The organism is Vibrio sp. S9_S30 (assembly GCF_014694455.1).
Classification (GTDB): Bacteria; Pseudomonadota; Gammaproteobacteria; order Enterobacterales; family Vibrionaceae; genus Vibrio.
In genome coordinates this window covers 115,343-173,013 of sequence record NZ_JAAUWT010000009.1, presented here as the reverse complement: position 1 = coordinate 173,013, position 57,671 = coordinate 115,343, and the positions used below count along the sequence as shown (strand labels likewise).

Below are 57,671 nucleotides of genomic sequence, written 5' to 3'. Positions count from 1 at the left end.
ATAACCACGTCGTCCCCGCCCAGCAAACGGAAAACGTAGGAGAAAGCCGTGGCACAAATGATGATGGCAAACAGCATGGCATTAGTCAGCGCCGTCGTTTTTACTGCCAGTGAAAGCGCGGACATGAATTCTTCATTGCGACTTTTGGTAGAAGCACCTTTTTCCAACTCAGGTCGCCGCTTGTTAATAACGACCGCGTAATAACCGAGCAATAAGGCACCAAACGCCCCAACGGCAGAGGCTTCCGTCGGCGTCACCCAGCCAGCCAGAATTGACCCCAACACTAAAGCCACCAGCATCACCGTCGGAACCAACTTTCCTAACGCCGACATTAATGACTCGTTGGTCGGGTTTTCGTCGGGTTTCGGCGCAAGTTCTGGTTTAATTTTGGCAACCGCCATAACATACATCATGTAAAGCATCGCGAGCAAAAGCCCCGGTAACATGGCCGACATAAACAATACACCAGCCGAAATAGACAACATTTCAGCCAATACAAGCAACATGATGCTTGGTGGAATAAGAATGCCTAAGGTTCCGGATGCCGCTACCGTGCCAGTAGCAAAAGAAGGGTCGTAGCGATTTTTGAGCATAACCGGTAAACAAAGTACACTCATCATGACGACCGAGGCACCAACAATTCCTGTTGTTGCCGCCAACACGGTGCCCATCATGACCACGGCAAGCGACAAGCCTCCCGGCACTTTGCGTAGCAAATATTGGCAAGCGGTAAGCAAGTCCCTTGCGATACCACTTTTCTCCATCATGCACCCCATAAAAATGAACAACGGTACAGCAGAGAGAACCATAGTTTCAGCAGCCGAGCCAAAGATTCTTGGCACGATTGCAAATAAGTTGATCCAGCTTAGATGATCCATTAAGACGGCGATTGTGCCAAAGATCCAAGCGATTCCGGCCATCACGAAGGCAACGGGAAGACCCGAGAAAATACACAGTGCCAAGGCAGTAAACATTAATACGGCAAGCGTTTCAGCTTCAAACATGACATAAATTCCCTGTTAATTGTTGTTATCGGCATGCGATTGGGATTGCGCAGGACTGATGATAAAAACCAATGATCGCATCGCGCCTGATATTGCCACCAATCCAAGGAGTGTCATGCAATATGGAATGATCAACTTGCTGATCCAGCGATAAGGTAGCCCTCCTGGGCTTGCAGACACTTCTCCCGCTTCAAATGCCCTACTAACGTATTCCATTCCGTAGTAGGTTAAGATGGCGCAATATGGCAAAAGAAAAACCAAGCACCCAATCAACTCAATCACGTGCTTAAGCCGATATGAAATAAATCGTTCGAGTAACTCAATACGGACGTGGGCATGTTCTATGTACCCCCACGCGAGACACGACGCCCAAAGTAACGCGTGCAAATGCCAAACCGTCTCTTGTATCGCAGCCGAGCCATACACCAAAAAGCGTCGGGTGATAACATCGGCTATGGACACGACAATCATGAGGATTACCAGCCAAGCACTTATCCGACCAACGTTGGAAACGAGCGCATCGATTCTGTTGGAGAATGCGAGTAATTTTTTCAGCATGATTACCTTCCCCCACTCACATCAATCAAGGTTCCAGCGACAAACGTCGCATTAGGAGAGAGTAAATAGAGGACAGCGTCAGCAATTTCTTCTGGCTTACCTGGGCGACCGATGGCGGTCCCTTGCATAATGGCGTTGAGTCGCTCTTCCCCACCGCGTTTTTCATGAGTCGCGGTAATCGTTGGACCGGGACGCACACCAACCACTCGAATTCCCTGAGGGCCCACTTCTTTTGCAAGCCCTATGGTAAAGCTGTCAATCGCCCCTTTTGCTGCGGCATAAAGAGTTCGCCCCGGCAACCCCCCTAATGCGGCTGCCCGTGAAGAGATGTTCACAATCACTCCACCGCTCCCCTCACTCATCTGCTTAACGCCTTCTCGGCAACATAGCGCGGTAGAAACAAAATTCAGATCGAGCAGTTCATGTATGTTTTCGCTCGAAAATTCGCGAATATAAATGTCCTTGCTTTGACCGGCGTTACACACCAAATGAGAAATGGAACCAAGCCCTTCGCGAACATTGTCGAACAACTTCACAACTTGGCTTTCTACCCGTAAATCCGCTTGAAAAATAGCGCCCCGACCTCCGTCACGCCTGATCTCTTCAAGAACCTGACTGGCCTTAGACACGGACTGATGATAGTGGATGGCCACGGTATAGCCTTGCTGGGCAGCCCGTTTCGCTATCGCGGCACCGATTCCCTGAGAAGCACCAGTGACTAAAAGCACGTTGGGATGTTCATGGCTGCTCATAACGATATTTCCCTAATAGTGAGATCCTTTCGCGACAAAAATTTATCGCTCAATCGAGTACCTAACCCAGCCCCAGACGTCGGCTGGATGTACCCATCCTCAATTATAGGTAACTCCGTTACGATCTCCTGATAGAAGCCATCAATATGAGAACGGACACATTCGCTGATTAAGGTGTTACTCTGAGACAAAGCAAGATGGTTGTTTGCGGCAAGTACAATTGGTCCCGTACAGTCATGAGGAGCAATAGTGCGACCAAAACTGTCTGCCAAAGCAGCAATTTTGCGACTTTCCGTCAACCCACCAACCCAAGCTATATCAAAGTTGGCGATATCAATTGCCCCTCGTGCAAACGCATCCCGATACCACTCTTTGGTTCCCATGCATTCACTGCCACAAACGGGCGTTGACACCTCATTGGCATACCGTTCCAAATCGTCAAGACGGTGCATTGCCATCGGTTCTTCGACCCAATACAAACCATACTCTTCGATGGCTTTGCCGATTTGACGTGCGGGTTGAGGCAACCATAGCCCATGAAGTTCTAGAAGGATGTCCATTTTGTCGCCGACCGCTTTTCGGATGCGCTCAATGGGTTCGCACGCTTGTTTAATGTCAGACAGCCGGATTTCGCGGCCTTGAGAGTTGTAGGCAAATCGGTCAAACGGCCAGATCTTCATTGCCGTGATGCCTTGTTCAAGCAAGCTCTCGGCCAACTCATCGGGGGCATTAAACTGAGCCCACAGGTCATCGCCAGTTTTAGGGGCATCCAAAAGTGACGATGGGTTAACGGTTTCGCGCCCAGCCCGGCTGATCGCGTTATATTGAGGGCTGGCGCAAGTGTTATAGACGCGAACCTTTTCATTAACCAACCCACCAAACAAAGTGTAAAGCGGGGCGTTAAGTGCCTGACCAACAATATCCCAGAGCGCGATATCAATGGCCGAAGTGCCTCTGGTCTCGACGCTTCGAGTCGGGTAACCACGGTAATAACTTCCAATACTGTGACGGAGTTGCCCAATCAGGTAATCCACTCTCATTGGGTCCTTGCCTAAAAGATAAGTCGCACAAGTTTCATGAATATGTGTCGCCACGGCTTCAGGATTGCGAAACGTCTCCCCAGTGCCCACAATACCTTCATCGGTATGAATTCGAATCCAGAGTATATTACTGAATTCCTTGCATTGAATTGTTTCAATTTTGATTATTTTCATCGAGATCCCTGTCGATTACTGCTAACTTGTCTAAAACAAGTTGGCTATCCTTGTTATAGTATCGAGTAAATATACCCTATAGTTGTCATACATTTCATGTCAACAATATTATTAAGCAAAATATGAATAAGGAGATCTGTATGGGACTTTCTGACCAAATTTATGATGAGTTACAAAAACGCATTGTAGAGGGAGTGTACTGCATTGGAGATAAAATACCTTCAGAATCCGAGCTTTGTGAGAATTTCTCCTCTTCAAGAGCCATTATAAGAGAAGCGCTTGCTCGGCTAAAAAGTGATGGTGTTCTAGAATCCAGAAGGGGCTCAGGTACTTTTATTGCTGTCACGCCTGACAAAGTTGTTAGACAATCCGCCAAAATATCCAGCCTAGCCGATCTTCAACACTGCCTTGAATTTCGGCGCTGCATTGAACCTGAAGCCGCTTATTTCGCTGCATTACGTGCCACCCGAGCAGAAATTCAAAGTATGGAGAAAGCACTGGCAAACTTAACAGCGGCTCTGGAATCAGGAAAAGTGGAAGAAAAAAGCGATTTTGCATTCCATAAATCGGTAGTAATAGCAAGCAAGAATGACTTTATAATTCAATCATATGAATCATTTTCAGAGCAAATTATAACGGGTATGAAACTGACGAGAGGGATGTCTTTAATGACAGGTCAACTGCGCCAAAAAAACGTGCTTGAAGGGCATAGAATGATTTACCAAATGATCATTGACCGCGACCCAAAAGGCGCGCGAGACGCCATGAGAGATCACATACTATCGGGCCAGTCTAGGTTGTTCTACGATATCAATCCCGAACAAAAATAGGTTAAAATTTAACCAAAAATATGTAGTATAAATGTTGACACACAACATGATTACTTTTACTCTCAGTGTTGTTACCGGAATGTTAATGCTCAATATCCTGAGCCCCTAACGTTGCAGTGAACGAACAATAAACATTTATTTGCTTTAAATGGAGAATAAAAGTGAAGACATATACAAGGACGATAATGTCACTTGCTGTTGCAGCAACACTCGTAACGGCTCCTCAGGCCCTAGCAAAAAAACAAGTCTGGAAAGTGCACAGCTCTTTTAGCACTTCCACCCCCATTGATGGACCCGCCTTGCAGCGCTTGGTTGATAACACCGCGCTGCTGTCTAACGGAGACTTTAAGGTTAAGGTTTTTGAACCTAACGCCTTGGTTCCTGCCACCCAATATTGGGAAGCCGTGTCAACCGGAGCCATAGACGCAGCGTTCGGTACGCCTGGGTATAGCCAAGGTGTGGAACCCGCTCTCGTGATGTTCTCGGCCGTTCCGTTCGGTCCGCAAGTGCCAGAGTATTTATCTTGGCTAATGTATGGCGGTGGTAAGGAGTTCTATGACAAAATTTTGGCTAAACACAACATGGTGGGTTTTTTCTGCTCAGTGAAATCCGCTGAAAGTGGCGGTTGGTATCCGAAACCAGTGGGTTCATTTGATGAGCTTAAAGGTAAAAAGTTCAGAATGTTTGGCTTAGGCGGAAAGGTACTGAACGAATTTGGCATCTCAGCCCAGCTTATCCCTGGTGGGGAACTCTACGCAGCGTTCGAACGTGGAACCGTTGATGCGGGCGAATACTCTATGCCCGCTGTCGATGAGCAACAAGGCTTCCAACGTATCATGAAACACCTCTACTTCCCTGCTTGGCAGCAACAAGCTAGCCTGAACGATCTGCTGATCAACAAAGATGCATGGGACAAACTCACTCCTGCACAGCAAGCGTCTATCAAGATGACCTGTGATCAAAACCTGACACGCACGCTGGCGGAAGGTGAATCACTGCAAGGACCGGCTATGGTTCGTCTTCGTAATAATGATGGTGTCACATTCCACCGCTGGCCGGATGAAGAAATCGCCAAGCTGAAAAAAGTTTGGGAAGACAAAGTTATTCAGGAAGAAGTCAAGTCTAGTGCCGCATTCAAAGAAATCTGGGAACACTACTCTGCTTACCGTGAATCGTATAAAGATTGGGGACAAAACGCCTTTATGTATTGATGCATAAACAGCTGTATCACTTCAAAGCTCACCGTGTTGAGTTTTGAAGTGACTTAATTTTTACAAATCAAGGTAAACACATGAACAACAGTAAACTCCAGATTGGGATCATTGGTGCTGGCGCGATCTCTGAATTCCATTTGCAAGCGTGGCGTCAATGCTCGGAAGCAAACGTGGTAGCGATCACCGATGTGAATCAGGAGAACGCCAAGGCAAAAGCCGACGCTTTTGGTATTCCCGCCATTTATGAGCGCGTAGAGGACATGCTGAAAAATGAACATTTGGACGCTGTAGACATTATCACTCCAGTAGAAACCCATGCGTTTTTGACGAAATTGTGTGTAAACGAAGGCATTGATGTTATTTGCCAAAAACCCTTAACACCCACGGCTAAGTTAGCCGAAGAGCTTTGCAACTACTGCGATGGAAAGGCTCGTGTGATGGTACACGAAAACACACGGTTTAAACCGCATTTCCAGAAGGCCAAACAAATACTTGAAAGTGGTGAGTTAGGCAGAATAAAAAGAGTCAATTTAACCGTCCGTAGTAGCGGATATTTTAGAAAGGATAGCGACGCTCTTCCTTTTTATTTAATGCGTCAGCCCTATTTATCTGAATTTGTATTGCTTCTTATATTTGAATCGCTTATCCATCACATAGATGTGTTGGCAAGCTTATTTGGAAAACTAAGCGTTATCTATTCCTCTGCTACGAATTTAAATACCACAGATTTATCTGGAGAAGACACCGCATTAATTTTATTTTCTAGCGAGGATAATACGCTTATTAGTTTAGACGGAAGTTTTGCGGCAGCGGGCTCTCCTTCTTTACCTGAAGACAAGCTAGAAATAATGGGAGAGGAAGGGAGGGCTGTCATTACTAATCATCATGTCACTTTATCAAAAAGAGACACTGACAGGACTGAAAAAATAGAAAATGAATATTCAATTCCTTTCCACTTAGCCACTCAGCATTTTGTTGACTGCTTAATAAGTGGAAAAGAATTTGAGACTTCGGCTCATTCAAATTTAGAAACGTTAAGGCTTGTCGAAAGTGTGTATGAAAAATTAGTGCACTTTAAATGATTAATTAATAGCAAAAGGATTCGCAATGAAATTAAAATATTTTCACATTGTACTTGCCTCTCTTTTCTTTCATCAAGCTCAAGCTTTTGCCGATATATCCTTAGAGGGTGAATGTATTTTCCCGGAAGGGATCTCAGCCAAATCTGATGGCACGATGTACGTGGGCTCAATGCAGCAAGGCAGCATATTGAGGATTGAAGCCGGAGCGAAAACAGGTAAAGAATTTATCAAACCCAATACCAATGGACTCGTGTCAACGCTTGGTGTCTACGTTGATGAAAGCAATAACCGCCTGCTTGCCTGCTCAGCTGACCCTGGCATTATTCACAAAAACGTTGGTGATGGTCGTTTTGACGGAAGCAAGCCTACCGCCATTCACCTCTTTGACCTTGAAAAAGGCACCCCTATTCAAAAAGTCGATTTTCCAGGTGGTGGCTTTTGTAATGACTTAGTATCTGACGATAAAGGAAATATCTATGCTACTGACTCATATCATGGTCGGATATTAAAGTATGATGGTAATACAATATCCGTTTGGGCTATCGGCGGAAAGCTATCCGATCGCCTTTGGACACTGAATGGCATTGAGCTAAATAATACCCAAGACGTACTGTTTGTCACCAACCAAAAAACAGGTGAAATTTTCTCTATCGGCATCAATGAAGACGGGAATAAAGGGGACGTGAATTTATTACCTCTGAGCCGAAAATTCAATGCGGATGGAATCCGATTCTTACCTGATGGTCGACTGGGTGCCATTGAAAAGGGTAATCAAGGAAAATTTAACGCTATCGATATTAAAACGGGTGAAGTCGAAGTTATTGCGGATAATATTCCTTCCCCTGCCACTTTTGTTCCTATCTCGAATAACGTATACGTCACGTCGACTCAAGGGGAAAATTATTGGAAAAAAGAGGGAAGTTGTTCCAAAGCAACTCACCCATTTAATATTATTGAGCTTAAATTGGATTAATTTTTCTCAATTAAATATTGAAAATAATTTAATGAGGAACAAAAAATGAAAACCATTATATACACTGGAATATTCTTTCTTTTGGCTCATATGAATGTGCGGGCTGAAAACGGACCAGGTTTAGGAAATCTAACCTATTCAACAAATGAGCATTACAAGCAAGTCTCACTTTTAGAATCGGATCTAGGGCATGGTCGTATTGCCATGGTGAACGGCTACTTAATGGTACTCTACTCATCGGATGGTGGAGGCAATTATCAGGATGGGGGCATCGAGTTTTGGGATGTCAGTGATCCAAGAGCCCCTGTTCTAAAATATTCATACGATAATGATGATACACATTGGTTAAAAGAGCCCCACGGATTTGCGCTATCCAGATCCTATACGATCGACGGAAGCCCAAGAGATCTGTTGATTATGACGGCGATGAAAGGGGCGCAGATTTGGGACGTCACCGATCCAGCCAACGTTACCATGGCCAAAAACATTCAGATTCCCGAAATCACTAAGTCTGGGTATTTAGGTTCATGGTCTTTGGCTTGGCAACCCCCCTATCTGTACCTCGGTGCAACCGACTTAGGGATCATTGTTGTCAAGATAGACGACAACTTAGATTACGAGCATGTAAAAACCCTGTCTCCCTCGGAAATGGGGAATACGAATATGGGCATGCCACATGCCATCGGGAACCTCCTTATAGGGACCGTACCAGCCTCCAATCAGGGTGCTTCCTTAAATATTTCCAATCCTGAAAACCCATTATTAATTGAATCCTTCAACACGGCAGCCGGCTACAGCTCTACGTTTTCATCTGGGTATTTATTCACTTCTAACCTAAGCGGCGGAAGCGTCACCGCCCATCGAATCACTCATGACGGTGTTTTGGCCGACACCTTTTCAACATCACGCTTGATCAACAACCGTGGTGGTTACGGCACCTATCAAGATGGTTATTTTTTCAGTGGCGTTTCCACTGGGGCTGTAAAATACGACCTAGCACGCGGCGCCGCCGTTGGTGAAGCCATGACAACCAGAATGTATAAGAGAGACGAAGACTTCGCTGAGGTGTTAGGTAATCTTGTCTTTGCTGGAAATGATCATAATGGTGGGAGTGGTCTGTTTGTTCACGATACTCAACCGGACACGCTTCCGCCTAAAGTTGACTGGATGCATCCAGCGTCTGGTTCTAATTCGTTACCGCTGACTTCCAGAATTGGGTTATCCATGAGTGACAGTGTCGATTTCTCATCGGTGAACCAAAACACCTTTGCGGTCATTGCCGACGATTCCAACCAGCCAATTGCGGGAAAATACTCAGTGAAAGCTGGGATTGTAAACTTTACCCCAAACGAAGCGTTACAGCCGAATACTCGATATACCGTGATTGTTGAAGGAATCAAAGATTACGTAGGCAATCCGTCCCCAAGATTCGAAGCTACGCTAACAACAGGTAACGGGGGTTCGTTAAGCCACACGGGGTCAATTCTTGATATCCTAAGCCCCTCTTCCGCAGACGACTCTCAGCGAGTGGCGGTTTCTGAGGAGGTCTATGTCGATAGGAATTATGTGTTCAAGTCCGTGCCCCAGTATCTTAATGGCGCCACTTTAGTGAAAACCAGAAATGGCGATAAAGCGAACTCGAATACCGAATATCTTTCGCTATCAATGAATCGTGCTACCGATTTCTACGTAATGTTTGATGCGCGCGCGACCTCGTTACCGACTTGGCTTGATGAGAGCTACACCAAGCTTTCTGATCATGTTTCCTTTGGAATAACAGACGGAAGCACGTGGAATTTTAATATCTATCACAAAGCGCTGAACTCGGGCAACGTATCACTTGGTGGTGCGCTTAACGGCGGTTCGAATGGCTCAAGCACCAATTATATCGTGGCAGCAAAAGCGCGCGAAGTGCCAATCGACCTTCCACTTTGCACTATCAATGAAGTTGCGCCCATACAAGTAAACAGCACCGCCTCATTTGCCAGCCACGTTACCTCGACACAAAGCGTCGAGTATGCTTGGTCATTCGGTGATGGAACGGCACAAACGCCCATGGATGCTAACTCAGCCTCTATGACTCATGCCTACTCCGAAGCTGGTCGTTACCCCATCAAGTTAAGTGTAAGAAACGATGCTGGTTTAACGAACTGCAGTGCCATACAAGTGGTTTATGGTGAACCTACGGCTTATGCTCCCACTCAGTCTGCCACGATCATTGAAGCAAAAGTATCTGGCGCAATGAGCTCAGCGATTGTGAAGGTCAACCCCGATAACAATTCGGTGACCTCTCTCTCTAAAATTACAGGGCAATCCCTTTGGGAGACCAAAGTTGGAGAAAAGCCAGTCTCTATCATTCAAACATCTAGTGGTCAGCTTTGGGTGCTGAATCGACTCAGTGCAACGATTTCTAGAATCAATCCAACCACTGGGCTCAAAGACGACGACATTATGTTGCCCGATCAAACGTTACCTGCTGCGTTAGTGCGCATTCCTCAAAGTGAAGAAGTTCTGGTCTCTTTGCAAGGCACTGGTGAGCTACTGAGACTGAACGCGTCCGGTGTCATCGTAGATCGCCAGCCAGTGATAAAAAGCGCTAGAGCACTCGCCGTAGATGGCAATGGGGAATATGCCTACGTAACACAGTTTATCAGTGATGACGATGCAGGACGTGTCGCCAAAGTCCAGGTGAATGATTTGGAAAAGGTTGAAGTGATTACGTTAGCCTTTGATCCAACACCCGATACCGAAGCAAGCGGACGTGGTCTGCCGAATTATTTGTCGTCTATATCCATTAACCCTCAGGGAACAGAGCTGTTTGTCAGCTCGCTAAAGGCCAACATCGCTCGTGGTGAATTCCGAGATGGACAGCCACTTGATTTTCAGAACACGGTACGTTCAATCGTTTCTGTCATTGATCTGGCAACGGGAGAAGAAAACCTTTCAAGACGCATCGATTTCGATAACAGAGAGCTGCCGAGTTATGTCACACACTCTCAATATGGGGATGTCTATTTTGTCTCTTTCCAAGGAAATAATATTGTTGAAGCAAGAGACAGTAAAACCCATGCCCTAATTTCGACTGCCGATACTCAAGAAGCCCCTCAAGGACTGGTTCTTACAGGTAACACTCGCCTGTTTACCCATAACTTCCTTGGTCGCAGCAGTACGGCTGTGGATATAGCCGGTCTCCTATCTGGTCAATCAAATGCAATGTACGAGCTCTATCATGCTTCAACCGTTACATCTGAAACGCTCTCGGATCCGGTTCTAGAAGGAAAGAAAAGCTTCTACTCCTCTGATCTCAGATTTGCTCTTGACGGGTATGTGTCTTGCGCCTCATGTCACTTTGAAGGGCGAAATGATGGCCGTACTTGGGACATGACTCAAATTGGCGAAGGGTTGCGTAATACCCCGTCTCTTTTGGGAAGAGCCGGAATGAAGCACGGTCTCCTTCACTGGACAGCCAACTTTGATGAAGTTCAAGACTTTGAAAATCAGATCCGTGAAGTGTTTTCTGGCACAGGGCTGATGAGCGACGCCGACTACCAAAGAAGCAAAGAGCCACTTGGATCTGTCGTAAAAGCAGGGCTAAGTCAGGACTTGGACAATTTGGCCGCGTATGTTGCCTCTCTGACCAACGCCCCCATGAGCCCATATCGGGTAAACAGAAACCTAACAGAAGTGGCCATGGCAGGGAAAGCCTTGTTCGATTCCCGCGGATGTGTCAACTGCCATAGTGGCACTGACTTCCGAGACGGGAAAAAGCATGATGTAGGAACGATTAACGAAGGTTCAGGTTTAGGTATAGGCGCTTCGCTTGAAGGTGTAGGGTTTGACACGCCAACACTGCTCGGCGTTTGGAATACCGCACCCTATTTCCATGATGGTTCGGCTGCTACCTTAGAAGACACCTTAACCGAATCCCACACAGGGCAAGCCTTCTCAGAAGCCGAAAAAGGTCAGATTGCTGAGTATTTGAAACAAATTGAGCAAGAGCGGGGGTTGAGTGTTAACTCAAACCTTAACTACAAATGGGTAACGAGCACCGCAACGAATACAAGGCTGTATACCGACCGCAAATACGTTTGGAGGCAGCTACCAGAATTTCTGACAGGTGTTCCTTATCTCCAAACCGCCAATGCAGACAAAAGTAATACCAGTAATAACCTGCTCAACTTTAGTGTGGAAGAAGATAGCTGGGTTTGGGTCGCTTTTGATGCACGTACAACCAATGTCCCTTCTTGGCTGCTCGATAGTGCGTGGGAAAAATATCCTTCTACTCAGATTGATATAGACAACACGTTCTTTTTCGACTTGTATAGAATGAAAGCCAATGCTCGAGATCGCGTCACTTTAGGTGGCGCGGCCTCAAACACAAACTATGGCGTATTTCTCACACGAAGAGAACTGTCGGTCGCAAATCTCAACGAGTACTTAACCGTTGACTCAACACTGAACTACCAGTGGGTTTCCAGTACAGCAACGAATACCAAACTGTATACCGACCGCAACTATGTTTGGAGACAACTTCCTGCATTTTTAACGGGTGTCCCTTATCTACAAACCGCGAATGGAGACAAAGCCAGAACCAATAATAACTTGGTTAACTTCAGTGTTGATGTCGATGGTTGGGTTTGGGTCGCCTTTGATGCACGTACAACCAATGTCCCTTCTTGGCTGCTTGATAGCGCGTGGGAAAAGTATTCATCCACTCAGATTGACATAAACAACACGTTTTTTTTCGACTTGTATAGAATGCATGTCAATGCAGGAGAACACGTCACCCTCGGCGGCGCAGCTTCGACTGCAAACTACGGTGTCTTTATTACATAACCATAAGACAGTGCAGAAAAAGAAACCAATGGTCTTTTGTGACAGTATCCGAGAAAAAGCATCAATGGATGAACGACATCGAAAGATAATATTTCATTCATTTAAGCACGGAGATTATTTTCCGGAAAAGAAAGGGATCTAGATATCAAGCAGCCAGAAGTCGTTTAAAAATGGCAATGGCTGCCTGATATTTACAAACGTCACCATCTTCGTTTGAATTCGAAGAATGGAAAAAGAGCGTCTTGATTCAAAGAAGCCGTCAGGGGGTTGTTACTCTATTGCATTATTTTAGCTTGTTAGGTCAGGCTGGCAGATTATACAACTTACATTATGGAACGTGAAAAAGATGAAACCAATATTAATATCCAGTGCACTTTTATCATTAAGTGTCATATCGATAAATGTTAACGCATTAGATTACAAACATTTATATCAAGCAAAATGGGACCCGATTGAAAAAACAATATCCGTTGGCTCACACATTCAAGAAGGTGATTATAATCTAACCAGTAAATATAACTTCAAACCCTTTACACCCGTAACACTAAGCAACTCAGGGACAGATACGACTTCAACGTATGTACAACCACATAATCAAGGGGTCATCCTATTTAAAGATTCAGACGAACAGTATTTTCTCTCCACAAAAGAGCTCCCATCGGAGGGGTTATATCAATCATTAGAAAAGAGTTTTACACACGTAACATTAGGAAGCTGGGACCCTAACTCATTAACTTTCAAGGCAACGTATGCCTCATCGCCTACCCAATCAAACATAACAGATTCCGTTTTTCTACCGAACTCTTCCGCATCAATTGCGTCCTCAGATATAGGGGATATAAGAGTCACCATTTTAGAAATTGACGATCATGCAATCGTTTATCGCTATCAGGGGAAAGCATACGCGTTAACAAATCACGAGCTTTCACAGAGAGAGTCACTGGCACTCGTAAAAGGCGGAAATGTTATTTATAACAAAGTAACCCGAGGAGTCTGGAATAGCTCAGAGAATGCGTTTACTTCTGACTCTCCATCGCACACGACTTCTGAAATAACGATAACCATTGAGGAAAACAATAAAGACGCAATAGCAAAATGGAAGCAAGGAAGTCGAACTGAACGTATAAAACTGCTCGCGATTTCCCCTGACGCTATTATTTATCAATATCGTCATTTATTTTATATGTTAAGTAGAAACACGGAAATCACGACCGATAGTACACTTAATTTTAGAAGCTATGAAAATACTGAAGAACATAGGGAATATTCACAAGTATACGAAGGTGATTGGAATAGTCAGTCTTCCTCATTCACTATTTCGTCACTAGACACCTCACTCGGAAAATCAGTCATTGGCAATGTTATTGAATTGGGAAAACCAATATACATTGTTGATAGTGATGGAAACACGCAACCTGGAACAGTGCGATATGTGAATGATACCGACATTATATTGTCTGATGATAACAATATTGATTACATGCTTAGCAAAAGAATAGATGAATATTCCGATGGCAGTTTAATATCGTTTGAAGAAAAAAATGAGTCTTATCAATATGTCGTAAGTCTAAAAAAAATAAGCAAGAATATATATTCCGTTTCGGCGGACCATTCCTCTAGCCCTATCCAGCTTTCTGGTCAGGAAATTTCTGTTGGCAAGACGGTCCAGTGGCAACGAGAAAAGAAAGTGGTCAATGTCGAGATTTTAGCGAAAAAACATGACTGGGTAGTCTATTCCTACCAAGACCGTGTTTATCTACTATCCAATTTCGGCGCCCCTTCATTGGGAACAAAAATAGACCTAGCCGACAGCAATATCTTTTATGCGGCTGTATATGGTGAAGACACCAACCCAGGAACAATAGAGGCTCCAGTTACGTTTAAACGAGCAGTGGAACTAGCGAGTGACTATGGTGTGGTCGTACTCTTAGATGATACAGACAATAAGCCAGCCATATTCAATACCCCCGGTATGGTATTGCGTAAAGGGCAAAGCCTTACTGCTGAAGGACAAGTCATTCTTCATAAAGACAGTTCAGACGAGACTATCGAAATACGGATTCCCGTAACGGATGGGGATACGGCTCATATTACATTGAATGGAGAATCGACTTGCCAAGCTGTTTTGGGCCTCCAGAAGCAAGATCAAATTGTGTCTGGTATTACGGTCTCAGGAGGCGTTGACAATCTCGGCTTGGCCGCGGAGGTCGAATATTTGTCATTATTGGCAGGGCAATCCAATATGTCTGGATGGTCACATGTCTCTGCTTTTGACTACAGGTTTCGCAAAGAACATGAGGATATCCAGATTTGGGACGCTAAAAGTAACACATTTGTTAACCTTATTCCCGGACTGAACTCCAATCCAATTGAATTACGATATGGAACCACCAACTCAAACCTCGCTGGGTATTCAGAAAAAGGTCGATTTTCAGCGTTGACCCCGTACCCCTACGCTGGACCAGAAGCACCATTTTCACGCTACATGATTGATCGCGGTCTGATGAACTCCTCTAAAATTGCAAAAGTAGCCGCAGGCGGTTCGAGCGTAACGCAATGGATCAAGACATCAGGGTATCTTGATCCATTACTGACTGCTGCTCTCAATAGCTGTAAAACGATAGCATCAACAGGAAAAGCACCTTTCTTACTTGGATTGGGTTGGATGCAGGGAGAAGGTGACCGACACTCTGCTTCATTGGCCAATAATTATTCAGCAAACCTTCAAATAATGGTCAATAAAATAAACGAAGCATTTTCGGTGGCACTTCCTGTCTCGGTCGGTAGGATTAAAGACGCTGGTATATATTCTTCGGTTGTTCGGCAGCAACAGGAGATTTTTGCTGACTCTAATGTGAATTACCAGTGGTTCAGCACAGACGATTATACGACACCTGGATTGAGTGCATGGAATTTCCACAAGATTCATTACAGTGGCGACGGTTACCAGCATATCGGTGAATCAATGGCGAAATGGCTATCTAAGTATGTTGTAAGATAGCGCCATTTTTTGTTAGAGGACACCATATTGAACAAGCCTTTTATTGATCAAGCCTTTTGTTGAAGGCAGCGAACTGTCAAGCCGAGTCACTTTAGTGCTCGGCTTTGCTCCCATATGATGGAAAGAAAGCCTATCTTTGTTCGACCTCCACTTACTACGCAAACTGACGACCAAATTGGAACAGCAAAACCAGTCATTATCGTCATGGCGCAGAAAGCACACCGAAAGGGCGAATAAGTATTCGTCCCTTTATGATCGCCTTTAGATTAGGGCATTTCAACGCATTACTCGTCAGAGACACCTCACTCGATAGCACAAGGAGCCATAGGAAGACAATCACCAGCGGATGCGATCAGCTTTATTTGTCCGGTTTCATGGTGAGGTAACGTTCGATGTTGCCCCGATGCCAAGTTGTGAAATACCGTGCTTAAAATTTGAAGAGTGTCCCCATGAGACACCAGTAAAATAACGGCATTCTTGTGGGCTTTTTCCAAATCTAACAGAACACTCCACGCCCTTTCACAAACACTTTGGGCGCTTTCAACCCCGTTGTCGGTCTGCGTTGAAGACACACTGTCTTTCGCCCATACCTTTTCATACGTGTCTGAGCTTTTCCCTTCCCATGTTCCGAAAAAGCGCTCTCGTAACCGAGCGTCTACTTTCGAATCCAGAATACTGAGCGTACTTTTTACCGTTTCGGCGGTTTCAACCGTCCGTTTGAAATCGGAATGCACCACCAGCGTAATGGGTTTGCCCGAATACGCTTTGGCGGAGGCAATGACCTGCTGCTTACCGATGTCCGTTAGGCCATACTTGTCACAGCCGATCGTCGGATCGCTGACCACAATTCCTGCAACATTCGCTTTACTTTCTCCATGACGCATTAAAAGGTATGTATTTCTAAATTCGAGCATTCCTTTTCCTTGTATTAATGATTAAAGCCGAGTAGAGAACGCATTGTTATACAGACAGGCTACTTCGTCTCACTCAAAAATAAAACTGAAATTATGGATAAATAACAGATGGTTAAGTCAACGCAACCATTGTGTCCTCTTTACCATATGATCCCATTATTCATGACGTTGTTGTGAACGAGAGATGTCATTTCCTTTAACTTACTCATTATTGAGCGTTTGATCAATAAATGAGAAACAAAATGCTCGAATGCTCAAAAAATGTTAGCCAACTGTTAAATCCATCATTATATTCGGCATGAAAGTGGAGATATGAACAGATATGAATCACGATCCAAAAACCACAAAGAAAACCGATATCCGACGCGAGCTCATTATTGAAATGACTCAACAAGAAGGGAATGTCTCTGTCGAAACCTTGGTCGAGGCATTCGGCGTTTCAGCCCAAACCATTCGACGAGATATCAACCATCTATGTAACGACAACCGTCTTCGCCGGCGGCATGGTGGGGTTGAACGTTTTGAACAACCACTGAATACACCTTACGACCAAAGAGCCATCACTAACCCTAGTGAAAAAAGAGCAATTGCCGCGGCCGCGGCCGACATGATCCCAAATGGTTCTACACTCTTTATATCTATCGGCTCCACACCCACCATGGTGGCAGAAGCCCTCCACAATAAAACTGGCTTAACGATCATGACGAACAACTTAAACGCAGCCATGGCGCTCAGTGGTGAATTAACCAATCGCGTGATTCTTCCTGGGGGGGAATTGCGCCTCCCTGATAGAGACATTTTGGGTGATGACGTCCTGACCTTCTTCCATTCCTATCGAGCTGAGTTTGGCATTTTTGGTGTCGCAGGCGTGTCGGAAGATGGGGGAATGTTGGATTTTCATGCCTCGGAGGTGCGCGTAAGGGAAGCCATTAGAACACATTGCAAAACGTCCATTTTAGTGATGGACAGCTCCAAACTTCGCCGTATAGCCCCTGCTGTGGGTGGCAGTATTTTTGATGTAGACCAAATCATAATGAATCAACATCCAGATGAAGACGTTTCCGCACTCAGTGAGCGTGTTGGCGATCGTCTTAAGCTAGTGGGAGACAAAACATCATGAGTAAACACCCCTTTGTCGAATTCGACAATATTGGCAAACGCTGGAACGGCCAACTCGGTGTTGAAGACATCTCGTTCAAAATCCCAGAAGGCGCATTTGTCGCCCTTCTTGGTCCATCAGGTTGCGGTAAGTCAACGACATTGCGTCTACTTGCTGGGTTAGAAACCCCCGATGTTGGACGCATCGTTATCGATGCAAGAGATGTAACAGAGCTTGCGCCCGCTTCTCGAAATTTATCGATGGTATTCCAATCTTATGCGCTCTTTCCTCACCTCTCTGTCGCTGAAAATGTCATGTTTGGTATGAAAGTAAGAAAAGTGCCCAAACTGGAACGGGAAGAGAAACTGAAAAACGCCTTAGACATCACAGGGCTGCTCGGGTACGAGCAAAGAAAACCTGGGGAATTGTCTGGTGGGCAACGTCAGCGAGTCGCGTTAGCCCGAGCCATTGTGGCTGGTCAGCCGCTCTGCTTGATGGATGAGCCACTTTCAAATTTGGATGCAAAACTCAGAAATTCGGTTCGTCGAGATATTAAAAAACTGCAACGTAAGCTGGGGATGACCGTGGTGTATGTTACTCACGATCAAACCGAAGCCATGAGCATGGCAGACATCATTATATTGATGAAAGACGGGCGGATCATGCAATCCGGCACGCCACAAGAACTGTATAACGAACCTCAAAATACGTTTGCCGCTGAGTTTGTGGGTGCGCCGCCGATGGCGCTGATTTCAGCCTCCGCATTAAAGGGGTTTGAACACGCACACACCATCGGTATACGAACGGAGAACATCCGTATTGCCAACAGCGAACAACACTCGGTTGACGACAAACATAACCGCTTAACTTGCACCGTCTCGGAGTGTGAATACCTCGGTGTTGAAACGCACATAAGTTTGAATCATCCAGACGCAAAAGGGCTGGTGATTAAATTGGACGGGCATTCCTCGCTTGAAGAAGGCAGTACCGTGGATATCTCGTTCGAAGATAGTGCTCTACACCTATTTGATCGTAATGGAGACCGAATGTCATTCGAGGCATCGGCTCAGTCAATATCAGCATCAGCAATAAACTGCTGACGCTGTTTTAACGCTTGCTGTAAGCAGCTAATAAACCAAGGGTGAAACTATGAAGTTCTCTACAATCCTAGGATGGGTTTTAACTGGCATAGTCGCTGGTACGAGTCCGTCAGTCTTAGCCAAAACCGAGTTAAACATGTACTACCCGATAGCGGTCGGGGGACCGTTAACCAAAGTGGTGGATAAAATGGTATCGGATTTCGAAACTGAGAATCCGGATATTAAGGTCAATGCGATTTATTCTGGTAACTACGATGACACACGAGTACGAGCACTCTCTGCTTTGAGCTCTGGCGAACCCGCTCAGCTTGCCGTGATGTTTTCAATCGATGTTTACGATCTTATCGAGCAAGACCTGATCACACCGTTCGATGAACTGATGAATGGTCAAAAAGACCAAGCGTGGTTAGACGACTTTTACCCAGCACTGATGGAAAACAGTCAGGTTGAAGGGAAAACATGGGGAATTCCTTTCCAACGTTCCACCATTGTCGCGTACTACAACAAAGACATGTTCCGTAAAGCAGGGCTGGATCCTGAAAAGCCGCCTACATCATGGGAAGAGCTGGTTAAAATGGGGAAAGCTCTAACCAACGATGACACCTTTGGATTAATGATTCCATCAACGGGATACCCGTATTGGATGTTCCAAGCTCTTGCGATTCAGAACGGTAAAAAGCTGATGTCCGACGACGGGCTTCAAACGTACTTCAACGATAAATCCGTTATCGAAACACTTAAGTTTTGGAAATCGCTGTCGGAAGAACACAAAATCATGCCGGAAGGCACCGTGGAATGGGGCACGTTACGCCAAGCATTCCTAGAAGGGAAAACCGCCATGATGTGGCATTCCACAGGTAACCTGTCGGCAGTGAAGAAAGCGGCTTCCTTTGACTTTGGTGTCGCCATGCTGCCGGGCAATGAACGTTTAGGTTCACCAACAGGAGGAGGCAATTTCTACATCTTCAAAGACACCACCGATAAAGAAAAAGCCGCCTCTCTCAAGCTGATCAAATTCATGACGGCGCCAGAACAAGCGGCGAATTGGTCTATCTCAACAGGCTATATGGGCGTATCCAAAAGTGCCTATGAAACAGAATCACTGAAGCAATACGCTGCCTCTTTCCCACCCGCACTGGTTGCACGGAACCAATTAGAGCATGCAGTAGCGGAATTTTCGACGTATGAAACAGCTCGCGTTCGTGAAGGGTTAAACAAAGCCATTCAATCCGCACTCACCGGAACCAAAATACCGGAAGCGGCTTTGGAAGAAGCGCAAAAATCAGCCGAGAGGCTGCTGAGAAACTATCGATAAGTTTCAACTTAGAAGCGTTCGTTAACGGAGTGGCACCCGAGATGTCTAAACGGGTGCTGACTCCACATTAATACAAATGAATGTCGCTCTGTTGAGTGTGTAAGAAACACAGGCTCACAAAGCGCATTCAGAATGGACTATGCAGATCACTTTATGAATCAATACGCCGCAATGGAAAAACGTAGGCAGCACCTCTATGGGTGGTTCCTTCTCACGCCTGCCGCCATTTTGTTATCACTGTTTGCTTTCTATCCATCAGTCGCGACATTTTGGTCCAGCTTATTTTCGAGAGAAACCCGTCGAAAACCGTCAGAGTTTTCAGGCTTAGAGAATTACGTTGATCTGTTTAATGACCCCACATTTTGGATGATTGTAAAAAACAACCTGTTCTACGCAGGTGTCACCATTCCTGCGTCCATCATCATTGCCTTGATTATGGCGCTCTGGGCGAATTCAAAAATGTCGGCAACGGGCTTTATTCGGACGGCGTATTTTACGCCCACGGTTTTGCCGATGATTGCTGCGGCCAACTTATGGTTATTCTTTTACACACCACATTTGGGGATTTTGGATCAAATTGGCGCATGGTTTGGCTTTGATTCTGTAAACTGGTTAGGTCATCCAGACACAGCGCTTTGGGCTGTTATTATCGTCACCATTTGGAAAGAAGCGGGCTTTTTCATGATTTTCTATCTGGCGGCGCTTCAAACCATTCCAACGGACTATAAAGAAGCCGCAGACATTGAAGGCACCAGCCGCTGGACGTATACAAGGCGTATTGTTTTACCTCTTCTTATGCCAACGACACTGTTTATTGTGGTGAATGCCATGATCAACTCCGTGAAGCTCATTGATCACCTGTTTATCCTGACCAAAGGCGGCCCTTCCGATGCCTCCAAGTTGATTCTGTACTACATCTGGGAAATGGCGTTTGCCTTCTTTGATGCCCCACATGCTGCGGCATTAACGGTTATGGTGCTCATCGTTCTGGGTATCGCCGCCGCGGTGCAATTTCTGTATCTCGATAGAAGGACACACTATCAATGAGCACTCACGCTACAGCGTTCGCCCCAAAGCGCCTTTTTACAGACAAAATGGCGGATTATCTTGACTCTTTTGGCGCGATCCTTCTTGCCATTGTTTGGATATCGCCTTTGTTATTCGCCTTTTTTGCGGCGTTCCATACCACATCAGACGCGGTGAATTTCAACCTATTTTCCAGTTGGACATTGGATAATTTCCGGTTTGCTTGGGACGGTGCACCGTGGATAACATACTTCATTAATACCTTTTTTCTTGTCACTATCGTCTTGATTGGGCAGTTTATTATTACCACCTTAGCAGGGTTTGCATTCGCGAAAATCTCTTTCCCGGGCAAGGATTTTGTTTTTATTCTGGTCTTGCTTCAGTTGTTTATTCTTCCTGAAGTATTGATTGTTGAAAACTATGCCATTACATCGAAACTGGGGTTATTTGACACGATTCTGGGTGTCGGCATGCCTTATATGGCCAGTGCCTTTGGTATTTTCTTGATGCGCCAGTCGTTCAAATCTGTGCCTGTAGAATTGCATGAAGCCGCGAGTGTGGAGGGGTGCTCCACCTTTGGCATTTTAATGAAAGTTTACGTACCTTTAGCCAAACCAACCTACTTGGCTTACGCGCTCGTGTCTGTTTCAACGCATTGGAACAATTTTTTGTGGCCACTGATCGTCACCAATTCAGACGAGACTCGCCCTTTAACCGTCGGGTTATCGATTTTCGGTGCGCCAGAAAATGGCGTGGATATTTCCGTTATCTCTGCGGCAACCATGATGTCTATCGCGCCGCTACTTGTCGCATTTTTGATCTTCCAACGTCAGTTTGTTCAAGCATTCTTACGTGCTGGGATTAAGTAAAGGAGCCGATTCGATGTCACGTATTCTCCAAATTACAGACTTACACCTTGCGGCTCGGCCAAACAAGGTGTCAAACGTCCTTAATACGCATGAAATCTTTGAGAACGCCATCAAGAAGATTCAACGCGATTTGCCCATGTTGGGGGAAATTGACGCAGTACTCGTTACAGGAGACATTTCCGACAAAGGCGATCTCGCCAGCTACGAAGTGTTCAAAGCGATCATCGACCAACTGCAACTCCCCTACTTTGTGATTCCGGGCAATCACGACAAAAGAGAACCACTAAGACAGTGTTTTCGGCAGCACCAATACTTGCCCCATTCAGGTGAACTCAACTGGGTTCACTCGTTGCGCGATTTTACGTTAATAGGATTAGACAGCACGATCCCCGATCGGGGCGAGGGGGAGTTATCCAAAGACACACTCGCGTTTCTAAGTGATGCATTACACCGTCAACCCGATAAGCCCGCTCTGGTCGCCTTACATCACCCGCCGTTTATGTCTGGTATTCCGTTTATGGACAACATTCGGCTCGGCAATTCAGACTGCCTTGCGCGGATCATTGAACAATCGAATCAAGACATTCGCATTGTTTGTGGTCATCTACACAACAGTATTGTCTGCAATGTCGGAGGGGCGACCGTTATTTCCAGCCCTGCCATTGCAAGCGCATTTTTAACCGACTATCGAGAGAATGCTGAGGTGGGGTTCGTAAAATCCAACGGCGGGTATATGTTGCATGATTGGAATAATGGGTTTCGAAGTTCCTTCATTTCATTAGATCTTGCTAATGAAGTGCATCCGTTCTAAACAGGTCGATTGAACTTACGGAAAGCGTAAACAAGGGATTGCCTCAGTCGGATTGGGTAAAACAGATTGGGTAAAAACAAAGCTAAGCTAAGCTAAGCTAAGCACCGTGTCACTATGCTCCGTATCACTATAGACACGGAGCTCCACCGTTATTTCACTTCATCGGTGTCTTCACTTTTCTTTATTACTTTAAAGCCATGCTTCTGCAACACGGCTTTGGCAGCATCGCTTTTAAAATACCTCGTCAGTAACGTCGCGGAATTGGTTTCACTCACATTCACTAATGGATAAGTAATTTTTGAGTGTGAGGATTCATCAAATTCATAAGAGATCTTTACTTTTCCAGACGCAATAGCATCGGTTTTATAGACAATACCTAAAGGTGACTCGCCCACGTCTACAAATGCCAAAATCGCTCTCACATTTTTCATATGGGCTGTTCTTTTCTTTACACTATCCCACACGCCGAGACTGGTTAGTGCCTCTTTGGCATAAATACCTGCAGGAACGGCATCGGGTTGCGCTATTGCCATCCTTTCGTTTTTCAAAATACGTTCCCACTCCCCCGCTTTGGTAACATCAAATTGAATGTTTTTATTGGGGGAAGAGATTAAAACGAGAGTGTTGCTGGCGAGAATAGCGACGTTTTCTTTCTTGATGTTGTCTTGTGCTTGCAGGTAATCCGCCCACTTACTGTTCGCGGAAATATACACATCCGCTGGGGCTCCTCCATTGATTTGTCTGGCTAGGGAAGATGAACTGCCAAAAACAGGAATCACATTATAATCGTAGCTTGCTTCAAAGCTCTCTATGATTTCTTCTACTGCATTGGTCATAGAAGAAGCCGCATAAATTCGAATGTTTTCTTGCGCATAAACACGACTAAAAATGAGGACCGCCATTAATCCAAAAGCGCGTAATCCAAAAGCGCGTAACCTAAAAGCTCGCTTCTTCACTTCTCATCCCTACTTAACTGGCTTTTAAACCCTGATGTTGTAAATTCATAGACCAATACTACGTCAAATAGTACGTTACCTGTATATGATACTAACAAACCATTCACACACTAAAGGTCAGGACTCGTCAGTTTTGCATAACGCTTCTAAGGTCTGCTGATATTTAGAGCCTACTTGGGTATAAAAAAGCCCATACCGAAGATCGGTATGGGCATATTCTTTCAATTCAGAATCAATTAGCGGTACAGTCTATTAAATGCGCATGTGCGGTGCCCATCCTTCTCGAAGTAGAAGTTTCGGCAATTTGAATCATAATTCCTGTTCCCAACATTAACACGGTATCCGCTGATATACATATCTTGCAACGAGATATATCGCCCATTTCTTAGCAAAGACCAATGTAGGTGAGGTGCTGAAGAATGCCCACCCTCACACAATGCCGTGGATATATTGTTCGCATAGCGCCCCAACCAAGCACCCGCTGCAATATTGTCGCCCGTATTGTATTGCAAGTTATCCATGTGATAGTAGTTGGTGGCGTAACCACTGGAATGTGTCACTGTGATATTACAACGGGAATGGCGTGTGACGGTTCCCCCATGTGACGCTTGAACCCAAGGTGTATCACTGCCCCACCCACCTTTGCTATTACTAAAATCGAGCGATGAATAAGGGTACTCAAAACCCGAAAAGGAGTGCGCACCACTACTGCGCCATACTGAGCCACTTGGCCAGGGGAAATGCAAAGTAAAAGTATCGTCTGCACTATTGTCTGCGCTATTGTTTGCACTATTCTCTGCGCTATTGTCTACACTGCTTTTAGCCGAAAGTGTTAGCTCGTCGCTTTTTGGTTGTAGAGAACGAACTAAAGATTCCCCTGCAAACACTTGTTCGTATGCGTCTAACAGTTCATTTAGCTGAGCATTTGAGTTGGATGTATGTTCGCGTTCTTGCTCAGAAGATCGTATTTCGCTTAATGTACTTTGGAGTGCCAAGATGGCCGGAGTGCTGTATTGAGGCAACGCTGACTTTTCACGGTTAAGCGCTTCTTCAAACGCATAAAATCGCTGGCTCAATCGCAAAGTAACGGCTTTTACTTGGGCATCAAATCCAATTTTATTAGTCAAGCCCGGTAGTGGGTTCTCAAGCTTTTCTTCATCCGGTTCGCTCACTAGCCCAGACTGCATTTCGATTAAACTAAGAATTAATTTGGGACTAATACTGGCATAGCCTGCCCAATGCATGATGACTTCTTTTTTCTCGGCTAAAAGCGGGGCATTTTGTGCGAAGAAATCATCCCAATCCATTTCATACAGTTCAGGTCCATATAAAAATACCCGATCATTAATGAGTTGTGGGCTTGAGATATCTAATTTTTTCACTTGGAAAGGCGTCACCGCAAATGCCTCTTCAGGGTGAATTTGCGCTTGCGTTTCAAACACAAATGCCACGAACAATATCGCAGCTTGGCTAGTCTTCTTAACGATTTTTTTCATCTGTTACCTACTATTTTTATGGGTGATTAAAAAATGAGCAAGCTAACAAGCGCATATTATTCGTTCAACATTGCAATGTTCATTCAATGTAAAGAAACATATAACGCGACAAATTACATATACGACCCAACAATAGGAATCAGACACTTATTTCTCTATTTTTTTAATTAGGTATCAGTTAGGATTATCATGGTGTGAAAATTTTCATAAATACGTCCCCCTTTCCTTTATTAATAAAAAACTCATTAATTCAAATGGATATTTATCATTTGGAATAGCAAGATAAAGAATATTCATCCCTTCGGTTCTTTTTCGCTAAATCATTTTTCTATCTTTAATGTCAGATTTTTGCAAAGGTAGATGTAAGGTCTTGTGGTAGGTATGCAATCTTATTTTTGACTCAATCATGGTTTATTTCCTTGTTTTTTGAATTGCAAATAATAGAATAATTTACATATAAATCAGCAAGATAAAGAGAGGGGATGAAAGGGAAAATGATGTTTCCATAGCTTTTAGCTAAAACAACATAAAATTGAAACTCGCGTTGAAGCCGTCGTTTGAAAAATCATTAGGAATTTCAGTGAGCATTGTGATCTCACTTCGTTTATAATAAGTGCTCAACAATATAAATTTTCTTCATCTAATTATCGAAATCAAAAGAAAACCTCTATTAATATATATATTTATAAGGAGATTAAACTTATCAGACTCTCAACTCATCGCTTGATAATATTCATGTAAGTAATATAGGTACGCTATTTACCATTCACCGATTTTATTGTTCCTCTCTTTTATTATGGCGTCGATATGTTCTTTATTTCCGATTGCTAAACTTGAATATCCGCTCGCGCTTAACCTAGGTGATGTTTTGGTCGGATTAGCCCTAAGCAACATCGCAGACACTGCTGGTGGGCATTTTGTTTGGGTTGCGGCTAAACACGGTGAAGCCGCACTTCGCCGAAGCCTCTGCTCCGACCTTTTTATGCCTTCTTCATCGCATTACTGTACATCATTAACCCCCCATTTTTAGGCAGAATTCGATTCAAGAAAACGTAGAATTTGTTGTCCAGAAATGGAATCTCTCTAAAACGCCCTTTGAACAAGGCATCCAATCCTTTCTGTGCAACTTTCGCTGGACTGACTCGGTATTTTGCGGCAAATGTTCCCGTGCCAGAGCTCGACTCATCCTTGCCATCGAACGTAAAGAAGCCCGTATCCGTTCGCCCCGGTGACAAGCAGGTGATGTTCACACCTTTGTCTTTCATTTCAGCGGCTAAGGCTTCAGTAAAGCTGGCGACATACGCTTTGCTTGCTACTGCTCGTGCTCCAATTGGAGCAAATATCAGTGTGTGTCGAACGTCACTACCCTGCTTATCAGTCCTTGTTGGCCAAGCTGCCCTTGGCTATTCGGCGCGACCACCCTTTTCTCAAACTATGTCGGGATGTGCTGGAACCGGCAGAGAGTGGCACCCAGGGTCTGGAAAGACTGCGTTCCCTAAAGCAGGTATTGTTACGAGGGGGCACACGGCGCTTTAACACCGCACGATTGAGCCTATCACCCATGGCTCGTGCGGCGCTGAATCGCATAAACACTTTCATCGCGACAAGATCGTTCGATATGCGCCATGTTATCTGGCATCCGTCTTGTTCTATGGCATGATGTTTAACATTGTGGCGTCAGGGGCATTAATGATGGGAGACTTTATCATGCCGACTTGGTCGGATCTCATCTTGTTCATAGGGTGTGGTTTGTTTGCAGAACTGGCCCAGCTGGCCATATTTAGGTACCTCAGCCGAAAAATGGCGACTAGCTAAAAAGTGTGTCAAAGGGAGCATCGCCCCCTCTCAATGGTCAGGGGTGGACCCGAGGCCCGCCAAATCGCTGAGCCAAATAATCGATGATCGCTTCAGGTTCCGTGATGGTCTGTTTATCCTCCAGAATGAACACGGGCAGCCATTGATGCTCTTGCCCTAATGCCGCCACTAATTCGTCACGAGGTTTCGCAAAAGGGATACGGCGCACCTCAATGTGTTCGTTCCAACTCGGATTAACCGCCAATGCCCCTTCCAACATAGCACAATGCGCACAGACCCACGGGGCTCCCTCATCCATAAAAGGCATTTGCAACAAAAATAATCTTGGTTTCATACTTCTCCACCACAGGGTATTCTGGACAGAGGCATGCATTACACCTCTGTCCAGGGTGACTAAATAGGTTGATCGACATCCTCTGATGTCAGCGCTTGCCAATTCTCAGCGCACCCCAAAAGCTTGAGTCTAAACCATGACACCAAGTAATTACGATACGCAATGTAAGTAGGTAACGAGTCATCAAAACGGTGACCAGAGTCAGGAAACCGGACTAAGTAGGTCTCTTTCTTCTGCGACTTCAGGGCAGTGAACAACTGCTCTGATTCTGAAATCGGGACAATATCATCCAACGCTCCATGCATCAATAAATGTGGCGCTGTGATCGCATTTGATTGGAACACCGGAGAACAGGCCATCATATTGGCTAACGCCTCTTGACCCGTTCCCGATTGAGCACTGAGACCAAATTGATACCCCGCGACACTGCTGCCCCAGTATCCGACGATATTACTAAAACCAGCGACGGAGGCTGCAGCGCAAAACCGATCGCTAAGGGTTAAAATTTGGTTGACGAGAAATCCACCGTAACTCTCACCAAACAGCCCCACACGATCTTCGTCCAAGCAAGGGTAAGTCGCCAGAACTGCCGATAGGGTATCTACCACTTCCCTCGCTGCCGTCTTACCCCAGTCGTTAACAAACGCATCAGCTCGCTCAGCACCATACCCAGATGATCCAGATGGATTCACAACCAGAAGCGCCAGCCCCGACCCCACCAACACTTGAAGCTTATCATCAAACTCTTGGCCAAGTGGCGTCGGTCCACCATACACATACACCACCATAGGTTGCCGTGTTTGCACAACCGTTGGCCAATAAATCCAACTTTCAGAGGCTGGACCTTGACCCAATACCTTCGGAACCGCCGTACGAAAGCTTTGTGGCAACACCATCGTCGGGTGAAGCGACTGAGCTTGCGCATTAAAACGATACAAGCGGTGAGGTTGACCTTGGTCAGATCCCATCATCAACACATCTCCATTTTCACCAAAATAGTGGTGACGTGAACGTCCCTCCAATAGTGGAACAGGCTGGGGGTGGTGAGCCTCCCTATCATAATCTACGAGGCGCGTCGTGGATCCGTGCGTCGTCACATAGCGCAACCGTTCTTCGCTGAGCCAAGTAAGACCTTGAGTCTGACCCACCGGGATCCCTGCCGTCTCATCGACGTCAATCTCGATCAGTTCAAGCGTCTCGAGCGTCAGGACAAACACACGGGAATCATACAGGTTAATGCCTTTACTCTGTCGGACACTTTGCGACGTACTTTCTCGCGATAATGACAGTGATGCTGGATTCTTTGAAAGACGACTGCCAATCCAGGCGATGTGTTTGTTGGAGGGCGAAATGGCCAGATGAGTGATAAAATCGTTCGGCAATGGAATCACATCATGCGTACTCTCATCGGTTTGCAGTACCAAGTTCAGCCCCATCCCCGCGTCACGGTACCCGACATGTTCCAGATAAGCACACATTGACCCATCACTCGACACAGTGATAAGGCTCGCGTCCATCATGGTCCGATCTGACAATGGGCGCAAAGTCGCCTGGGACAGCGAAATCGTCGCGATTTGCTTTCGACATCGCCACCACGCGTATCGCTCCATGGTACACGCCATGACTTGTACACTTTGCCACTCACCTTCTGGGATGGCATCACAAAACAAATAGAGGGTATGGTGGTTCCAGCACAAAGATTCCGCCGATCGGACAGGAATGGAGAGAATCGCTTTCTCAATCGCTTCGAACGGACGTATGGCGATCTGTTCCTGCTCCTCCACCTCTTGAAGATACGCGAGATAGTTCCCGTCTTGACTCAACGTTATTTCACTGTCACGCGTCACTGGCAACGACTGGCACAACTGATACTCGATCCCATTATACTGCCGAGTCTGCAATTCAAACACAAACGCCGTTTCTTCCTCATTCCAGCGACGGAGCAGTAGGACCGCACGCTGTAAGTCTTTGGATGCGGAAAAGCGAATCACATCTTCGACCTGCTCGAGGTCGTTCAGGGACAACGGACCGAAGCGGCTATCGTTCACGGTCTTGCCCCTCCATTATAGGGAGACTGAATTTCGCACTGAACGAGTAGCGGTAAGCCACCAGCAGGATCGCAGACACACCTGATACCAAGAGGCTCGCGTTGGCGTACAGCGAAAATTCAATCCCCAAACTGTCTAAAATCAAAAACATTACCGCATTGAAAATGACCCCAACAAACGTCGCTGCAGTGAAGTATCCAGTCACTTTTCCAGCCACGTCCTTGCTGTTTTCCAGCAACAAGTGGGAGTGGCAAGCAATCGCAAACACCTGACCGAACATCAACATCAGGCTGCTGTACAGGACCGATAAGTGGAAATCATCCAGTCGTCCCATTCCAAATATACTGAGAGCGATCACCACCGATCCTATCAAAGCAACATCGGTTTTCTTGTACCGATTCATCAAGAAATACACTAGTAAAGACCCTAAGAAAGCACCAATGCCATTGAACATGTAGAACACCGAAATGCCCTGCTCTGCGAGCGCATAGACATTCCTAGAGGCTACATTGACGTACACATTGATGATGCCAGCTCCGAAGTTCAAAAAGAACACAGCAATGATAAGCGTGTGCCCAAAAAATGCCTGTCCACTGGCAGGAGAGGCGGGTTCCGTCTCGTCAGATTGTTCTGAACCACGTGAACGCCAGAACACGAAAAAGGTAGTGAAATAAATCACACACGCCAGTTGCAGCACAAAACCGATGCTGGTTGCTTTCAGCAACAACGCGCCCGCAGTAGCCCCTAATATCATGCACAACCAATCAATATTGCTCACAAAAGCAATGCAAGACGGCACGTCCTCGCTTCGCTTGTTTTTCCGAAAGTAGCGCGCTAGCGCCGATGAATAGACAGGAACAGTCAACCCCATCAAGAACACCACAGCAATGGCGACGGGGGTGACAAACTCATGTACCATGCCGACGAGGATCAGCAACAAGATCACCCCACCTCGAAGTAAACTGATCGCCGATAAACAGCGCAATGACTGCACCGAGTCGACGTATTTGGAGAGAAAAATTCCGCCTAATGCAATAGGTAAGTAAGAGAAAATGATCGATAAGCCGAGGACGGAGCCGGAGCCGCCATTGGTATCGTAGATATAGTAAATGATCGCCGCTCTAAAGGCCCAACTGGCCATCTGGGATAAAAAGTGCGACGCGAAAATTGGAAACACAGAATAGAAAGTTGTCTTGTTCATAAAAAGGCGCTCAAGGCAGAAAGAGACCCACAGGTCTCTTTCTGTATTGGTTAGTGACAATCAGCGATAAGTTCATCGATCAAGGGGTAAGGGGCGCCTTCAAAGGTCCGGCAATGTTGGAATACGGCTTTGGCGCCATCAACATTACCAGTCCCTTGCAAAATCAAGCCTTTGTTGATCAGATAATCGACATCCTTGTCCATCTCGAATGCTTTGTCGAGATACTCAATCGCGGTCTCAGATTTTCCGATTCTCTCCAGTACAATCGCATAGTTACTGTAGACCTCAGCAGTCACATATGGCTGTGCCAACAGGGTTTGATAGATGTCGGCCGCCCCCCGAACGTCGTCTAGGTCCAACAACGCTAGCGCTTTGATCGACAGCGCCTTACTGTTTTGAGGATCGTAAGACAAAGCCATATTGACGTGGTCAACACAGTCGTCAAACTGCCCTCGCAAATAGCTCACGCGGGCTAATTCACTATGGTTATCCACAAATTCGGGTCGTAACTCAATAGAGCGATGCAAGTCGCACTCAGCCTTGTCGTACTCTTCCATCTGAATGTAAAGACAGGCTCTGTTGTGGTGCGCTTCATAGTATGGCGGACACAGTTCGATGGCCTTGTGGTAGTTTTCGAGCGCCAGTTCATAGTGATCATGATTAGCGTAGAGATTCGCGATGTCGTTGTAATACTCGCCATAGTTCGGATCGAGATCGATAGCCCATTGATAGTACTTTTGGGCATTTTCGAAATCTTTCATAATTTCATACACTTGGCCTGTATTGTAAATCAAAATCGACTGATGCAATTTGTATTTGTCACTGCCATATATGTCTTCCATTTTTGACAGACCATTCACACACAGTTGGATCGCTTCTTCAAAGCGTCCTTGGCGGGCGCGAATGTAAGCTAATGCATTCTCAGCAAACACTTTGAGATAATCGTACTTGGGGTGATCGCAAAAAATCGAATCGATTTTCTCTAAGTTTTGTAGAGCCAGAGCTTCGGCCTTATCCAGTTGTACTGGCACTTGATAACGTCCGTAGGTCATACTCTGAGAATACAGCACCATGGGGGTGTTCATACTCTCAGGAAAGTGCTGATAGAAATCATCCAAGTAAGGAATGGATAATTTAGCCAGCCCCATCGAATACAGAATGAAGGCCATTCTGATATAGACTGAGTTGAAATCTTGGTTCCCATCCCCGAGCGCTCTGAGGTTTTGATCAACGTAATACTTAGAGAAAAAATCAAACCACGTATCGTACAGCCCAATCTCTTGCAACTTAATGGCTATCGGAGCAAGGTACGTCAGCCTCTCAGTCGGATCAGACAGAGAATCAGCGTGAATCACATGGAGGTAGTAAGCATCCGTATTTTCCAATGAGGCCAAAACATCTCGGTGCAAGGTATCCTTAACGTCACTCGTCGAAATCTGATAGTTGCGCGTATCAATCGCACTTTTCGTATGACAGTGCGCTGAAATATAACGCTTTAGCGCATGGTACTTTTCAGCACGACCAATAGACGACAAATAAAAGTCGATGTGCGTATCTAGCGATAGTAAATAATTAATTTTTATACCAGAGTTGGCTATTTTAATTAAATCATCAACAAGGTGATGGTTACCATCTGATAGTTTATAAATAGTACTGATTTCTTCCTTACTATAAGGTGACAATTCAGCACCATAAATATCCATCATTTCTTGGAAAGATATTTTCTCAAATTCAATAGTAGGAACATCAAGTAACTGTATTGGCTTCGAAGTAGACAAAAGAATAATATGAAGGTTCTCTACGCCACCTCGTCGATTGATGGTATTCAAGAATGAATTGATGGTCGGTGAGGCTTGTTCAAATTCATCGATAATCAAATAAGTTGGAGTGGATTCTTCTTGATAAAACTCAACCAAAAACTCGTAGACGCCATTCAATAGCTTTTCTTGAAATTCATGATGGTAAAAGCGTGTACGCTCATCTCGATCAGCGGTATTCGTCAGATCTTTTGTGCCTTTAAACGCTGGCAAAACCAAATCTGGAAACAAGCGGCAAAGGACCTTTTCATACTGCTCTATCAGAGCCTCGCGCCCTTCATGACAGCGAGTGTACACTGTGTTCAGTAGTGCATAAAAACCTGAAAAGTAGCCTTGCTTAAGCTTATTTGCATTCTCAACAATCACGTTATCACCATTCATGTGGTGTTTGATATAATCGTGTATCGTGTCGTGCTTTCCTGCTCCATCCGGCCCAACAACATTAATTAATTTAGAGTGACTTAAATACTCTAAGCCAACAACGTTCCGTCTTATAATTCCCATCATATACCTCCAAAAATAAAATAGGTTGGATTGCATCCAACCTATTATTTCACTATTCCATTATGCTGCTTGATATGGAGTAGTTGTTCTTACTTTCTTGTTTAGTTTTGGTAGTTTTTTCAACATAGATTTCTTCATTGTAATTTCCTTATTTTAAGTTTTGTTTGACTTAGCTTTCTCATAAAGCAAGAACACTATACAAACTAAAAACAATAAAAAAACAATAAAAAAACAATAAAATATAATTGTTAACTACAGTATGAGAAATATCACTTATGCATGCAATTGATTATTGTATTAATTCAGTCTGGTACGTGTCGCACCACAATAATATTGACTTATACCCAACAAATAATTATCAATACTATTTGTAGGGCTTTTTCTTGATTTACGCTGGTGCAAGTTCGCTTATGAACGGTAAGTTCATGTCGGCATCAAAAAAACTCACCATGGCACTGCTATAAGATGCGAGAGGGTTTTAAAAACTTGCGTACGCCTCCTGCGCTAGCGACTCCCCTTATCACTGGGTACTTATCGTGGCGTTCACAATGCATTTGATTCTGGGTATTTCCGTCCCTTTTCGTTTCCATGAAGGTGAGATAAAGCAGCCGATTCGGGAAAAAAGTCCGATGTAAACGCCATAAAAACAGCGATTGATGGCTTGTATTCAGCATCCAATACTCAAACACGTTTCGGGCTTACAGATCATTCACGGCTTTTTACTCTCAAGCATTCAAACTTACTGGCAACCACAATTGCTTACTATGTTGAACGAAAAAACGGATGTATTTGGCTGAGTATCTGCATTCTTTTCTGCCGCTTTGTCTGCTGCATGGATAAAGCGTTCACATCTTTCGTAAAAGGGGCAAGCGAGCAATTTAATTTTTCCATACTGACTCAAACTCCTGAATTTAGGGGGAAGAAAAGGAAACTTGAGTAAAACCGTTTCCATCCTTTCCAATATGCACTCAGTCGTTGTATCAAATAGTCTTGATTTTATACATTCTTCATCGCATTACTGTACATCATTAACACCCCATTTTTAGGCAGAATTCGATTCAAGAAAACGTAGAATTTGTTGTCCAGAAATGGAATCTCTCTAAAACGCCCTTTGAACAAGGCATCCAATCCTTTCTGTGCAACTTTCGCTGGACTGACTCGGTATTTTGCGGCAAATGTCCCCGTGCCAGAGCTCGACTCATCCTTGCCATCGAACGTAAAGAAGCCCGTATCCGTTCGCCCCGGTGACAAGCAGGTGATGTTCACACCTTTGTCTTTCATTTCAACGGCTAAAGCTTCAGTAAAGCTGGCGACATACGCTTTGCTAGCGGCATAGGCTGCCATATAAGGCTGTGGCTGGTAAGCAGCGGTGGACGCTACGTTCATTAGATACCCTTTGCCTTGTGTTGCCATTCGTCTGACAAAGTATTCACTCAAGGAAGTCAGCGCTAGCACATTGACCGACACCATTTGTTGTATTTGTGTCGGTGTGTGCTCGATATGAGGACCATACAAGCCATACCCCGCATTATTAATGGCCACATCGATGGGGTTGGAATAGGCTTCAAGCTGTTGAATCACCTTGGCATGCGTAGCCGGATGGGACAGGTCAGCACAAATGGTTTGGGTGACGCCTTCAATTTGGCGTTCGAGCTCTGCCAGTTTCTGAGGGTTGCGCCCGTGGACGATCAATGTATAGCCTTGTTCAGAAAGGGATTTGGCGAATTCGAAACCAATGCCAGATGTTGCGCCTGTGATGAATGCGGTTTTCATAATGTTGACCTCTGTGTTGTCTGTTGAGGTCTTCATCCTAAAGTCTCCCGTATAGGGGAGAGTCAAGGCTTATTTACCAAAAAATTTATTTATTGCTGTTTTCCAAAAGACACTGATTGTAAAGCTGAACACTGATTTCCAACTCGTCCATCTCTTCGAGCCTTTTTTCCAATTCCGCTTTCTTGATGAGAATATCGGTGCGCTTTTTTTGCAGTTCGGCTTTCAACAAATCCATCGGCACCAAGCCTTCCTGTGTTTTGGCTTTCGCAATGGTTCGAAGCTCCTCTAAGGTGAACCCTAGCCCTTTCGCCACTTTGATCATGCTTAGCACTTGAACATAGCTGTCATCGTAAACCCGATACTTACCATCACGCAGGGGTGGTTTGATCAACGCAATGTCTTCATAATGTCGAATCGCTTTAACGCTGACTCCGGTCTTTTTCGATAGCTCTCCAATGTACACAGCGGATCTTCCTTTTTTAAATGTGACAGAAGTGTAAATAACCTCAACTGAGGTTAAGTAAGAAATCGCCCCTACAATACAAAAGATATTCGCAATAAAACATAAAGTGATGCGAAAACTACCCAAAACCACACTTGAACGTATAAGCGATCTTAAAAAGTACGGAAGGTTATCGCATCAGTCAGACAAAATGCCTGATAAAGCAAGGAGTTATTACCAAAAAAGAGATACGTGAAAATCGAGTAAACCGATGCTCCCTCGCGGCTTTATTAATGATGAGACAGTGTTGCATAAAGGTGAATAGCATCTTAGATCAATGTAACAATTATGTTAAAAAATTACACCTGTCGCATAGAAACTCATTGAAGAGCATTGAATTTGTTATAGAGCTATAGTTTCATACATTAGTGACCTCATATTATTGAATCCACAGCTACTGGTACAAGTAATCGCTAATATCTACTTCTACACGTAATAAATACTCCAATATGAAGTATATGAGACACGGAGAAAAATCCTAATACTTAAAAGTAGTAATAATATAGTTCAAACTGGAAGATACTATGTCAAATTTTAATACGCTACTCAATACTCGTTACTCTCATCTGGCTAGAAATACTATAGACTATTGGATGCTACCTGATCAAAACCAATTTACAGAAAGTGATATTTTAAATGCCATGATGGCATCAAAGCCGACTGAAAACTCAAAATTACAACTCTATTTACATATTCCCTATTGTGCACAGTTATGTTCATTTTGCGCATTTTCGGGAGGGAATAATATAAGCTGGAAAGAAGCAGAGAAATACACTGAACTTTTGATTTGGCAACTTAAAGACTTACTAAAAAAGACAAAAACAGCAGATATAAATATAGAGTCTGTCAACATCGGTGGAGGAAGTCCTGATCTAATAGGTACGCACATGGACACGCTCCTGACCGAGGTCAAACAGCTAAACGGCATGACAGACAATACAGAAATATCGGTTGAATTCACCTTAAGTACAGTAAAGAAAGACTTTATTGATATTTTGGCTAAGCATGAGGTCACCAAAGTCAGTTTTGGCGTACAAACGACGAAGCCTCATCTCAGAAAATACATGAAGCAGCCAGCCAAGTTGAATCACTTGGATAAGGTGATCACAATGCTCGATGGTCGTATCCCAATAGTGAATGCTGATTTGATCACTTGCCTACCCGGTCAAACGCTAGATGATGTCCATGAGGACTTGCAAGCAATGATGAACCACCCTGGTATCAATGCAATAAGTACTTACTTACTCACACCGGGCGCCGCACCAAGTTTATTAGCTGATTTGTCTTCTGGAAAGATCCCACCTCAAGCATCCCCAGATGTACAAGCAAAAATGCGATTGCATTCCTATGCCACGCTGCAGAAAAATGGGTGGGTACGTCGAGGTACCAATACGTACTATGATGCGCATTCTATCCCCAAAGAAATATTGGAAAAGGTGAAAGGCAACGAGTGCATTGGAACGGCAGATGGCGACGATTTCCTAATCGCAGCAGGTGCCCAGGCCATTTCCTCTTTACCTGGTGTACGCATCGAAAATACAGTAGACATTAACCAGTGGATTGAACAAACAGAAAAGAAAAAACAAGCCATATTTTTACCCAAATGCAACGTTAGAAAGCAGGAAGATACTGCACTTTGGGTATTCCCCCTAAGGCATGAAGGATTGTTAAAGTCACAATACAATCGAATGCTAAGGCAAAACGCCATTGATGAAGAGCAGGTAAAAACCTTTAAAGGTTTAATAGAGGAGGGGCTAATTGTCGACTCCGGAGACCGATATGAACTCTCTATACTAGGTGAGGTATTTATGGGGCGTATTGTTTATGATTTAAAGAAGGAGGAAGGAAAACAAACTATTAAAGAATATATAGATGAGGGATATTTACTTGGAAAATTATTAGGTGAAAACAATATTAGAGCAAAAGGTTTTCACAATAATCGCCAGATTGCTACAAAGATCATTGATGAATTTAACTAAGTAATAATATTATCAAGGAATATTCAATGCCTATCAACCGTAGTCGTAAATTTTCTACTGGTGCCATTATTTTATTTAGAGGCACAACACCAATATATGAGAAGTATGCCGAAGTATTCTTACGTTCTTTATTTGAAAATGAATGCCATACCTATTTAATTCATGAATCTTGGAGTGATTTAAATAGTCAGTTATCAGAGCTATGCACAAAAGCATTCCCTACGAATATGAATGATTACACTGCTCTAAAAGAACGCTGTCAAAACATCATTCAAAATCACTCGGTAACAAAAATCATCGCCTTTCACGAATTGGATACGTTTGAAGCCGCCAAGCTTCGCGAAGAACTCAATATATCTGGGCTTTTACCAGAAGATGCGATCCTTTTTCGCAATAAAAATGCCATGCATCAAAGAGCCAAAGAATTGGGGGTCAATACTCCTCCCTGTGTGCTCCCTTTAACCAAGCAATGTATAGAGAAATTTGTCGAATCCGAGCAGTTTCCAATCGTGATCAAACCCTTTGACGGCATGGGGTGCAAGGACACCTATAAAGTCACAAACACACTAGAGTTGGAGAATGTTTGGGCACAGATTCGAAACGATCGACAGTCGTATCGCGTAGAGAAGTTTGTTCACGGAGAGCACTACTGCATAGATGCGATTTTCCACGACGGCGAGGTTAAATTTGAGTCTCTCGCAAAATACACATACAACATCATTGACTATAAAGACACGGAAGAGAAACCGGGGCTTATCACGATTAATAAAGATAGAACCGAAGCTCAAAGCCATATTTTAGAGACCAATCGAAAACTAATGCATGGGTTCAATTTGAAAACGGGCATTACTCACAACGAGTTCTTCTTAACGGAAGACGGTGACGTTTATCTGGGGGAATGTGCAGCTCGGTTTGGCGGTGGTCCTATCGTCTCCATCTTAACTTACGCGTCAGGTATGAACGTTATTGACATATGGGCAAAGGCGGAACTCGGTAAACCGCAAACAGAGCGCTGGACAAACGATATCACTGTCGGCGCAGAATACCTGACCACTCATCAATACGGAGAAGTGAAGTACGTTTCGGACGTTCAGGCACTCAGCGAACTGACTGAAGTCTTAGAGGCGGAGATTTGGACAAAAGTAGGCGATGTGATTCAACCACCTACAGATTGTTCACAGGTACAAGGTTTTTACGTGTCTTATGGGGATAGCGAACACAATGTCCATACTGACTTCAAACGAATCAGAGCGTTATTTTCCATCGAGACGGATACACCATGTTAGATTCGCCCATTTTTAAGTTAAATAAGCAGCTGTACGTTCTCTTTTCGGCCAGTTTAATCAATCGGCTAGGTACGTTTGTATTTCCATTTTTCAGCTTGTATTTGGTTAACGAGAAGGAAGTCTCCCTAGTGGCGTCTGGGACAATTTTGTCTCTTGGTGCAACAGGGCTAGTTGTTGGCGCCATGCTATCGGGTTACTTGGTGGATAAAGTGGGTGCTAAACCCGTTCTCGTCACTGCGTTAATAACGAATATCGTGGGATATTTTTTGTTAACCTTCAGCTATGATCATGCTTTTTTCTATGCCCTTCCTCTTTTTATTGGTTTAGTTGGTATGTCAATGTTTGGTCCTGCCAACAACCTGCTGATCGCACAACTTTCAACACATGATGAACGCTCACTGTGCTACACACTGAACTACCTTTGTATCAACATCGGCATGGGGCTGGGTCCACTGGCAGCGAGCATGCTAATGACCTATTCGTTTCATCTATTGTTTTACGTAGATATGGGGACGTCACTGATATGCGCTTTGATTTTGGCTTTCTATACATTCGTACCACTTTCAAACGAAGCCATCAGCGATAACTCAAAAAACGAGGGTTCGGAGCCAGATATCTCCAACCCTGCCTCTTCACTGAGTTATTGGAAAGCCGTGCGTACCCAGCCAATTCTTGCACTTATTTGTATCAGCAACTTACCTCTCATTTCATCTTTGTTTGCTCTTGAATATATGGTGCCGTTATTGGTCAATAACATTTTCATGTCGGCAACACTGTTTATGGGACTGGTATACAGTTTGAACAGTGCCATTATCTTAATCGGTTCCCTGCCGCTCAATCGCATCGTGTCGAAAATGAAAATCCATCAAGCCTTAGCAATATCGTCTCTGTTATGGTCGAGTGGATTATTCATGATTTATTTGGGTTTCTCGGTCAATTGGCTATTGGCCAGCGTTGTCGTTTGGACACTTGGTGAGATCGTCATTTCTATTTCTTTACCCTCACATATCTCTACGCATTCCCCTGAAAACTCAAAGGGGAAGTTTATGGGCATCAATGAAATGGTCGGAAGCATTTCTCGTGTGCTGACTCCAATATGCATTGGCGCATTATGGCATAGTGTGGGTGTCGAGAACGCACTACTGTGGGTTGCACTTTTTCCTCTAGTTACTTTGGGAATCGCCATCTGGGTATTTGTTAGCGATAGACAATCTGACATAAACAATGCTTCTGCTGTCTCTTAAATGCCCCCTCCGATCTCAAGCTTTTACTGTGACGTAAAGATCCCATTGTGAGAAATTCAACAGCATTAGGATGGCTAGCAAGCTATAAGATGGCTTCCGGTTGGGTAGCCATCTTACAATCTCAGGTAAAATTTACATTGTAAATTGAAATATGCAGTCTCGACAAAAGCCGACGTTTTCAAATAAAGACGTAGACGCTATTGATGAACAATGTGGATAAGAAAAATGAGCCATCTCTTGCTCTTTTTCCTAACTCAATACCTTTATAGTTCGATAGACTTCACCATGCCCGCTTCGTAGTGCCCCGCGATGTTGCAGGCAAACTCCACATTGGTGTCACCGTGAAAGTGCCAAGTCAGTTGCTTCGCCTTACCGGGCTTAACCGTTACAGCGCTTCCCGAATCATGTGCATGCATTCCTTGTTCTTTCATCATGGTGCGATGCTTTTTCTGCTCGGCAACCGATCCAATCGCAAATTCATGCTCAATCTTTCCTGTATTGACCACCACAAACTGCACGACATCATTCGGCTCAATATCCACCTCTTTTTTGAACTTAATCGTCATGTCGTCGCTTAAAATGACGTGAACGACCTTATTGGGTTTCGCTCCTTTAGCTGGCATACCCACATCGGACATACCTTCCATGTTCATCATATTGGAGTGATCCATTTGTGAGTGATCCATCTTTGAATGGCCCATCTTGGAATGATCCATCTTTGAGTGATCCATACCTTCAGCGATAGCGCCCGATGCAACCATACTTAGAGCCAATGCAATCATTGATTTTTTCATCTGAATTTCCTTTTATTTCGAATTAAATTTGAATTCAGGATTACCCACAAGTAATCCTGAATTTGGATTACTTGCGCAGTTCGCTTTGCTTCCATAACTTAAAGATAGCGGGCAAAACCAACAACGTGAGAAGCAACGCCGAGGCCATACCGCCGATCATTGGGGCGGCAATCCGCTGCATGACTTCGGAACCTGTGCCATCGCCATACATGATCGGTATCAAACCAATGATGACCGTCAGCACCGTCATCATTACAGGTCGAACGCGCAACCCTGCCCCTTCTCGAATGGCATTGGTCAGGTCGTCTTTGGTTAATGCCGCCTCTGTTTCCGCTGCATCTACCTTTTTGTAATGCCAGGCTTGGTTGAGGTAAACCAGCATGATGACCCCAATCTCAACCGCCACTCCTGCTAGCGCGATAAAGCCAACCCCAACCGCAATGGAGAAGTTGTAGCCGAGGTAATGCATCAACCATAAACCGCCCACCATAGCAAGAGGCAGCGTCAGCATGATGATCAACACTTCTCCTATACGGCGGAAACTGAAATAGAGCAGCAGCATGATGATGGCAATGGTGATCGGTACAACCACACTCAAACGCTCTTTCGCCCGCTCCATGTATTCGTATTGCCCAGACCACGCCAGTGAATAACCCGCAGGAAGTAACAGTTCACTCCCCACGACTTGCTGTGCTTCAGCGACATACGAACCCAAATCGCGACCTTCGATGTCCACAAATACCCAGCCGTTCGGGCGAGCATTTTCCGTTTTGATCATTGGTGGACCATCTTCATAACGGATGTCGGCCACATCGGCGAGAGCAATACGCGCACCACTTGGGGTGACCAAAGGCAGGTTTTCTAGCATCTCGACCGAATTACGATACTCCTGAGGGTATCGAACATTGATCGGGTAACGTTCCAACCCTTCTATGGTTTCACCAACGTTCATTCCACCGACAGCCGTTGAGATCACCCGTTGAACGTCTTTAATGCTCAAGCCGTAACGTGCGGCCGAACGGCGCTTAATGTCGATGGTGACATAACGCCCACCTGCCACGCGTTCCGCGTACACCGAAGCCGTGCCTTGAATGCCGTTAAGAATGGGTTCAAGCTGCGCACCAATTTTCTCAATGACCTTAAGGTCAGGACCTGCGATCTTGATGCCGATCGGGGTTTTAATGCCTGTCGCCAACATGTCGATACGCGTTTTGATCGGCATAACCCACGCATTGGTTAAGCCAGGGAATTGAACCAAATTATCCAGTTCTTTTCGCAGTGATTCGCTGGTTACCCCAGCACGCCATTCGGACTTTGGCTTAAACTGAATCACGGTTTCGATCATGGTTAGAGGCGCTGGATCGGTCGCGGTTTCCGCACGACCAATCTTGCCCCATACGGTGTGAACTTCTGGCAGGGTTTTGATCAACTTATTGGTTTGCTGCAAAATTTCGCGCGCTTTACCAATCGAGATCCCCGGATAGGTTGTTGGCATGTACATCAAATCGCCTTCATCCAATGGGGGGATAAACTCGCTACCCAATTTGCTCATTGGGTAATAAGCCGAAGCCATCAGCCCGAGCGCCAAAACGATCATGGTTTTAGGAAAACGCAAACTGATCGTCAGCAGCGGCTTATAAAGCGCCACCAACCCCTTATTGATTGGGTTCTTGTGCTCTGGCAGGATATTTCCTCGAACAAAATACCCCATCAAAACAGGCACAAGTGTGATCGCTAATCCTGCCGATGCCGCCATGGCGTACGTTTTAGTGAAGGCAAGGGGCGAGAACATTTTCCCTTCCTGACCTTCAAGGGCGAACACGGGAACGAAGCTCAATGTGATGATGAGTAGCGAAAAGAACAGCGGCGCACCGACTTCCTCTGCCGCCTTACCAATCACCTGCCAACGATTATTATCGTTCAATGGGGTGCGTTCGATATGTTTGTGTACATTCTCGATCATGACGATGGCACCATCCACCATGGCACCAATCGCAATGGCTATCCCGCCTAATGACATGATGTTGGCGTTAATGCCCTGCCAGTGCATCACCATAAAGGCTGAAAGAATCCCAACAGGTAGGCTCAGCGCGATCACTAACGAGGAGCGAATGTGAAACAGGAACAGTGCACAGACAATCGCCACCACAATGAACTCTTCCGCTAACTTCTTCCAAAGGTTTTCAACAGCGGCATTGATCAAAGTAGAACGATCGTAGGTTGCCACGATTTCTACCCCATCAGGCAGGCTGCGTTGAAGTTCTGCGAGTTTGATTTTCACGTTGGCAATGACTTCACTGGCGTTTTCGCCAAAGCGCATCACAATGACGCCACCTGTCGCTTCACCCTCACCATTGAACTCCGAAATGCCCCGACGCATTTGTGGTCCTAGGTTAATGTCGGCGATGTCGCCCAGCAGCAAGGGGGTGCCTTTTTTGGTGACTTTCAGAGGCAGTGATTGAATGTCTTCGATACTGCTCAAATACCCCGTCGTGCGTACCATGTGTTCGGCTTCCGCCACTTCAATAACCGATGCGCCAGACTCCTGATTGCCGTTTTGAATCGCCATGTTCACCTGCTGTAAGGTCAGGTCGTAGGCTCGCAATTTGGCTGGGTCTATTTGGATCTGATACTGCTTAACCATACCGCCTACCGTGGCAACCTCTGACACCCCTTCAACGGTTTGCAATTCGTATTTCAGAAACCAGTCTTGCAGGCTGCGTAATTGCGCCAGATCATGCTGTCCGGTTTTGTCTTGCAGCACATAGCTGTACACCCAACCGACACCTGTTGCGTCTGGTCCTAATGTGGGTTTTGCATTGGACGGTAAGTTAGGCGCCACTTGGCTAAGGTATTCCAGCACGCGTGAGCGCGCCCAATACATGTCGGTATTGTCATTGAAAATGATATAAACGTAGGAATCCCCAAAGAAGGAATAACCGCGCACGGTTTCTGCCCCAGGAACCGCGAGCATTGCCGTAGTCAGCGGGTACGTCACCTGATCTTCGACCACTTGCGGGGCTTGTCCGGGATAGCTGGTTTTGATGATCACCTGAACATCAGACAAATCAGGAATCGCATCCACAGGCGTGTTTTTCACGCTGTATAGCCCACCCAAAACCAACGCCAACGTCGACAGTAACACCAGTAAGCGATTGTTGATGGACCAACGAATGATTGCATTTATCATACTTAGCCCTCTGCCGCTTCAATTTTTTTCAACTGATAGTCGGTGCCCATTTTCTCAACTAGAAATCGAACTTTTTGGGTCTCCTGAAAGGGCGAAAGGTCAAGATCCTCTACGGTGAAGTTCATTTCGCCTTCTTCCCATCCCCACTCTGAAACCGATGAATGGCTCAGCGTGATCATGCCGAAATCGACCATGAGTGTATTCACCTCTCCGGTTAACCACACTTCTGCTGCAAGGACGCTTTCCCCTACTTTGTAGTCCACGATTTCATATTGTCCAGAATCGGTTTTCTGCATTTCGAAATCGATGGCTTGCCCTTTCCCAAGCCCTTTCATTGCCACGTTTTCTGCAAAGGTGAAGTTCATCACCATGCCTGGCCAATTCCATTCTGGTACAGGCTGATGGCTGATGGTCAGCATCCGGTGCCCTTCCATCACATCTGTGATTTCTCCTTTCGCCCAGACTGTCTCAGCATCCGCTTTCACGCCGTTGATGCGCGCCAGATCAGCGGTCTGGCTCGATTCAGAATCCAACATGAAGTGTGCGGAAGTCACAATCCGATCATTCTCGGTCAGACCCTTCAGCACCTCAATTTTCTCTCCGGCTTCTCGGCCCACTTCGACTCGCGCTGAACGATATTTACCTTCGCCCTCAGACAACACGACGCGCGTCATTCCGCCTGATCGAATCACTGCGGATTTAGGAATGGTTAACACCGACTCTTCACTTATGGGTTGCAATGTGATGTTAGCAAACATGTTGGGTTTCAATTCCCCTTTAGGGTTAGGGAATTTAAGACGAACGCGAAGCGTACGCGTTTTCGGATCGAGTATTGGGTAGATGTAATCCACTTCACCCTGCCATGTATGACCAGGCACAGAATCCAGCCTCATGCTGGCGTTGCTGCCTGCCTTCACCCAATGCGCTTGGCGCTCAAACACTTCAGCATCCACCCATACATGATCAAGCGGTCCTGCACTGATCACCGCCTGAGCAGGCGACAAATACCCGCCTTCACGAATGTTCAGGTTCGCGATCACACCGTCTGCAGGTGCCTTCACTTCAATGGTTTGAGAGGCTCGCCCTCGGCGAGTGATGGTTCGGATTTGGTTGCGATCTACACCAAGTGTCAATAGGCGTTCGGTCGCCCCTTCCACCAACCCTTTTCGGTTCGTTTTGTAGGCGCTGATCAGCTCTTCTTGCGCTTTCACAAGCTCAGGTGAATACAGAGTAAATAGAACATCGCCCTTACTGACTTTCTCACCTACCGCATTGATGTACAGCTTTTCAACCCAACCGGCAACACGCACGTTAGTTTGCCACAATCGGCTTTCGTCGAAGGCGATATAGCCCACTGTATCTAGGCTAGGAGATAGAGGCTCTTTGGTGACAGAGGCGGTTTTTACGCCCAAGTTATTTTCAACAGAAGGGTCAATTTTTACAGTGCCAGCTTTGTCGTTTGCGCCAGAAATATCTTCAGCGTAAACCGGAATCAGATCCATTCCCATGGGGGATTTCCCCGGCTTGTCTCTTTTATAATTGGGATCCATTGGGGCAACCCAATATAAAGGCTCATCAGAGCCTGCGGCGGCTGGACTCGCCATTGCACTCATGTTGTGATTTGCGCCAGCCATGTAATGATTCATGCCATACCCGAGTGCTCCGCCCACCAATAATGCGATGGCGGCAACTTGCAATGTTTTCATTGTTCTTTTCCTTAATTAACGAATTCTCTAGCGAATGATTTTTTAGCGAATGTTCTTGTTAGCGAACAATCGCTTTAGCGAAATGATCCGCTGAGTTGAGGCGTGTCCGCCTGATAGTCAAAGCCGCTAAGCAAAGCCGCAAGGTTGCTGTTCACCACATTTAAGTCGGTAACAAGACGTTGCTGCTCCAGCTGCAAAGCCAGCTCATCATTGGATGCCGCTATCACGTCGCTAAACTGCGCGGTGTTATTTTGGTAACCTCGTTCCACGGCACGAATGCGCGCAGTTATCTGAGGCATTAAGGAAGATTGGTAACGCACCAACCGCTGATTCAGATTGGTTCTGTCACTTAGAAGGGTGTTCACCTTGGCATTCATTTGCTGCAACAAGGTGTCTTTTTTCAATTGCGCGGCTCCCACCTGATATTGGGCTGCCGATACATTTCTATCTTGACGGTTATTGGTAAACAGTGGGATATCCAAGGTGAGATACGCACTCACAAGATCAGAAGCAGGTTCACCTCGCATATTGTTGGTTTGTCGGTGGGCATACATCACTTCCACGCCAAACTGTGGATTGTAGGCTTGTTCGGCAATGTCTATTTGGGTTTGACTCGCCTGAATTTGGCTGTCCGCCATTTTCACCATAGGGTGTTCTCCAAGCTGCTGGAAATGTTGGGTAGAGCCTAAATGGGTCGCCAACCGTTCCTCTAGCTTTGTCCAATCCAAGGTATTAGATGCATTAAGCAAGGTTTTTTCGCTGGAAGATACGTCCCCCAATGCTGGCTCTTTGCTTAAACGCTCACTTAACCAATCGGCACCCAGCCACTCTGATAAACGAGAAACGAATCGACGTTGCATCTGTGCATTCGCTTCTAACTTCTCATCCAACTTGGTGACTTGAAGCTGCGCATTCAACAGATCCTGCGCTTCGCTCTTGCCATTGGCATAATTGGTTTGAATGAAACGTTCAAGTTCAGAAATCAAACGTCGTTTGTCGCGTAGGATACGCTCCGATACCTGTAAATAACCTAATTCCAGCCAGATTTGAGTCATTTGGTTGGCAATATCCAGCTCGCGGGCTTGAACTTGAAAACTCGTTCCTTCTGCTTGCTGATTGGTTTGTTTTCGCTTGAGTTCCAGCGTTGAACCTCGCTCAAACTGTTGCATCAAACCAACAGACACGTTGGTCATCAGCTCCTGATCAAACTTAAAGCTGTCGACGGGTAAACCACTGAATCCGACTTTCAGTTTTGGGTCCATAAGAGTAGAACGGGCAATGCCCATTTCACGCATTGCAGAAGATTGGGCGTAAGCTCGCTTACGGTCACTGTCCAATGCAATGGCGGTATTAATTAGCTCTGTGAGCGGTTGTTTTGCGTTTACTTGTTCTGATAAGAGTACGCTGGCTGCACTCGCCACAACGGGCGAAATAGCTAAGCATACGCCAATCGATAGCGCGATTTTTTTTAGTTGTAGTGTCACTTTTTTGTCCAAATTCTGGGCGTAAAAACGCTAGTCAATCAAGCTTCTAAAAGTTGAGAAGCGGTAAAACAGAAATTGGATCTATGCGATAGGGGGTCGGAGCAAAGTTTGAGTTCGAGAAATTTTGTCGCCAATCATGATGACAAAGAAAGGAGAAAGGGTAAAACGGGTGGAAGTCAGCGCATCACGTATAGGCAAAGGCGCAAATGTGGCGGAGCAAACGGCAACACAACAGGCATGTCCACCATAGGAATCAGACAAACAGCTTGCCGATTTTTCCGATGTATTTAAATGATCTGAATGCGTTGTTTCCATTGAGTGGTTTGAGGTGGTTTCGACAGAACTCGCGTGGCAAGGCGACGCCTTACTCGGTGCTTGTTCTCCCATAGTACCCATCATCACTGGTGCACTGGAAACAAATCCTGAAAACAACAAGGCAACAATGCTGAGCATCGTAATCCAAATAGTTTTAAGTTGATTTGCCATATTGCACCTTTTGTTTATTCTCCGCCGATTTTAAACATTCCCCTAGGGGTAAAGTCAACAGATTCTTATAGTATTAAATTTTCGCGATAACTTCTTGATTTCTTTTTGAGCTTACCGAGTTTAGTAACAAAGAATAAAGCGCCTTGAACGGGCGCACCTAGTCGGCCCTTGGGACCGCATTTATGGGATATGTCTAACTGCGTTATCGCCTATTGAACCAGAGCAACTGCACTGAATAAGCGCGACCTTGTATCAATACCCCACAAATGGCTGCAAACATCATCTCGAAAGGTCAAGAGCCCCTAGTTAACATTAACCATTTGAAAAATGGAACAAAGCCTAAGAGCTTGGACAAATCAATGGTGTAAAATCAGCTGCGGAATCAGGAAGATATCCATTCAATTAACAGCATTCAAACACCTTATAAACCACGCATTTGAATTCTGCGCAAAAATTCCGTCACAATTCGGTCATAAAGCAAATCGCCCAAAAACGCGTCTTCAATGTGGTGATCAATGCTTGGGTTATCATTGACTTCAATCACATAAGCTTTGTTATCAATCTCTTTCACATCAACGCCATATATGCCACTGCCAATTAAATTAGCCGCCTTTGTTGCCGCATCAATGACCGATTTAGGCGCAAGTTTTAAATCCAGCGTTTCAAAACCACCCGATGTGACTCTGCCAGTATCATGATGCTGGTAAATTTGCCAATGACCGCGGCTCATTAAATACTTGCACGCATAGATGGGCTGGCGATTAAGAATACCAATTCGCCAATCAAAATCGGTTGGCAAGTACTCTTGCGCCAATATCAGTGTGCTTTTCTCGAACACTTTTTCACACTGCTGTGAGAGTTCTTCTCGATTCTTGACCTTCACCACACCAATTGAGAACGCGCCATCAGGTACTTTCAATACCATCGGAAATCCGATTTTTTGTACCGCATCTTCTAAAAGAGTACGGTCACCCTGACGCAAAATCATGCTATTTGGCATGGGCACTTTATGCAGAGTTAATAGCTCGGTCAAAAAAACTTTGTTCGTGCATTTCATGATGGACTCAGGATCATCCATAACTACTAACCCTAAGTTCTCCGCCGCTTTAGCAAACTTGTACGTAAAGTTGGCGATATTCGTGGTCGCACGAATAAACAAACCGTCAAATTCGCCCAATCTGCCCAAATCGTTTGGACCAATCATTTCCATATTGATGCCAATTCGATTAGCGGCACGCTGAAAGCGTCGAATCGCTTTAGGATCGGATGGCGGCATTTTTTCTTCTGGATCAACCAAAACGGCGATGTCATAGCGATAATTTTTGCTTTTCTTCCTTTTTCGCCACACTTTGTTTGAAAACAGTTCTAACGATTCAGCAAAAAAATCTTGCTCGCTATCCGTGAGGGATTGAAATGCGCACGCTTCTAATCGTGCTAATTGCCATTTATCATTGATACGAATAAAACTGGCATCGAGAACGGGCACCATAAAATGCTCAAACACTTTGTGGGCAATTTTCTCTAACCCGTTCACTTCCGTCCGACCAAAATAAATTTTCGCATCAATTTTATCATGATGGTGAAAGTGTCTTTCAAAATCGGTTTGCTTAAGGTTTAGCATGAATTGCTGGGTGAGATCGTTAATCGTCATCACGCGTGGGATAACGCGATGTCTGCGAGCTTCAGCCATCAACGAACAATAATAGCCATTACTCATGTAATCATATGAGTGACAAAGGTTTATCACTTGGATGCTTTTGTTATCGGTAAACGCGCCACTCGTTAAATAATCATTTACAGACACGACTTTTTCAGAAGGGAAGTATTGTTTCCAGTCACCAAGTTCATCGGTAACGATAAGGATGTTGGCCATCGATTCATTTCCTGTTGAGAGATTACCGTTTTTACTCTTAAATGACAGCATCAAAGCGAATAACCGAGACTGAAATGGAATACAGACACGCTCAACTCGATGATTTAGATTCTTTGCTTCATTTAGAAAATCAAGTGTTCACGAGTGATAATATCAACCGCAGGCAAATGAAGCGGTTCATTCAATCTCATCACTGTCAGCTCTTTGTCGCTAAAGCGAACGAGCAACTGGCTGGCTATGCATTGGTACTTTTTAACCAAGCGACTCAACTGGCACGGATCTACTCTATTGCGGTATCTCCCAATTTTAGAGGTCAAGGCATTGCCGAGCAGTTGATTAATCGATGCGAGAAAGGCACTGTCGAACGAGGCTACATTACGCTAAGACTCGAGGTTAGGGAAGATAATTTAGGGGCCATTCGTCTGTATGAAAAACATGGGTTTAAACCACTAAAAACGTTGATCCATTATTACGATGATTTGGTCGATGGTCTAAGAATGCAAAAGCGGCTCGGAACGCCAGGTCCTCAGCTCACATTGGCGATGCCTCTGTATATTCAAACGCTGCCATTCACTTGTGGTGCGGCTTGCTTGCTGATGAGTTTTGCTGCGCTTGGACACCCCACGCCACCAACACGTAAAAAAGAGGTCCAACTGTGGCGTGAAGCCACGACCATTTTTATGGCGGGCGGGCACGGTGGTTGCAGTGGACAAGGCTTGGCACTCGCCGCTTATCGCCGCGGTTTTTCCGTTGAATTGTGGTCTCATTCTCATGGAATACCCTTTATCCAATCGGTTCGTGATCCATTGAAAAAATCGGTGATTGAGCTGGTTCATGCTGATTTCATGGATCAAATTGAACAGACGGAGATTCAGGTTACGCACGCGCCGCCGCACGTCGAACAAATCGAAAATTGGCTTAAAAAGGGCGCTGCCGTGTTATTGCTGATCAGCACCTATCGGTTCAACGGCTATAAAGAGCCGCATTGGATTGTACTCAGCGGCATGAGTGAACAGTTTTTCTACTTTCATGATCCGCTGGTTGAAGAAACGCAAGACGCGGTATCCTCGGCGTATATTCCAATCGGGAAAAACGCCTTAGAGCAAATCGTTGGCTTTGGCAAACAAAAACATACCGCTTGCGTTGTTATCTTCCCTACACCGCCCTAAATCGATTTCTGAAATTAGGGGATAAATGACACTCTGTTTGTTTGCCACCCATTCATCTTACAGCTCACTCATGCACCGCTAACAGGCTAAAAAAGCCCCTCATAATGAGGGGCAAGAGTTACCATCGCTTATAGTTATAATGTTGTGCCAGTAAAAGCGTTGATTGCTAGCCAAAGTCGCCGTTCACGTAACCTTGTGTGCGGTCGTCTTTCGGTTGGCTAAAAATCACCTGAGTGTCATCGTGTTCAACCAGTTCACCCATTAGGAAGAAGGCGGTGCGGTCGGAAATACGACGCGCCTGCTGCATGGAGTGCGTCACAATGACGATGGTGTAATCTTTCTTCAACGATTCCATCAATTCTTCAATTTTGTGTGTTGCGATAGGATCCAACGCGGAAGTGGGTTCGTCCATTAAGATCACATCGGGTTCCATTGCGATAGTACGCGCAATGCATAATCGTTGTTGCTGACCGCCAGACAAACCAAACGCGTGCGATTTCAAACGATCTTTCACTTCATCCCACAATGCCGCCCCGCGGAGCGATTTCTCTACCACAAAATCGATGTGTTTTTTGTCTTTCACGCCTTGAGCGCGAAGCCCGTACGCGACGTTTTCGTAAATGCTCATTGGGAATGGGTTGGGTTTTTGGAACACCATGCCGACTTTGATGCGCAAGTCAGACACATCGATGTTGCCGTAGATATTCTCACCATCCATATGGAGTTTACCGGTTATTTTCACGCCTTCGATCAGGTCATTCATGCGATTCAAGCAACGTAAAAGGGTGGATTTACCACAACCCGACGGACCAATCAGCGCCGTTACCTGACGAGATGGGATAGGCAGGTTGATGCTCTTAAGGGCTTGATTGCTGCCGTAAAATAGATCGAGATTTTCAATATCAAACTTGTTCATTGCTTATTTCTCTTAATTCTTTCAATCGGTGTCATTTCGCTTTAATAAGCGTCTTCTGAATTAGTACGTCGCGGTATTAAAGCGCTTCGCTATAAGCTTGGTGATCATGTTGATCAACAAGACAACGACGATAAGAACAGTGGCTGTACCGTAGGCTTGGTTCCACTCTTCAACAGAGAACAGCTCGGTTGTCAGCTTATAGAGGTGAACGGTTAACGTTCGACCCGAATCCAACAGAGTATCTGGGATACGTGCAACCATACCCGCTGTTAGGAAAACAGGCGCTGATTCACCAATGACACGACCAATACTAAGAATGATCGAGGTTAAAATACCTGGCATTGCGCTTGGCAATATTAAGCGCCAGATAGTGTAGATTTTAGAAGCGCCAAGACCATAGGAGCCTTCGCGAAACGTTTGTGGCACCGCCATTAGCGCTTCTTCTGTTGTACGGATAATAACGGGCAGAATAAGGATACTCAGTGTCAATGCCCCTGATAAAATCGAGAAGCCAAGCCCCAATATCGCAACGAAGAAGGTCATACCAAACAGACCAAATATGATGGAAGGAATCCCCGCCAGCGATTCTGTACAGAAACGAATCACCTTAACCAGTTTACTGCCCACTTTGGCGTATTCGGTTAAGTAGATGGCCGTCATGATGCCAAGCGGCGCAGCCACCGCAATGGATGCAATAACCATGTAGATGGTCGAGACAATCATTGGAAAAATACCGTGCTCGTCCCCGGTGCGCGTGTAGTTGTCGGTGACAAAAGCCCAGTCAACATGTTGCAAACCATTGGACAAGATGTACCAGATGATCCAGAACAGAAAGCCGACCGTCAACGCGGCTGAAATCCATACAAAGGTGTTCAGCATTCCGTCTTTAACATTGCGGATCTTTTTCAGCTTACTGACTTGCGTATTATTGCTCATGATTACTTCGCCTTCTCACGGTTTAGGTACAGGAGAACGGCATTCAGACTCATGATGAAGACCAACAATACTACGCCAGTCGCATACAACGCACTCGCGTGAACGCCACTGGCGTAGGACATTTCAATGGCAATGTTTGCGGTTAAAGTACGGGCAGAGTCCAAAATACCTTCTGGCATTGCTGGGGCATTCCCCATCACCATAATAATGGCCATGGTTTCACCCAGTGCTCGGGCAATACCCAGAATCACGCCCGTCATAATGCCCGAACGAGCAGCCGGCACCAGCAACTTAAAAATGGTGTAGATTTTTGATGCACCCAGAGCCAAAGACCCCTCTTTATACGTTCTCGGAACAGCACGAATCGAGGTTTCAGATACGGTGATCACCGTGGGCAAAATCATCACACCCAGCACGATAATCCCAGCTAAAATCGTGTTACCTGCGGGGACTTCAAAGATTTGCTGAATCAATGGAACAATGATAACCAAGCCAAAGAATCCGTATACCACAGAAGGAATACCCGCCAACAGTTCGACCGCCGGACGGATAATATCCGCGAGACGCTTTGGCGCAATTTCAGCAATGAAGATAGCGGTTAGTACCCCAACTGGCACACCCACAATAACGGCGCCAAAGGTAGAAACGACCGATGCCACTATCATGGTGGCTACACCGTAAAGCGCAGGCGGTAACCAGTCCTGCCCTAAAACAATGCCGGATACGCCCGCCTCTTGAAAGGCCGGAATACTTTCTGCCACAATGAAATACGCAATGGTGGCTAAAGAAACAATGCCGATAACGGCACTGCTCAGAAATAAAGAATGAAAAATACGCTCTTTCCAATCTACGCGCTTTTTCTCACGCAGTGGACGAGTTTTTGCTGCATTTTCGCCATTCATAGACTTTTCACTATTGATCGCGATGGTCATAACAATACTCATATCGAAAGGTTCGAAATGGAAAACGCTCAGCCCTCGCGAGCTGAGCAAAGTTGTAAAATAGACACTTAGTTAACAGAGATGTAGCCTTTCTTCGCGACAAGAGATTGCGCTTCTTTCTCTAGCATCCAATCTAAGAATTTTTGCGTTTCAAGCGATGGGCTGCCTTCTTTGTACAAAACAAGGAATGGGCGCGCTACTTTGTATGAACCGTTTTTCACGTTGTCTACCGTGGCTGGCGTGCCATCAATAGCCAAAGCTTGAACCGACGAATCCACCGTACCTAAAGAGATGTAACCAATGGCAAATGGGTTGCTTGCTACCATGGTTTTTAGGGCGCCATTACCATTGGCAACTTGCGCACGCTGAGAAATCGCGGACACTTTTTTGCCCGAAATTTTCTTTTTCAATTGCATGATGTCTTCAAAAGCACCACGAGTGCCCGATGCCGTATCACGAGTAATCGCCACGATTGGCTTGTCTGCACCGCCGACTTGTTTCCAATTGGTCACTTCACCTTTGTAGATGGCAGTGACTTGTTCTGCGGTTAGACCGTTTAAGTCATTTTTAGGGTGAACAACAACCGCGATACCGTCACGAGCAACCACCAGTTCTTTAAGTGTTGGCTCTTTTTCAGAACTTTTTAAGTTGCGAGAAGACATACCCAAGTCTGCACTGCCGTTTTTCGCGGCTTTCACACCAGCAGAAGAACCAGGGCCTTGAACTTCAATGAAGACTTGTTCGTTCGCTTTCATGTAAGTTTCAGCGAACACTTCCATCAATGGCGTAACACTGCTAGAACCGACAGCAGAGATCGTTTCTTTAGCTAGAACTGGGTTTACTGTTAGCGTGCCTAGTAGAGCCAATGCACCGATTACTGTTTTTTTCATCACAATTTCCTTAAGTGGCATTCATCGCCGTTGTGTTTCACTTGACGCTGCTCACTTTAGGAGGAATTTGTGACAGTGATGTTTCACTAGTTTGAACCCTATATGACAAAGTACCAACGGAAAGAAATCATATAAACCCATCTGGATATAAAAACAAAAGCTGCCTTAATGCCGCTCTGTAAGAGCTAATACATCGTTTTTGAGTTTTTGAATCGATTATTTTTTAATCGAGCCTAGTTAGGAAATAGGGAAGGTCAATACCGATTATAAAAGCACTTGGTCAGCATTAAGTCCGAACTCGTTCAAACTCTGCCCACGCTTTTTCAAATGCTTCAAAATCGAAGCCGTCCTGCTTGGTGGCTTTCAACACGATTTGCTCGTTAGCCAACAAGGTGGTGATCGCGGTTTCTAAGCTAGGTAAAACCTCATTTGGAATCACCAATGCGCCGTGACGATCCGCATGAATCAGCTCGCCCGGTTCCACGATGAGCCCCATCACCCTGACAGGTTTATCGATGGTTTTAACGTGCACAAACCCATGGCTTGGACCAATAGAACCCGCCAGCACAGGGAAATTTTCCGGCAGGTCATCCAGATCGCGCATCACACCGTTTGTGACTACGCCACTCATTCCAAACCCTTTATGAATATTGGTGTTCAACTCTCCCCAATAAGCACCAATCGCATTGGGGAAGTCGGTATCTTCTATCACAGCGACAGAAGGGAATGGAGGCTCCGACATATAACGATAATACGCCATGCGCCTTTCCCGAATCACATCAGCGGATTCCTGAGCCGGTTCTAACGCCGCAATTTGGGCAGTTTTCGCGTAACCCACCATTGCCCCGCAACCAGTATCTGAAATCAGCATGGTCTGCTTGGTAAAGCGGTCGAATCCGCGTTTACCTTGTGCCACTTCAATGGCATTGCACACCGTGGGCGTATCTACGCTTTGTAATAGCTTTAATAAGGATTCGTTCATGATTCTAACCACGCGCGCAAAGCGGCGTTTGTCGCCTCCGGTTGCTCTAAAGTTGTCAGATGCCCCGCTTTGGGGATCAAGGCAAGTGTGGCATGAGGAATTAACGCCTTCATGCATTCGTGTCTGTCTAACGGACAGAGCTGATCGTCTTCCCCTGCCAGAATCAGAGTCGGCTGAATGACAGTGGCCAGCGTTTGTTGCTGATCAGGGCGATCCCGCAACGCCAGCGACTGACGAACAAACACGTCGTCCCCCAACCCCTTAGCCATATCCAGGCAAAGCTTATCGATACTGGGATTGAGGAAATCTCGGTGGCAATATCTTGGGATCATCTCCTCACTCATCACATTCAGCATCTCGCCTTTTGCAACGCGCGCCAGCTGCTTGAGCCGCCCTTGTTTCACTTCGTCCAGTTCAGCTCGGGGATTGGTGTCTAATAGCGCCAGACGCTCAATGCGTTCGGGCTGCTGCCTGAAGACTTCCATGGCAACGATGCCACCCATCGACAACCCCGCCAGTGCGAAAGTAGAAGGCGCTTGTTCAAGCACCTTCTTAGCCAGTTCTTGCATACTGTCGGCTTGTGTTACAGGCAAGACAATCACCTGTCGTTCAGAGCTGAATTCCGCCGCCTGAGCGGCGAACAACCGCTCATCACACATCATGCCAGGCAGCAATACCAACGGCGTATTCATCGTTTGGGTACCCAGGTTGGTCCGGCGCTATCGAGTGTCTTACTGATTCGGTACAAACTTGCGTCGCCAGACGCGGTCACCGAAAGTGAGTAGTCACGACCAGCTGGCATCCAAATAGTGTCACCCGGATTTAAAGTGACGGCGTCTTGCCCCCACTGAACTTGCCAATGACCGTGCATCACCATCAAAACCTGATCCTGCTCTGCGTGATACGACTCTACTTGCGGCGTATTGTGGTTAAAGAAATCGACTTCAAAACCCGGTTTATCGACGATAAGGGCATTTTCACCGATCACACTGCATGGCTTGTCGTTCGCCAGAGCCATCATGTCGAGGTAACGTGCCACGTATTTAGGGACAACTTCGCTAACACTTGGTTGACCAATCTGGTCGAGTTCTTCTTGAGTCAGCATAGGCATCTCTTTCACACCTTCGGGGAGGCTCTCCCCTTTTTTGGTGTCGTAAAGTCTGCCGGTTTCGCTCAGTTTTAAGCCATGAGCAACCGCATCTCTTAACACCTGAGGTGCCCATACAACGCCACCGCCAGCATCATCGCCGCCCAGAATGGACATGATCATGCCGTAATCGGTTCCCACGTTTTCAAAGCCGCGGAAAACGTGTGTTGGGATATCGAAGATGTCGCCTTCCGATAACGTCACTTCTCCGGCTTTACCATCGTGCCCCCAAAAGAAACGCCAACGACCTTTCAACACGAAAAAGACTTCCGCCGTGTGGTGGTAATGCAATGAGTTAAAACATTTTGGTGGCTGACCTGCCGCGCCAATATTGAAGCCCGGCGTGGCGGTGATATGCACATGCTGGTCAGGGCTCTCCGAGACCCCCCCGCCGATAATCGTGAAGTTTTCTTTTTGTGATGAACCGGGTGTATGAGCATCAATAAATGCCGTGCGACAGGGTTTAAGCTCTCCAAATCGCACCCATTGTGGGCTTTCCATTCTCGTTATCTCCTTTGGATTCCAACACGCGGACAAGTACTAAACCGCCTTGCATCCGTCATGTCAGCAATAAGCGAAATTCATCGGGCTGAGCGGCTTGAACACCCACTCCCGATCCTGCAACTCACTAGACTGAGTTACCCTGTGTGTAGAGCGATCTGTTTCCAGACGGAGGTTTCGTCAAATACAACAAACTCGCGTCGAATGCCCCAAGGGCCAAACTCGACATGAGCCGCTGCCATAACATAAACGTCAGCCCCTGTCGGTGCGCCAAATCGCCCCCACCCATCATGCTTTCCTTGTAATGAGAACCGAATGGCGGCTCTCGGAGGCATCATTGGATCTTCGCGTCCAATTTGGTGTTCTATGGTAAATTCTGCGTTCGGGAAACTGGCTCGTAACCCTTGCCAGAAAGCTTCAACCCCAGCCCAAGAATGGATGGTTTCACCGCATGGGTATTCACCAGTACAAGCGCGATCGTATTCATTCCGAATGCAAGCGATGTCGGCATTCATAATGCGCTTGAGCACCTCAGCGTATTGCTTGCCATAGGCATTGTCGTTTCCTGTGCCTTGGTACGGTCCTTTCTTGTCTTGCGCTGGGGTAAAGGGCACTGTGCACGCTTGTGATCCCCCCTCATTTTCAATCTGGGTGTGGGCGTATTCTTTCGGATCCCAGCCCATCTGTTTAACAATGGCGCCCAAGTCCCGAATCAGCCATTCGTCATTGATCTGATTGTTGATGGCATGGCAATCGGCGATCACACGGTACTTCAATGGTGACCCAGTGGCTTTACCGAAAATACCGTCGCCTAAATGCGTCGCCGTGGACAGGATCCGATGCGAGGACAACATGCCCGTTTCGGGCGTGCCACTCCATATCACGTCTTCCCCCAGCAATTGTCTGTCTGGAAATTCATGCAATGTCGACAAGGTGGCAGCAATGACCCCTTCATTTCCTACTGAAATGCTGGCAGGGGTGCGAACGATAATATCGGGTGAGTAGTAATGCTCTAACGTCGCAATCCCTCTGTCTTCCCAAATCTCTTTGGTGATGGACAGAATGTAATCGGGGAAGTCCTGAAACTTGCTGTCGAATCCTTT

The 57,671-nt window shown here is 45.6% G+C and carries 45 protein-coding genes (2 of these 45 running past the window's edge); 17 read left to right on the top strand and 28 right to left on the bottom strand.

Annotated elements, in window-relative coordinates; all coding sequences use genetic code 11:
* The 4 genes in view from HC752_RS12765 to HC752_RS12750 are tightly spaced (at most 15 nt apart) and all read right to left on the bottom strand, a layout consistent with a single transcriptional unit that may run on beyond the window.
* On the bottom strand, positions 1–1,004 hold the 5' portion of the coding sequence (locus HC752_RS12765; RefSeq protein ID WP_190335543.1) for a TRAP transporter large permease. The gene continues 403 nt to the left of window position 1, outside the view; 1,004 of the gene's 1,407 nt are visible here — the first part of the coding sequence; its start codon is at positions 1,002–1,004; its stop codon lies beyond the left edge, outside the window.
* A gap of 15 nt (positions 1,005–1,019) precedes the next feature.
* Entirely contained in the window at positions 1,020–1,562 is a 543-nt protein-coding gene (locus HC752_RS12760) for a TRAP transporter small permease subunit (protein WP_190335542.1), read from the bottom strand.
* Between the two features lie 2 nt (positions 1,563–1,564).
* Positions 1,565–2,314, bottom strand: a complete 750-nt coding sequence (locus HC752_RS12755) for an SDR family NAD(P)-dependent oxidoreductase (RefSeq protein ID WP_190335541.1) — start codon at positions 2,312–2,314, stop codon at positions 1,565–1,567.
* On the bottom strand, positions 2,311–3,528 hold the full coding sequence (locus tag HC752_RS12750) for a mandelate racemase/muconate lactonizing enzyme family protein (RefSeq protein ID WP_190335540.1): 1,218 nt from the start codon (positions 3,526–3,528) through the stop codon (positions 2,311–2,313). The genes HC752_RS12755 and HC752_RS12750 overlap by 4 nt, the downstream gene beginning before the upstream one ends.
* Positions 3,529–3,668: 140 nt before the next feature.
* On the opposite strand from HC752_RS12750, the gene HC752_RS12745 reads away from it, so the two are divergent.
* The 6 genes from HC752_RS12745 to HC752_RS12720 all read left to right on the top strand — a co-directional run bounded on the left by HC752_RS12745 (position 3,669) and on the right by HC752_RS12720 (position 15,464).
* Positions 3,669–4,358 carry a FadR/GntR family transcriptional regulator gene (locus HC752_RS12745; protein ID WP_190335539.1) on the top strand — a complete coding sequence of 230 codons (690 nt, stop codon included), beginning with the start codon at positions 3,669–3,671 and terminating at the stop codon, positions 4,356–4,358.
* Positions 4,359–4,543: 185 nt separating this feature from the next.
* Positions 4,544–5,569, top strand: coding sequence for a TRAP transporter substrate-binding protein (locus HC752_RS12740; protein WP_190335538.1), 1,026 nt, complete (start codon positions 4,544–4,546; stop codon positions 5,567–5,569).
* Between the two features lie 80 nt (positions 5,570–5,649).
* On the top strand, positions 5,650–6,654 hold the full coding sequence (locus HC752_RS12735; RefSeq protein WP_190335537.1) for a Gfo/Idh/MocA family protein: 1,005 nt from the start codon (positions 5,650–5,652) through the stop codon (positions 6,652–6,654).
* A 25-nt stretch (positions 6,655–6,679) separates the two neighbouring features.
* A complete protein-coding gene (locus HC752_RS12730; RefSeq protein ID WP_190335536.1) occupies positions 6,680–7,627 on the top strand; it encodes an SMP-30/gluconolactonase/LRE family protein in 948 nt (315 codons plus the stop codon).
* 45 nt (positions 7,628–7,672) lie between these two features.
* A complete protein-coding gene (locus HC752_RS12725) occupies positions 7,673–12,463 on the top strand; it encodes an Ig-like domain-containing protein (RefSeq protein WP_190335535.1) in 4,791 nt (1,596 codons plus the stop codon).
* 346 nt (positions 12,464–12,809) lie between these two features.
* Positions 12,810–15,464, top strand: coding sequence for a sialate O-acetylesterase (locus HC752_RS12720; RefSeq protein ID WP_190335534.1), 2,655 nt, complete (start codon positions 12,810–12,812; stop codon positions 15,462–15,464).
* Between the two features lie 302 nt (positions 15,465–15,766).
* On the opposite strand, the gene HC752_RS12715 is transcribed toward HC752_RS12720, so the two are convergent.
* The gene (locus HC752_RS12715; RefSeq protein WP_190335533.1) at positions 15,767–16,378 is read right to left on the bottom strand and encodes a histidine phosphatase family protein; all 612 of its coding nucleotides are present in this window, start codon (positions 16,376–16,378) and stop codon (positions 15,767–15,769) included.
* A gap of 322 nt (positions 16,379–16,700) precedes the next feature.
* Here HC752_RS12715 and HC752_RS12710 point away from each other — a divergent pair, with 322 nt between their 5' ends.
* The 6 genes from HC752_RS12710 (at position 16,701) to HC752_RS12685 (ending at position 22,598) form a co-directional block, all read left to right on the top strand.
* Positions 16,701–17,498 carry a DeoR/GlpR family DNA-binding transcription regulator gene (locus HC752_RS12710; RefSeq protein ID WP_190335532.1) on the top strand — a complete coding sequence of 266 codons (798 nt, stop codon included), beginning with the start codon at positions 16,701–16,703 and terminating at the stop codon, positions 17,496–17,498.
* Positions 17,495–18,577 carry an ABC transporter ATP-binding protein gene (locus HC752_RS12705; protein ID WP_190335531.1) on the top strand — a complete coding sequence of 361 codons (1,083 nt, stop codon included), beginning with the start codon at positions 17,495–17,497 and terminating at the stop codon, positions 18,575–18,577. The genes HC752_RS12710 and HC752_RS12705 overlap by 4 nt, the downstream gene beginning before the upstream one ends.
* 49 nt (positions 18,578–18,626) lie before the next feature.
* Positions 18,627–19,892, top strand: a complete 1,266-nt coding sequence (locus HC752_RS12700) for an ABC transporter substrate-binding protein (protein ID WP_190335530.1) — start codon at positions 18,627–18,629, stop codon at positions 19,890–19,892.
* Positions 19,893–20,024: 132 nt separating this feature from the next.
* Entirely contained in the window at positions 20,025–20,939 is a 915-nt protein-coding gene (locus HC752_RS12695) for a carbohydrate ABC transporter permease (RefSeq protein ID WP_238930514.1), read from the top strand.
* Positions 20,936–21,787, top strand: a complete 852-nt coding sequence (locus HC752_RS12690) for a carbohydrate ABC transporter permease (protein WP_238930513.1) — start codon at positions 20,936–20,938, stop codon at positions 21,785–21,787. The genes HC752_RS12695 and HC752_RS12690 overlap by 4 nt, the downstream gene beginning before the upstream one ends.
* Positions 21,788–21,800: 13 nt before the next feature.
* The gene (locus HC752_RS12685; RefSeq protein ID WP_190335529.1) at positions 21,801–22,598 is read left to right on the top strand and encodes a phosphodiesterase; all 798 of its coding nucleotides are present in this window, start codon (positions 21,801–21,803) and stop codon (positions 22,596–22,598) included.
* Between the two features lie 149 nt (positions 22,599–22,747).
* Here HC752_RS12685 and modA read toward each other — a convergent pair whose 3' ends face one another.
* From modA to HC752_RS12670, 3 genes are all read right to left on the bottom strand, one after another.
* Positions 22,748–23,554 (bottom strand): molybdate ABC transporter substrate-binding protein, encoded by an 807-nt coding sequence (gene modA, locus HC752_RS12680; RefSeq protein ID WP_342029471.1) that lies wholly within the window; start codon positions 23,552–23,554, stop codon positions 22,748–22,750.
* A 236-nt stretch (positions 23,555–23,790) separates the two neighbouring features.
* Positions 23,791–25,050 (bottom strand): M23 family metallopeptidase, encoded by a 1,260-nt coding sequence (locus HC752_RS12675; protein WP_190335528.1) that lies wholly within the window; start codon positions 25,048–25,050, stop codon positions 23,791–23,793.
* Between the two features lie 980 nt (positions 25,051–26,030).
* Positions 26,031–26,381, bottom strand: coding sequence for an SDR family NAD(P)-dependent oxidoreductase (locus HC752_RS12670; RefSeq protein WP_342029475.1), 351 nt, complete (start codon positions 26,379–26,381; stop codon positions 26,031–26,033).
* 325 nt (positions 26,382–26,706) lie between these two features.
* Here HC752_RS12670 and HC752_RS12665 point away from each other — a divergent pair, with 325 nt between their 5' ends.
* Positions 26,707–26,865, top strand: a complete 159-nt coding sequence (locus tag HC752_RS12665) for a hypothetical protein (RefSeq protein WP_190335527.1) — start codon at positions 26,707–26,709, stop codon at positions 26,863–26,865.
* 37 nt (positions 26,866–26,902) lie between these two features.
* On the opposite strand, the gene HC752_RS12660 is transcribed toward HC752_RS12665, so the two are convergent.
* From HC752_RS12660 to HC752_RS12635, 6 genes are all read right to left on the bottom strand, one after another.
* The gene (locus HC752_RS12660) at positions 26,903–27,199 is read right to left on the bottom strand and encodes a DUF3088 family protein (protein WP_190335526.1); all 297 of its coding nucleotides are present in this window, start codon (positions 27,197–27,199) and stop codon (positions 26,903–26,905) included.
* Between the two features lie 59 nt (positions 27,200–27,258).
* Complete coding sequence (locus tag HC752_RS25280; protein ID WP_190335525.1) at positions 27,259–29,247, bottom strand: prolyl oligopeptidase family serine peptidase; 1,989 nt, start codon at positions 29,245–29,247, stop codon at positions 27,259–27,261.
* Positions 29,237–30,448: an MFS transporter gene (locus HC752_RS12650; protein ID WP_190335524.1), complete on the bottom strand. Its 1,212-nt coding sequence runs from the start codon at positions 30,446–30,448 to the stop codon at positions 29,237–29,239. Before HC752_RS12650 ends, HC752_RS25280 begins: the two co-directional genes overlap by 11 nt.
* A 50-nt stretch (positions 30,449–30,498) precedes the next feature.
* Positions 30,499–32,772 carry a tetratricopeptide repeat protein gene (locus HC752_RS12645; protein WP_190335523.1) on the bottom strand — a complete coding sequence of 758 codons (2,274 nt, stop codon included), beginning with the start codon at positions 32,770–32,772 and terminating at the stop codon, positions 30,499–30,501.
* Between the two features lie 993 nt (positions 32,773–33,765).
* Positions 33,766–34,578, bottom strand: coding sequence for an SDR family NAD(P)-dependent oxidoreductase (locus HC752_RS12640; protein ID WP_238930511.1), 813 nt, complete (start codon positions 34,576–34,578; stop codon positions 33,766–33,768).
* 49 nt (positions 34,579–34,627) lie between these two features.
* Complete coding sequence (locus HC752_RS12635) at positions 34,628–35,005, bottom strand: MerR family transcriptional regulator (RefSeq protein WP_190335522.1); 378 nt, start codon at positions 35,003–35,005, stop codon at positions 34,628–34,630.
* A 563-nt stretch (positions 35,006–35,568) separates the two neighbouring features.
* On the opposite strand from HC752_RS12635, the gene HC752_RS12630 reads away from it, so the two are divergent.
* The 3 genes from HC752_RS12630 to HC752_RS12620 are packed head-to-tail and all read left to right on the top strand — an operon-like array spanning position 35,569 to position 39,553.
* Positions 35,569–37,023 carry a radical SAM protein gene (locus HC752_RS12630; RefSeq protein ID WP_190335521.1) on the top strand — a complete coding sequence of 485 codons (1,455 nt, stop codon included), beginning with the start codon at positions 35,569–35,571 and terminating at the stop codon, positions 37,021–37,023.
* A gap of 26 nt (positions 37,024–37,049) precedes the next feature.
* Positions 37,050–38,309, top strand: coding sequence for an ATP-grasp domain-containing protein (locus tag HC752_RS12625; RefSeq protein WP_190335520.1), 1,260 nt, complete (start codon positions 37,050–37,052; stop codon positions 38,307–38,309).
* Positions 38,303–39,553 carry an MFS transporter gene (locus HC752_RS12620; RefSeq protein ID WP_190335519.1) on the top strand — a complete coding sequence of 417 codons (1,251 nt, stop codon included), beginning with the start codon at positions 38,303–38,305 and terminating at the stop codon, positions 39,551–39,553. The genes HC752_RS12625 and HC752_RS12620 overlap by 7 nt, the downstream gene beginning before the upstream one ends.
* Positions 39,554–39,816: 263 nt before the next feature.
* Here the strand turns inward: HC752_RS12620 and copI are convergent, their stop codons facing one another.
* The 6 genes from copI to HC752_RS12590 form a co-directional block, all read right to left on the bottom strand.
* Positions 39,817–40,347: a copper-resistant cuproprotein CopI gene (gene copI / locus HC752_RS12615; protein ID WP_190335518.1), complete on the bottom strand. Its 531-nt coding sequence runs from the start codon at positions 40,345–40,347 to the stop codon at positions 39,817–39,819.
* Between the two features lie 67 nt (positions 40,348–40,414).
* A complete protein-coding gene (locus HC752_RS12610) occupies positions 40,415–43,537 on the bottom strand; it encodes an efflux RND transporter permease subunit (RefSeq protein WP_190335517.1) in 3,123 nt (1,040 codons plus the stop codon).
* A 2-nt stretch (positions 43,538–43,539) separates the two neighbouring features.
* Positions 43,540–45,243 carry an efflux RND transporter periplasmic adaptor subunit gene (locus tag HC752_RS12605; protein WP_190335516.1) on the bottom strand — a complete coding sequence of 568 codons (1,704 nt, stop codon included), beginning with the start codon at positions 45,241–45,243 and terminating at the stop codon, positions 43,540–43,542.
* A gap of 74 nt (positions 45,244–45,317) precedes the next feature.
* Positions 45,318–46,706, bottom strand: a complete 1,389-nt coding sequence (locus HC752_RS12600) for a TolC family protein (protein ID WP_446751442.1) — start codon at positions 46,704–46,706, stop codon at positions 45,318–45,320.
* A gap of 102 nt (positions 46,707–46,808) precedes the next feature.
* Positions 46,809–47,213 (bottom strand): hypothetical protein, encoded by a 405-nt coding sequence (locus tag HC752_RS12595; protein ID WP_190335514.1) that lies wholly within the window; start codon positions 47,211–47,213, stop codon positions 46,809–46,811.
* 421 nt (positions 47,214–47,634) lie between these two features.
* Positions 47,635–49,086 carry a RimK family protein gene (locus HC752_RS12590; RefSeq protein WP_190335513.1) on the bottom strand — a complete coding sequence of 484 codons (1,452 nt, stop codon included), beginning with the start codon at positions 49,084–49,086 and terminating at the stop codon, positions 47,635–47,637.
* Between the two features lie 74 nt (positions 49,087–49,160).
* Here HC752_RS12590 and rimI point away from each other — a divergent pair, with 74 nt between their 5' ends.
* Complete coding sequence (gene rimI, locus HC752_RS12585; RefSeq protein ID WP_190335512.1) at positions 49,161–50,255, top strand: ribosomal protein S18-alanine N-acetyltransferase; 1,095 nt, start codon at positions 49,161–49,163, stop codon at positions 50,253–50,255.
* Between the two features lie 166 nt (positions 50,256–50,421).
* On the opposite strand, the gene pstB is transcribed toward rimI, so the two are convergent.
* From pstB to HC752_RS12545, 8 genes are all read right to left on the bottom strand, one after another.
* Positions 50,422–51,171 carry a phosphate ABC transporter ATP-binding protein PstB gene (gene pstB / locus HC752_RS12580; RefSeq protein ID WP_190335511.1) on the bottom strand — a complete coding sequence of 250 codons (750 nt, stop codon included), beginning with the start codon at positions 51,169–51,171 and terminating at the stop codon, positions 50,422–50,424.
* Positions 51,172–51,231: 60 nt separating this feature from the next.
* Positions 51,232–52,107 carry a phosphate ABC transporter permease PstA gene (gene pstA / locus HC752_RS12575; protein ID WP_190335510.1) on the bottom strand — a complete coding sequence of 292 codons (876 nt, stop codon included), beginning with the start codon at positions 52,105–52,107 and terminating at the stop codon, positions 51,232–51,234.
* Between the two features lie 2 nt (positions 52,108–52,109).
* The gene (pstC, locus tag HC752_RS12570) at positions 52,110–53,039 is read right to left on the bottom strand and encodes a phosphate ABC transporter permease subunit PstC (protein WP_190335509.1); all 930 of its coding nucleotides are present in this window, start codon (positions 53,037–53,039) and stop codon (positions 52,110–52,112) included.
* 77 nt (positions 53,040–53,116) lie between these two features.
* Positions 53,117–53,938 (bottom strand): phosphate ABC transporter substrate-binding protein, encoded by an 822-nt coding sequence (locus HC752_RS12565; protein ID WP_190335508.1) that lies wholly within the window; start codon positions 53,936–53,938, stop codon positions 53,117–53,119.
* A 286-nt stretch (positions 53,939–54,224) separates the two neighbouring features.
* Positions 54,225–54,920 carry an RraA family protein gene (locus HC752_RS12560; RefSeq protein ID WP_190335507.1) on the bottom strand — a complete coding sequence of 232 codons (696 nt, stop codon included), beginning with the start codon at positions 54,918–54,920 and terminating at the stop codon, positions 54,225–54,227.
* Positions 54,917–55,612: an alpha/beta fold hydrolase gene (locus HC752_RS12555; RefSeq protein ID WP_190335506.1), complete on the bottom strand. Its 696-nt coding sequence runs from the start codon at positions 55,610–55,612 to the stop codon at positions 54,917–54,919. Before HC752_RS12555 ends, HC752_RS12560 begins: the two co-directional genes overlap by 4 nt.
* Positions 55,609–56,568 carry a cupin domain-containing protein gene (locus HC752_RS12550; protein ID WP_190335505.1) on the bottom strand — a complete coding sequence of 320 codons (960 nt, stop codon included), beginning with the start codon at positions 56,566–56,568 and terminating at the stop codon, positions 55,609–55,611. Before HC752_RS12550 ends, HC752_RS12555 begins: the two co-directional genes overlap by 4 nt.
* Before the next feature lie 137 nt (positions 56,569–56,705).
* Positions 56,706–57,671, bottom strand: the 3' portion of a protein-coding gene (locus tag HC752_RS12545) for a nuclear transport factor 2 family protein (protein WP_190335594.1). The gene runs 3 nt beyond the window's last position; only the last 966 of its 969 coding nucleotides appear in the window; its start codon lies beyond the right edge, outside the window — the gene reads right to left on this strand; it ends in the stop codon at positions 56,706–56,708.

Bases quoted from the DNA above. Each gene is read 5' to 3' on its own strand.
- HC752_RS12630 (WP_190335521.1), top strand. From the start codon at position 35,569: ATGTCAAATTTTAATACGCTACTCAATACTCGTTACTCTCATCTGGCT.
- HC752_RS12750 (WP_190335540.1), bottom strand. From the start codon at position 3,528: ATGAAAATAATCAAAATTGAAACAATTCAATGCAAGGAATTCAGTAAT.
- HC752_RS12690 (WP_238930513.1), top strand. From the start codon at position 20,936: ATGAGCACTCACGCTACAGCGTTCGCCCCAAAGCGCCTTTTTACAGAC.
- HC752_RS12760 (WP_190335542.1), bottom strand. From the start codon at position 1,562: ATGCTGAAAAAATTACTCGCATTCTCCAACAGAATCGATGCGCTCGTT.
- HC752_RS12590 (WP_190335513.1), bottom strand. From the start codon at position 49,086: ATGGCCAACATCCTTATCGTTACCGATGAACTTGGTGACTGGAAACAA.
- HC752_RS12625 (WP_190335520.1), top strand. From the start codon at position 37,050: ATGCCTATCAACCGTAGTCGTAAATTTTCTACTGGTGCCATTATTTTA.
- HC752_RS12730 (WP_190335536.1), top strand. From the start codon at position 6,680: ATGAAATTAAAATATTTTCACATTGTACTTGCCTCTCTTTTCTTTCAT.
- HC752_RS12565 (WP_190335508.1), bottom strand. From the start codon at position 53,938: ATGAAAAAAACAGTAATCGGTGCATTGGCTCTACTAGGCACGCTAACA.
- HC752_RS12555 (WP_190335506.1), bottom strand. From the start codon at position 55,612: ATGAATACGCCGTTGGTATTGCTGCCTGGCATGATGTGTGATGAGCGG.
- HC752_RS12595 (WP_190335514.1), bottom strand. From the start codon at position 47,213: ATGGCAAATCAACTTAAAACTATTTGGATTACGATGCTCAGCATTGTT.
- HC752_RS12715 (WP_190335533.1), bottom strand. From the start codon at position 16,378: ATGCTCGAATTTAGAAATACATACCTTTTAATGCGTCATGGAGAAAGT.
- pstB (WP_190335511.1), bottom strand. From the start codon at position 51,171: ATGAACAAGTTTGATATTGAAAATCTCGATCTATTTTACGGCAGCAAT.
- HC752_RS12745 (WP_190335539.1), top strand. From the start codon at position 3,669: ATGGGACTTTCTGACCAAATTTATGATGAGTTACAAAAACGCATTGTA.
- pstA (WP_190335510.1), bottom strand. From the start codon at position 52,107: ATGAGCAATAATACGCAAGTCAGTAAGCTGAAAAAGATCCGCAATGTT.
- HC752_RS12700 (WP_190335530.1), top strand. From the start codon at position 18,627: ATGAAGTTCTCTACAATCCTAGGATGGGTTTTAACTGGCATAGTCGCT.
- HC752_RS12645 (WP_190335523.1), bottom strand. From the start codon at position 32,772: ATGATGGGAATTATAAGACGGAACGTTGTTGGCTTAGAGTATTTAAGT.
- copI (WP_190335518.1), bottom strand. From the start codon at position 40,347: ATGAAAAAATCAATGATTGCATTGGCTCTAAGTATGGTTGCATCGGGC.
- HC752_RS12550 (WP_190335505.1), bottom strand. From the start codon at position 56,568: ATGGAAAGCCCACAATGGGTGCGATTTGGAGAGCTTAAACCCTGTCGC.
- HC752_RS12740 (WP_190335538.1), top strand. From the start codon at position 4,544: ATGTCACTTGCTGTTGCAGCAACACTCGTAACGGCTCCTCAGGCCCTA.
- HC752_RS12735 (WP_190335537.1), top strand. From the start codon at position 5,650: ATGAACAACAGTAAACTCCAGATTGGGATCATTGGTGCTGGCGCGATC.
- HC752_RS12675 (WP_190335528.1), bottom strand. From the start codon at position 25,050: ATGAAAAAAATCGTTAAGAAGACTAGCCAAGCTGCGATATTGTTCGTG.
- HC752_RS12755 (WP_190335541.1), bottom strand. From the start codon at position 2,314: ATGAGCAGCCATGAACATCCCAACGTGCTTTTAGTCACTGGTGCTTCT.
- HC752_RS12685 (WP_190335529.1), top strand. From the start codon at position 21,801: ATGTCACGTATTCTCCAAATTACAGACTTACACCTTGCGGCTCGGCCA.
- HC752_RS12640 (WP_238930511.1), bottom strand. From the start codon at position 34,578: ATGAAGACCTCAACAGACAACACAGAGGTCAACATTATGAAAACCGCA.
- HC752_RS12610 (WP_190335517.1), bottom strand. From the start codon at position 43,537: ATGATAAATGCAATCATTCGTTGGTCCATCAACAATCGCTTACTGGTG.
- HC752_RS12560 (WP_190335507.1), bottom strand. From the start codon at position 54,920: ATGAACGAATCCTTATTAAAGCTATTACAAAGCGTAGATACGCCCACG.
- rimI (WP_190335512.1), top strand. From the start codon at position 49,161: ATGGAATACAGACACGCTCAACTCGATGATTTAGATTCTTTGCTTCAT.
- HC752_RS12660 (WP_190335526.1), bottom strand. From the start codon at position 27,199: ATGAAACCAAGATTATTTTTGTTGCAAATGCCTTTTATGGATGAGGGA.
- HC752_RS12720 (WP_190335534.1), top strand. From the start codon at position 12,810: ATGAAACCAATATTAATATCCAGTGCACTTTTATCATTAAGTGTCATA.
- HC752_RS12620 (WP_190335519.1), top strand. From the start codon at position 38,303: ATGTTAGATTCGCCCATTTTTAAGTTAAATAAGCAGCTGTACGTTCTC.
- HC752_RS12705 (WP_190335531.1), top strand. From the start codon at position 17,495: ATGAGTAAACACCCCTTTGTCGAATTCGACAATATTGGCAAACGCTGG.
- HC752_RS12710 (WP_190335532.1), top strand. From the start codon at position 16,701: ATGAATCACGATCCAAAAACCACAAAGAAAACCGATATCCGACGCGAG.
- HC752_RS12665 (WP_190335527.1), top strand. From the start codon at position 26,707: ATGATGTTTAACATTGTGGCGTCAGGGGCATTAATGATGGGAGACTTT.
- HC752_RS12695 (WP_238930514.1), top strand. From the start codon at position 20,025: ATGGACTATGCAGATCACTTTATGAATCAATACGCCGCAATGGAAAAA.
- HC752_RS12725 (WP_190335535.1), top strand. From the start codon at position 7,673: ATGAAAACCATTATATACACTGGAATATTCTTTCTTTTGGCTCATATG.
- HC752_RS12650 (WP_190335524.1), bottom strand. From the start codon at position 30,448: ATGAACAAGACAACTTTCTATTCTGTGTTTCCAATTTTCGCGTCGCAC.
- HC752_RS12605 (WP_190335516.1), bottom strand. From the start codon at position 45,243: ATGAAAACATTGCAAGTTGCCGCCATCGCATTATTGGTGGGCGGAGCA.
- pstC (WP_190335509.1), bottom strand. From the start codon at position 53,039: ATGACCATCGCGATCAATAGTGAAAAGTCTATGAATGGCGAAAATGCA.